40 protein-coding genes and 2 riboswitches are annotated in these 55,045 nt (G+C 74.6%); of the genes, 28 read left to right on the top strand and 12 right to left on the bottom strand.

Translation table 11 applies throughout. The features are described 5' to 3' along the window. Positions 1 to 153: 153 nt before the first annotated feature. Positions 154 to 2,886, bottom strand: a complete 2,733-nt coding sequence (locus POF43_RS28630; RefSeq protein WP_271317456.1) for a SpoIIE family protein phosphatase — start codon at positions 2,884 to 2,886, stop codon at positions 154 to 156. A 557-nt stretch (positions 2,887 to 3,443) separates the two neighbouring features. Here POF43_RS28630 and POF43_RS28625 point away from each other — a divergent pair. Further along, positions 3,444 to 4,436 carry an aldo/keto reductase family protein gene (locus POF43_RS28625; RefSeq protein ID WP_271317455.1) on the top strand — a complete coding sequence of 331 codons (993 nt, stop codon included), beginning with the start codon at positions 3,444 to 3,446 and terminating at the stop codon, positions 4,434 to 4,436. 441 nt (positions 4,437 to 4,877) lie between these two features. After that, the gene (locus POF43_RS28620; protein WP_271314350.1) at positions 4,878 to 5,420 is read left to right on the top strand and encodes a GNAT family N-acetyltransferase; all 543 of its coding nucleotides are present in this window, start codon (positions 4,878 to 4,880) and stop codon (positions 5,418 to 5,420) included. Positions 5,421 to 5,567: 147 nt separating this feature from the next. On the opposite strand, the gene POF43_RS28615 is transcribed toward POF43_RS28620, so the two are convergent. The 9 genes from POF43_RS28615 to POF43_RS28575 all read right to left on the bottom strand — a co-directional run bounded on the left by POF43_RS28615 (position 5,568) and on the right by POF43_RS28575 (position 14,903). After that, entirely contained in the window at positions 5,568 to 6,293 is a 726-nt protein-coding gene (locus POF43_RS28615; protein WP_271323233.1) for a TfuA-like protein, read from the bottom strand. Beyond that, entirely contained in the window at positions 6,290 to 7,567 is a 1,278-nt protein-coding gene (locus tag POF43_RS28610) for a YcaO-like family protein (protein WP_271323234.1), read from the bottom strand. Before POF43_RS28610 ends, POF43_RS28615 begins: the two co-directional genes overlap by 4 nt. Next, positions 7,564 to 9,678: an alpha/beta hydrolase family protein gene (locus POF43_RS28605; RefSeq protein WP_271323235.1), complete on the bottom strand. Its 2,115-nt coding sequence runs from the start codon at positions 9,676 to 9,678 to the stop codon at positions 7,564 to 7,566. The genes POF43_RS28610 and POF43_RS28605 overlap by 4 nt, the downstream gene beginning before the upstream one ends. Positions 9,679 to 9,682: 4 nt before the next feature. Then, the gene (locus POF43_RS28600; protein WP_271323236.1) at positions 9,683 to 10,558 is read right to left on the bottom strand and encodes a JmjC domain-containing protein; all 876 of its coding nucleotides are present in this window, start codon (positions 10,556 to 10,558) and stop codon (positions 9,683 to 9,685) included. Between the two features lie 4 nt (positions 10,559 to 10,562). Then, a complete protein-coding gene (locus tag POF43_RS28595) occupies positions 10,563 to 11,429 on the bottom strand; it encodes a JmjC domain-containing protein (RefSeq protein ID WP_271314345.1) in 867 nt (288 codons plus the stop codon). A 110-nt stretch (positions 11,430 to 11,539) separates the two neighbouring features. Then, positions 11,540 to 11,665 carry a hypothetical protein gene (locus tag POF43_RS28590; protein ID WP_271314344.1) on the bottom strand — a complete coding sequence of 42 codons (126 nt, stop codon included), beginning with the start codon at positions 11,663 to 11,665 and terminating at the stop codon, positions 11,540 to 11,542. 261 nt (positions 11,666 to 11,926) lie between these two features. Continuing rightward, positions 11,927 to 12,841 carry a transketolase family protein gene (locus POF43_RS28585; RefSeq protein WP_271323237.1) on the bottom strand — a complete coding sequence of 305 codons (915 nt, stop codon included), beginning with the start codon at positions 12,839 to 12,841 and terminating at the stop codon, positions 11,927 to 11,929. Positions 12,842 to 12,929: 88 nt separating this feature from the next. Then, complete coding sequence (locus tag POF43_RS28580; protein ID WP_271323238.1) at positions 12,930 to 13,616, bottom strand: thiamine pyrophosphate-binding protein; 687 nt, start codon at positions 13,614 to 13,616, stop codon at positions 12,930 to 12,932. Between the two features lie 48 nt (positions 13,617 to 13,664). Continuing rightward, a complete protein-coding gene (locus POF43_RS28575; RefSeq protein WP_271323239.1) occupies positions 13,665 to 14,903 on the bottom strand; it encodes an MFS transporter in 1,239 nt (412 codons plus the stop codon). Positions 14,904 to 15,577: 674 nt separating this feature from the next. On the opposite strand from POF43_RS28575, the gene POF43_RS28570 reads away from it, so the two are divergent. Continuing rightward, positions 15,578 to 18,235, top strand: coding sequence for an alpha-L-rhamnosidase-related protein (locus POF43_RS28570; protein ID WP_271323240.1), 2,658 nt, complete (start codon positions 15,578 to 15,580; stop codon positions 18,233 to 18,235). Positions 18,236 to 18,340: 105 nt separating this feature from the next. On the opposite strand, the gene POF43_RS28565 is transcribed toward POF43_RS28570, so the two are convergent. Then, on the bottom strand, positions 18,341 to 19,183 hold the full coding sequence (locus POF43_RS28565) for a phosphotransferase (protein ID WP_282704830.1): 843 nt from the start codon (positions 19,181 to 19,183) through the stop codon (positions 18,341 to 18,343). Between the two features lie 538 nt (positions 19,184 to 19,721). Here POF43_RS28565 and POF43_RS28560 point away from each other — a divergent pair. The 22 genes from POF43_RS28560 to POF43_RS28450 all read left to right on the top strand — a co-directional run bounded on the left by POF43_RS28560 (position 19,722) and on the right by POF43_RS28450 (position 50,653). After that, a complete protein-coding gene (locus tag POF43_RS28560; RefSeq protein WP_271322037.1) occupies positions 19,722 to 21,416 on the top strand; it encodes a glycoside hydrolase family 99 protein in 1,695 nt (564 codons plus the stop codon). A gap of 237 nt (positions 21,417 to 21,653) precedes the next feature. Continuing rightward, positions 21,654 to 25,532 carry a discoidin domain-containing protein gene (locus POF43_RS28555; RefSeq protein WP_271322036.1) on the top strand — a complete coding sequence of 1,293 codons (3,879 nt, stop codon included), beginning with the start codon at positions 21,654 to 21,656 and terminating at the stop codon, positions 25,530 to 25,532. Between the two features lie 174 nt (positions 25,533 to 25,706). Next, a riboswitch (cobalamin riboswitch) is annotated at positions 25,707 to 25,903 on the top strand. Between the two features lie 33 nt (positions 25,904 to 25,936). Continuing rightward, complete coding sequence (nicT, locus tag POF43_RS28550) at positions 25,937 to 27,082, top strand: Nickel transporter NicT (RefSeq protein ID WP_271314257.1); 1,146 nt, start codon at positions 25,937 to 25,939, stop codon at positions 27,080 to 27,082. Positions 27,083 to 27,124: 42 nt separating this feature from the next. Beyond that, positions 27,125 to 27,245, top strand: a riboswitch (cobalamin riboswitch). Positions 27,246 to 27,359: 114 nt separating this feature from the next. Then, positions 27,360 to 28,295 (top strand): cobalamin biosynthesis protein, encoded by a 936-nt coding sequence (locus POF43_RS28545; protein WP_271322035.1) that lies wholly within the window; start codon positions 27,360 to 27,362, stop codon positions 28,293 to 28,295. Next, the gene (locus POF43_RS28540) at positions 28,292 to 29,800 is read left to right on the top strand and encodes a cobyric acid synthase (RefSeq protein WP_271314259.1); all 1,509 of its coding nucleotides are present in this window, start codon (positions 28,292 to 28,294) and stop codon (positions 29,798 to 29,800) included. Before POF43_RS28545 ends, POF43_RS28540 begins: the two co-directional genes overlap by 4 nt. Beyond that, a complete protein-coding gene (gene cobN, locus POF43_RS28535) occupies positions 29,797 to 33,456 on the top strand; it encodes a cobaltochelatase subunit CobN (RefSeq protein WP_271322034.1) in 3,660 nt (1,219 codons plus the stop codon). Before POF43_RS28540 ends, cobN begins: the two co-directional genes overlap by 4 nt. Next, positions 33,453 to 35,513 (top strand): VWA domain-containing protein, encoded by a 2,061-nt coding sequence (locus POF43_RS28530; protein WP_282704829.1) that lies wholly within the window; start codon positions 33,453 to 33,455, stop codon positions 35,511 to 35,513. The genes cobN and POF43_RS28530 overlap by 4 nt, the downstream gene beginning before the upstream one ends. Further along, positions 35,513 to 36,127: a cob(I)yrinic acid a,c-diamide adenosyltransferase gene (cobO, locus tag POF43_RS28525; protein ID WP_271323328.1), complete on the top strand. Its 615-nt coding sequence runs from the start codon at positions 35,513 to 35,515 to the stop codon at positions 36,125 to 36,127. Before POF43_RS28530 ends, cobO begins: the two co-directional genes overlap by 1 nt. Further along, positions 36,121 to 37,473 (top strand): cobyrinic acid a,c-diamide synthase CobB, encoded by a 1,353-nt coding sequence (locus POF43_RS28520; RefSeq protein WP_271323327.1) that lies wholly within the window; start codon positions 36,121 to 36,123, stop codon positions 37,471 to 37,473. Before cobO ends, POF43_RS28520 begins: the two co-directional genes overlap by 7 nt. After that, the gene (gene cobI / locus POF43_RS28515; protein WP_271314438.1) at positions 37,466 to 38,221 is read left to right on the top strand and encodes a precorrin-2 C(20)-methyltransferase; all 756 of its coding nucleotides are present in this window, start codon (positions 37,466 to 37,468) and stop codon (positions 38,219 to 38,221) included. The genes POF43_RS28520 and cobI overlap by 8 nt, the downstream gene beginning before the upstream one ends. Next, on the top strand, positions 38,218 to 39,018 hold the full coding sequence (gene cobM, locus POF43_RS28510) for a precorrin-4 C(11)-methyltransferase (RefSeq protein WP_271323326.1): 801 nt from the start codon (positions 38,218 to 38,220) through the stop codon (positions 39,016 to 39,018). Before cobI ends, cobM begins: the two co-directional genes overlap by 4 nt. Then, the gene (locus POF43_RS28505) at positions 39,015 to 40,160 is read left to right on the top strand and encodes a cobalt-precorrin-5B (C(1))-methyltransferase (protein ID WP_271323325.1); all 1,146 of its coding nucleotides are present in this window, start codon (positions 39,015 to 39,017) and stop codon (positions 40,158 to 40,160) included. Before cobM ends, POF43_RS28505 begins: the two co-directional genes overlap by 4 nt. Further along, complete coding sequence (gene cbiE, locus POF43_RS28500) at positions 40,157 to 41,353, top strand: precorrin-6y C5,15-methyltransferase (decarboxylating) subunit CbiE (RefSeq protein WP_271314441.1); 1,197 nt, start codon at positions 40,157 to 40,159, stop codon at positions 41,351 to 41,353. The genes POF43_RS28505 and cbiE overlap by 4 nt, the downstream gene beginning before the upstream one ends. Further along, positions 41,350 to 43,080, top strand: coding sequence for a precorrin-3B C(17)-methyltransferase (gene cobJ, locus POF43_RS28495; protein WP_271323324.1), 1,731 nt, complete (start codon positions 41,350 to 41,352; stop codon positions 43,078 to 43,080). The genes cbiE and cobJ overlap by 4 nt, the downstream gene beginning before the upstream one ends. Beyond that, positions 43,077 to 43,304 (top strand): 4Fe-4S binding protein, encoded by a 228-nt coding sequence (locus POF43_RS28490; protein ID WP_271314443.1) that lies wholly within the window; start codon positions 43,077 to 43,079, stop codon positions 43,302 to 43,304. The genes cobJ and POF43_RS28490 overlap by 4 nt, the downstream gene beginning before the upstream one ends. Further along, positions 43,301 to 43,906: a precorrin-8X methylmutase gene (locus tag POF43_RS28485; RefSeq protein ID WP_271314444.1), complete on the top strand. Its 606-nt coding sequence runs from the start codon at positions 43,301 to 43,303 to the stop codon at positions 43,904 to 43,906. The genes POF43_RS28490 and POF43_RS28485 overlap by 4 nt, the downstream gene beginning before the upstream one ends. Beyond that, positions 43,903 to 44,898, top strand: a complete 996-nt coding sequence (locus POF43_RS28480; RefSeq protein WP_271323323.1) for a sirohydrochlorin chelatase — start codon at positions 43,903 to 43,905, stop codon at positions 44,896 to 44,898. Before POF43_RS28485 ends, POF43_RS28480 begins: the two co-directional genes overlap by 4 nt. Then, positions 44,895 to 46,655: an Rv2231c family histidinol phosphate aminotransferase CobC gene (gene cobC / locus POF43_RS35030; RefSeq protein WP_308217277.1), complete on the top strand. Its 1,761-nt coding sequence runs from the start codon at positions 44,895 to 44,897 to the stop codon at positions 46,653 to 46,655. Before POF43_RS28480 ends, cobC begins: the two co-directional genes overlap by 4 nt. After that, entirely contained in the window at positions 46,652 to 48,364 is a 1,713-nt protein-coding gene (bluB, locus tag POF43_RS28465) for a 5,6-dimethylbenzimidazole synthase (protein WP_271314446.1), read from the top strand. The genes cobC and bluB overlap by 4 nt, the downstream gene beginning before the upstream one ends. A gap of 371 nt (positions 48,365 to 48,735) precedes the next feature. Then, on the top strand, positions 48,736 to 49,320 hold the full coding sequence (locus tag POF43_RS28460; protein ID WP_271318217.1) for a bifunctional adenosylcobinamide kinase/adenosylcobinamide-phosphate guanylyltransferase: 585 nt from the start codon (positions 48,736 to 48,738) through the stop codon (positions 49,318 to 49,320). Beyond that, positions 49,281 to 50,105 carry an adenosylcobinamide-GDP ribazoletransferase gene (locus POF43_RS28455; RefSeq protein ID WP_282704828.1) on the top strand — a complete coding sequence of 275 codons (825 nt, stop codon included), beginning with the start codon at positions 49,281 to 49,283 and terminating at the stop codon, positions 50,103 to 50,105. The genes POF43_RS28460 and POF43_RS28455 overlap by 40 nt, the downstream gene beginning before the upstream one ends. Beyond that, complete coding sequence (locus POF43_RS28450; protein WP_271318219.1) at positions 50,102 to 50,653, top strand: histidine phosphatase family protein; 552 nt, start codon at positions 50,102 to 50,104, stop codon at positions 50,651 to 50,653. Before POF43_RS28455 ends, POF43_RS28450 begins: the two co-directional genes overlap by 4 nt. 238 nt (positions 50,654 to 50,891) lie before the next feature. Here POF43_RS28450 and POF43_RS28445 read toward each other — a convergent pair whose 3' ends face one another. Beyond that, complete coding sequence (locus POF43_RS28445; RefSeq protein ID WP_271325568.1) at positions 50,892 to 51,332, bottom strand: hypothetical protein; 441 nt, start codon at positions 51,330 to 51,332, stop codon at positions 50,892 to 50,894. A 152-nt stretch (positions 51,333 to 51,484) separates the two neighbouring features. Between POF43_RS28445 and POF43_RS28440 the strand changes: the two genes are divergently transcribed. From POF43_RS28440 to POF43_RS28430, 3 genes are all read left to right on the top strand, one after another. Beyond that, positions 51,485 to 52,744, top strand: coding sequence for a sensor histidine kinase (locus POF43_RS28440; RefSeq protein ID WP_271325788.1), 1,260 nt, complete (start codon positions 51,485 to 51,487; stop codon positions 52,742 to 52,744). Then, on the top strand, positions 52,729 to 53,376 hold the full coding sequence (locus POF43_RS28435; RefSeq protein ID WP_271325787.1) for a response regulator transcription factor: 648 nt from the start codon (positions 52,729 to 52,731) through the stop codon (positions 53,374 to 53,376). The genes POF43_RS28440 and POF43_RS28435 overlap by 16 nt, the downstream gene beginning before the upstream one ends. 293 nt (positions 53,377 to 53,669) lie before the next feature. After that, complete coding sequence (locus tag POF43_RS28430; protein ID WP_271318707.1) at positions 53,670 to 54,881, top strand: saccharopine dehydrogenase family protein; 1,212 nt, start codon at positions 53,670 to 53,672, stop codon at positions 54,879 to 54,881. Positions 54,882 to 55,045: the final 164 nt, after the last annotated feature.

Here is a 55,045-nt window from a genome sequence, read left to right as displayed (position 1 = left end):
CGGTGCGGTGCGGTCGGGGTCTGCGGTGGGGGCGCCCGGCGCCGCCCCCCCCCACCACGCGTCCGGCCCCGAACACCCGCGAAACGCCGGGAAGTCGGGGAGTCGGGGAGGCGGACAGTCCGGGAACCGGGGAGCGGACGGGCGGGGAAGCGGTCAGGACAGGGCCTGTTCGGTCCAGATGATCTTGCCGGTGGGGGTGTGGCGGGTGCCCCACCGGTCGGCCAGCTGGGCGACCAGGAACAGGCCGCGGCCGCCCTCGTCCATACCGGCCGCGTACCGCAGGTGCGGCGAGGTGTTGCCGGTGTCGGACACCTCGCAGATCAGGTTGCGGTCCAGCAGCAGCCGCACCTTGATGTCACCGCCGGCGTACCGGATGGCGTTGGTGATCAGCTCGCTGAGGATCAGCTCGGTGGTGAACGCCAGCTCCTGCAACCCCCAGGTGTCGAGCTGCCGGGTGACGGAGTGCCGTACGCCGGCCACGGCCTCCGGCTCCGGCGGTACGTCCCACAGGGCGATGTGGTCCGGTGACAGCGTCCGGGTACGGGCCACCAGCAGGGCGATGTCGTCGCGCTGCTGGACGGGCAGCAGGGCGTCCAGCACCGCCCGGCAGTGCTCCTCCGGTGTCCGGGTCGTCCCCCGCAGCACCGCCGCCAGCCGCTCCAGCCCCTCGTCGATGTCCCGGTCGCGGGACTCCACCAGACCGTCGGTGTACAGCACGAGCTGGCTGCCCGGCTCCAGCGTCAGCTCCGTCGTCTCGTACGGCAGCATCGCCACGCCCAGCGGCGGCCCGGCGGGGACGTCCGGGTACTGCACGGTGCCGTCCGGCCGCAGCAGCGCGGGCGGCGGATGGCCGGCCCGGGACATGACGCACACCCCGGTCGCCGGGTCGTAGATCGCGTACAGGCAGGTGGCCCCCGAGACGCCGTCCGGTCCCTCGTCCGCCGCCTCCTGGTCCACCCGGTTGACCAGCTCGTCCAGGTGCCCCAGCAACTCGTCCGGCGGCAGGTCCAGCGCGGAGAAGTTGTGCACGGCCGTCCGCAGCCGGCCCATGGTGGCCGCCGCGTGCAGCCCGTGCCCCACCACGTCGCCCACCACCAGCGCCACCCGGGCGCCCGACAGCGGGATCACGTCGAACCAGTCGCCGCCCACGCCCGCCTTGGCCGGCAGGTACCGGTACGCCACGTCCAGGCCGTCCTGCGCCGGGAACCCGCGGGGCAGCAGGCTGTGCTGGAGCGAGACCGCCATCGTGTGTTCCCGGGTGTAGCGGCGCGCGTTGTCGATGCACAGCGCCGCGTGCCCGCCCAGCTCCTCCGCCAGCGGCAGGTCGTCCTCGTTGAAGGCGTCCGGCAGGCCCGAACGCCAGAAGGTGGCGATGCCCAGCATCACGCCCCGGGCCCGCAGCGGCACCGTGATGAGCGAGTGGAACCCGGTCCGCAGGATCTCCCTGGCCCGCTCGACGTCGTTGGCCTGCTCGGCGTTCCGGGCGTCGAGCCGGGCCACCAGCTGCGGCCGGCCGGTCGCCAGACTGCGGCCCGGCGGGGTCCCCGCCCCGTAGAGCGTCGTCGCGCCCAGCGGGTAGAAGGCGGCCGTACCCGGGGAGCCGCCCACCGCCACCCGGGTGACGTTCATGTCGAGGGCGGTCGGCGGCTCCTCGCCGTCGGTGACCCCCTGCGCCAGGTCGACGGTGACGAAGTCCGCGAACCGCGGCGTGGCCGCCTCCGCCAGCTCCCGCGCCGTCCGCCGCACGTCCAGGGTCGTGCCGATCGCGGTCGTGGCGTCCCGCAGCAGGCTCAGCCGGGCGCGGGCCTGCTCCGCCCGGCCGGACAGCGACCGCAGCTCGGTGGCGTCCCGCAGCGTCGCCACGGTGCCCGGTGGCCCGCCGTCCCGGTCGGTGGCGCGCACGTTGACCACCAGCACGCGGTCGTCCACACTCAGCATCTCGTCGGTGGCCGGCGTGCGGGACGCCAGCAGGTCGCCCACCCGGGCGGGCAGCCCGACGGCGTCCACCGGGCGGCCCTCCACGTCGGCGGGCAGCCGCAGCAGGCGGCGGGCCTCGTCATTGACCAGCAGCAGCGAGCCGTCGCCCCCGACGATCAGCACGCCCTCACGGACGGCGTGCAGGACCGCGTTGTGGTGTTCGTACATCCGGGTCATCTCGACCGGGCCCAGCCCCCGGGTCTGCCGCCGCAGCCGTCTGCTGACCAGGGCGGTGCCGGCGGTGGACAGCGCCAGCGCGATGCACGCCGCGCTGACGAGGAACGGCAGCTGCCGGTCGGTGTCGCCGCTGATCTTGTTGATCGTCACCCCGGCGGAGACCAGCCCCACCACCCGCCCGCCGGGCCCGCGCACCGGCACCACGGCCTGCACCAGCCGTCCCAGCGTTCCGTTGACCGTCTGGGTGATCGGCCGGCCGGCCAGCGGTGGGCCGATCGTGCCGATGAACTTGTGGCCGATGCGCTTGGGGTTCGGGTGGGTGTACCGGATGCCGTGGGTGTTGGTGACGACGATGAAGTCCACCCCCGCCGCTTTGCGCGCCGCCTCGGCACGCGGCTGGAGCACCTTGGTCGGATCGGGGGAGGCCAGCGCCGCCGGGAGCCCCGGCGCGTTGGCGAAGGCCTGGGCGGCGGCCACCGAACGCGACCGGGCGGCGGTGAGACTGTCGTGGCCGGCCTGCGAGAAGATCTCCAGGACGGCCGCGGCCACCAGGAGCAGCACGATGACCGCCTGGAGCACGAAGACCTGCCCCGCGACGCTGCGGCCGCCCAGGAACCAGCGCCCGCGCCGGTCCCGCAGCCGGCCGCCACCGCGGGCCGGCCGGTTCCGCGCGGACCGTTCCGGATCGTCTGAGACCCTGTCGGCCGGTCGCCTGCCCCGGATGCGGTCCATGGCCCACTTTCTACACCGCTGCCGACCCCCCGGCCAGTGCGAGCGCCGTCAGGCGGGTCTGCCGTGACGCGTACGGGTGCCTGCGGCGGGCGGTTCTGTTGTGACGTGGGGTGAAGGCTCGGGGGCGGGGTTGTCGTGACGTGTGCGGGTGCTTTTGGGCGGCCGGTCCGCCGTGACGTGTACCGCCGCCTCGGCGTCCGTCCGTCGTGACGTATGCCGCCGTCCCGGGCCCGCGTCCGTCGTAACGTACACGTCGGCCCGGCCGGTCGGCCGGCCGACGTACACCGCCGCTTCGGGCCCGGTCCGTCGTGACGTGTACCGCCGCCCTGGACGTGGCGGGCGGTGGCGTGAGGACCGGTGGCGCTCCGGCCGGTGACGTGGGGCCGGCCCCGTCCGTCATGACGTACACCGCTGCCCGCGACTCGGCCCGCCGTGACGTGTACCGCCGTTCCCGTCACCCCGTCCCCGCAGGCCGGCGTCGGACACACCGCGTGGGCGGGCGGTCATCGATACACCGTCGTCACCCATCGGCGGGACGCCATCAATAGAATCTGGCCATGAGACACCGGACACTGGGCAGGAGCGGTCTGCGGGTCAGCGAGATCGCCTACGGCAGCTGGATCAGTACCACCGAGCGGTCGGCGGCCGAGGTAGCCCAGGAGGCGCTGCGGCAGGGGATCACGACGTTCGACACCGCTGACGTGTACGGCGGCTCGCTGGCCGAGGAGGTGCTCGGCCGGGTCCTGTCGGGGGTGCGCAGGGAATCGGTCGAGATCTGCACCAAGGTCTGCTCCCCGGTCGGCCCCGGGGCGAACGACCGGGGGCTGTCGCGCAAGCACATCATGGAGGCGGCGCACGGGTCGCTGAAGCGGCTGAAAACCGACTACATCGATGTCTACCAGGCGCACCGGTTCGACGCCCGGACCCCGCTGGAGGAGACGCTGCGGGCGTTCGACGACCTGGTCCGGCAGGGCAAGGTGCTCTACGTCGGCGTCTCGGAGTGGACCACCGAGCAGATCACGGCGGCGCTGGAGATCGCCGGCCGCCTCGGGCTCGACCGGATCATCTCCAACCAGCCGCAGTACAACATGGTCTGGCGGGTCATCGAGGCCGAGGTCGGGCCGCTGTGCGAGCGGGAGGGGGTCGGCCAGATGGTGTGGTCGCCGCTGGCCCAGGGGCTGTTGACCGGCAAGTACCGGGCCGGTGAGCCGCTGCCCACCGGATCGCGGGCCGACGGTCCGGCGCGCAGCCAGTTCGCGGCCGGCGCCCTGGCCGAGGACGTGTTGCGGCGGGTGAGTGAACTGACGCCGCTGGCCGACGAGTTGGGCATCACGATGCCGCAGCTGGCGCTCGCCTGGGTGCTGCGGAACCCGAACGTGTCCTGCGCGATCGTGGGCGCCAGCCGGCCGGAGCAGATCGCCGAGACCGCCGCGGCGTCCGGGATCGAGCTGGCCGACGAGGTGGTGAAGCGGATCGACGACATCCTCGGCCCGATCGTCGAACGCGACCCGGCGAAGACCCCCGCGCACCCCACCGACTACGGGCGCTGACCCCGGAGGGGTGGTGAACGGCTCCGGCCCCGGTGCGGGCCCGGCCCCGGTTCGGGTGCGCTGTCGGTGCCGGTGCGGCGCCGGGAGCGGTCGCCGCGCCGGGTGCGGCAGCGGTGCCCGCGCCGACCGCGCCCGCCCCGGCTCCGTCCGTACCGCCCCGGCTCCGTCCGCCCCGTTCCCGCCCCCGTCCGCACCGCCTCGCCCCCGTCCGCGCAGGGCACCCTCGCCCCCGCACACGCACGGCACCCTCGCCCCCGCCCGCGCAGGACCCCCGCGCAGCCCACACCCCCGTACCGCTGAACCCCCGTACCGCTGAATCCCCGTACCCTACGCGTGAGTTGACGCAAGTGGGCCGAGTCGGCGGAAGACAGCAGGAACCCGCAGAAATCCGCAGGAACCGGCGGTGCCGGAGTCGGGTGCCGTGAGCAAGGAGTATGTCCCGTGACGCCGTCGCGCACGTCCGTACGACTGGTCGAGGTGGCTGACGCCGCCGCGCTGGCGGGCCACTTCGCCCGCGACGCGAAGGAGTTCGCCCGGTGGCAGCCGGCCCGGCCCGAGGGGTTCGACACCCCCTCCCACCAGGCCGGCCGCATCGAACAGCTGCTGGCCACGCACAGCGCCGGCTCGGCCTGGCCCGGTGTCATCGTGGCCGACGGGGAGGTCGTCGGGCAGGTCGCGGTCAGCAGCATCTCCCGCGGGCCGTTGCGCAAGGGCTTCCTCAGCTACTGGGTGGCGACCCCGTTCCAGGGGCAGGGCCACGCCACCCGCGCGGTCGGCCTGACCCTGCGGGTGATGACCGGCGAACTCGGCCTGCGCCGCGCCGAGGCGCACACCCAGACCGACAACCTCCCCTCGCACCGGGTGCTGAAGAACAACGGCTTCTCCTCCTGGGGCATCGCCCACGCGCACATCTTCATGGACGGTGCCTGGCGCGACGAGATCTTCTGGGAACGCAACCTGGCCGACGGCGAACCCGGCCGCTGACCCGCGAACCCGGCGCCGGCCCGCACCGTTACGGCCTGCGGCCCGCTCCCGTTGCGGCGACCCGACCCGACCCGACCCGACCCGATCCGAGCCGGGGCCGGGGCCGGGGCCGGGTGCGAGCACGGGCGCGGGCGCGGGTGCCGTCCGTCAGGTGTCCAGGCCCAGTGCCGAACGCACCGCCTCGATGCCGTCGAGCCGTTTGCGGTCCCACGAGTCCCGGCGTTCCGGGGCCAGTTCGGGCTCCAGCACCTCGACCGCGGCGGTGGGCAGCTCCCGTCGCCACTGGCGCAGCAGGAGCGAGGGGCGCCGGTCGCGGAAGTGCACGGCGTGGGCGGTCCGCAGGGCGGTGGCGCCGACATCGGCCGTCAGCAGCCCCTGGCGCTGCTTCTCGGCCAGCAGCCAGCGGACGTTGACCAGCGGAACGGTCACCGGCAGGTAGTCCTGCGGATCGTAGAGCAGGGCCACGTCGCCGTCGGACTCGATCGCGCCCGACAGGTACTGCTCGAAGACCCAGCCGCTGCCGGTCATGCCGAGGGTGCGGCACTCCACGGCGCGCAGGGCGCCCATCGAGGAGGCGCCGGCCAGCGACTGCCCGGCGGCCAGCACCGCGCGCACCTCGGTGATGCTGACCGACAGGCGCTGGCCGAACTCGCCGTCCAGCATGACGATGTGGTGGTGCGGCGCGGACTCCGCCAGGTCGAGCAGATCGTGCCGGCGTACCGGTGCCTCCAGCCGCAGTTCGCGGCCGGCCGTCGCGGCCAGGGCGCTCAGCGCGGTCAGGTCCTCCGGGCGCAGGGACGGGCCGGTGAACAGCACGATCCCGGTGGTGGCCGCCTCGTCCGCCGTGCCGGCCAGGGTGCTGGAGTCGGTCATGACAGCGGCCTCGCCATTCCGGCCCGGACCATCTCGCGGTGCAGGCGCGTACCCAGTCTCGCCGGGTCGTGGTGGTAGACCTCCAGTCCCGGAACGACGACCTTCGTCACCGAGAACGGCAGGTCGTCCGGGGCGAGTTCGGCGGCGAAGATCAGCGGAAGCCCGGCCCGTTCCACCCCGGCGAGGACCTCGCGCAGGTCGCCCTCCGTCGTTCCGGTGCCCTCGTCCGGCAGGTCGCCGAAGTCGCACTCCTCCCGATCCGCGCTCCAGGTCGCGAGCATCTCGCGCATCGCGTCGTACGACGCGTGCCGCCGGTACGCCTGGCTGTCGAGGTCCTCGCGGGAACCGGAGATGACGGCCAGCCGGGACTGGGCCGCCTCGGTCAGCGCCCGGGTGACCGCCACGACCGGGTCGGGGTGGCAGCCGGCGCCGCCGTTGATGAGCATCCCGTCCTCGGCGTGCGTGTCGTCGGTGGTGGCGAACACCGTCGGTACGCCGACCACGTTGGCGTAGCCGAAGACCTGCACGCTGACGCCCATCCGCTGGAAGCGCCCGACCAGCTCGGCGGCCACCGGCGGCAGCGATTCCAGCCGGATGCGCCGGCCCTGCCGCAGCGTCTCGCCGAACGCCGTGCAGTCCTGCTCGATCGCCTCCAGCAGGCCGTGCAGCAACGCCTCCTGGGGGCTGTTGCCGACCGCGAGGCCGATGGTGTTCGAGCGGAACATGCCGCATTCGCGGGCGTAGGGGGTGAAGACCGCGAGCGCGGGGATCAGCACCTCGGTGTCGCTGAACAGCTCGCGCACCGGCCACCACGAGATCGGCGCGTCCTGGGTCCAGGTGTGGCCGCGGCGCAGGACCAGACGCCGGGGGTCGAGCACCGGCACGTCCCGCGCGCGCAGTTCGGCGTACGACGCCAGCAGGGGCAGGTCCGCGGCGGGCGGTTCGCACCAGGTGCGTTCGATGGCCTCCATCAGCGCGGAGACCCGGGACGCCTGCGCGGTGATCCCCTTGCCGCTGGTGACCGTGTTGAGCCCGGGGGCCGCGCCGGGGCGGATGGTGTGGAAGACCGGGATGCCCAGCACGTCCAGGTCGGTGACCTCCGCGATCCGCGTGATGCCGCAGCGGTCCAGGCAGGCCCGTGCCAGCGCCTCGGTCTGCTCCAGGGTGCGGGTGCGCAGCGACGTGCCGCTGGCGGTGGCCGGTGTCCGCGACGGCGGGGGGAACCAGTGTTCGCGCGGGGCGCTGGAGGGCGGACGCAGCGAAGTGATCGTCATGGTGTGCACGGTTCCTTACTCGTGGAGCGGGGGCCCAGAACGGTGTGGCAGGCGTCCAGGACCCACCGGTACCAGGCGGTCACGTTGGCCGGTTTGCCGATGGTGTGCCGCTCGTCCGGCAGGAGCATGAGCCGCACGTCGACCCCCCGGGTCTCCAGCGACCGGTGAATCGCCCGCGACTCGCCCATCGGCACGTGGGTGTCCTCGCAGCCGTGGGACAGCAGCACGCGCACCCCGGGGTCGATCGCCGCCAGCCGCAGGCTCTCGCGGGCGTAGCCGGGGGCGGTGTCCACCGGGCCGTACTCGCGCAGCCAGTGCCAGTGCAGGTCGCACACCCGGGCCACCGCGGCGAAGTCGGCCCAGCCGGCGTGGCTGGCGATCAGCCGCACCTCGGGCAGCAGCGTGCCCAGCGCCAGGGCGAGGTAGCCGCCGAAGCTGCCGCCCATCGCCGCGACCCGGCCGGCGTCCAGGTCCGGCCGGGCCAGTGCCGACCGGACCTGGGCCGCCGCCACCGCGGCGACCTGCGAGGTCCAGTGCCCCCAGCCGCGTTCGACCGCCGGCTGCCCGTAGCCGACCGACAAGGGCGGGTCGGGCATGAGGACGGCGTAGCCCTCGGCGACGAACGGCCACGGGTTCCAGCGCCACGACCAGTCGGTCCAGCTGCTGAGCGGGCCGCCGTGGCACCACACCAGCACCGGCAGCGGCCGGTCGGCGCCGGTCCGCGGCAGGCACAGCCAGCTGCTCCACACCGATCCGTCCGGCGCCCGGTAGGTGAGGCGTTCCATCCGTCCGGTCGGTGCGGCGGCCGCCGCCGGTGCCAGCAGCCGGCGGGCACCGGCCGGGCCGGTGGGGCGGCCGGCCGACGCCAGCGGGACCGACACGACCTCGGGCGGCAGGTCGATGCCCGACCGGACGACGACCGCCTCGCCGGGCACGCCGGTCACCGCCAGGACCGAACCGGCCACCTCGATCGGCTCGGCGCGGCCGTCACCGGGCCGCACCCGCCACAGACGCCGCCGGCCGTCGCGCTCACCGACGCACAGCAGGGTGTCGGGCGCGGCCCACGACCGCGGGCGCAGCCAGTCGCGGTGGCCGGGCGCGGCCCGCTCCAGCCGGGAGCCGTCGGCGGCGAGCAGGACGACCTCCTGCCGCGGTCCGCGCCCCGGGGCCGCGATCCGTTCCGCCGTGCACGCGAACCAGGCCCCGTCCGGCGCCGCGACGGCCTCGGTGAGGTCGTCGTCCGGTGCCCAGACCGCCGTCGCGTCCGCCGGATCCCGTACCGGGAACAGCAGTTGGCCGTGCCGGCGGTGGCCGCCGGGCAGGAAGCGGACCACGCCCGCCGCGCACCGCAGACCGTCGGGGGTCAGCGCCAGTTCGCCGGTCAGCCGCATGTCCTGGTCCAGCGGCGGCGTCAACAGCCGTGTCCCGTCCGCCCCTTCGCTCTCCGCCGGCGGTCCCGACCACAGCAGGCGGACCGTCTCGCCGGCCTCGTGGTACATCGAACGCGGCCACAGGTCGCCGCCGACCAGCGTGGCGGTCGGCGCGTCCGGTGCCGCCGCCTCCCGCGCCCGCAGGTCCTCCGCGAGCGAGCGTGCCCCGGACCGCAGCCAGGCGGCGGCGACCGCCGTGGAGGACGCCGCCGCGTAGGACAGCAGGCCGCGCGGGGCGCTCAGCACGAGTTCGGGCGCACGGCGCGGTCCCGGCCGGTGCCGCCACAGGGCGCGCCCGGTGTGGCCGCGCGGCCGGCCGGTGCCCGGGCGCATGTCGGACAGGAACAGGTGGCCGCCGTCACCGGTGACGGTCACCGACGAGGCACCGGCGTAGGCGTACTCCAACACCGGCTGCGCCGGGGCGCGGTCGGGCGCGGTCACCGTCGCGGTGCCGTGCGGGGCCGTGCGCCTACCGGCGTCGCCGGGCGGCCGGTCGGCGGTGGCCGGCGCCGGTCCGTAGCCCAGGACGTAGGGCACCGGGTCGGCGCGGCCGGGGCGGCGCAGGTCGGCCTCGACGAGCAGGCCGTCGCCCAGCCGGTGCGCCGTGCGCACCCGCGGCTGGGCGAGCAGGACCTCCAGCGCCGCCGCGCCCGGCCCGCCGTCCTCGGTCACCGTGGCCATGCGGCTAGGCCTGGCCGGTGCGCCGGCGGATCTTCACCGCTTCCGCCACCAGTTCGGCGTCGTCCTGCGCGGCCAGGTGCGCGGCGAGTTCGGTGCGCAGCCAGCCGACCTTCTCGTCGATGGTCATGAAGTGGTGGGTGCCCGCGACCTCCTCGGTCCGGGGGCCCTGGAGGAAGCGGGCGAGGGCCAGCTCGGCGAGGTCGCGCGGGGTGGGCTGCTGGACGGTGACCGCCAGGTGCAGGCAGCCGCCGTCGCCGGCCGTCGTGGTGTACGGCCGGCCGCCGGGGACGTAGAGGACGTCGCCCGGCCGCAGCGTGAACGACTCGCCGGCCGCACCGACGACGGCCGTCGCCCGCCCGTCGAGCTGGAGCAGGAACGTCTCGCCCTCGCCGGCCCCGCCCCCGGCCCGCGCGCCCGCGGCGCCCGGCGGGCTGAGCAGCGCCTCGCAGCCGGCCTCGGCCCGCAGTTCGTCGCGCAGCGCGGCGACCAGGTCCTTGATGCCCGGGTGCCAGTGGTCGGGCCGGGCCAGCCGGACCGTGTGGCCGGTGTCGAACCGCTCCCGGACGGCGGCCGCCCGCGCGTACGCCGCCATCCGCCGCTTGAGGACGACCCGGGTCACCGTGACGTCCGCCAGCGGTACGGCCACCCCGTTCAGCAGCACGCCGAAGTAGGGGGCCACCAGCAGCCCGCAGTCGAACCGCGTCCAGATGTCCGCCGGGGTCAGCAGCCGGGGTGCGGCCTCGCAGCGGTACGAACGCGCCAGCCGGCCCCGGACCCCGGCCGTGAAGGGTTCGAGGTCGCCGACCAGGTCGGCCAGCCGCGCCGGCGTCCCGGTGCGGCCGGCCCGGTCCTGGTCGCCGGAGATGTCAACGCCGGTCATCGCCTCACACCGTCCTGTCGCGCATCGTGGCCACCGCGGTCTCGACCAGGAGCCCGGTGTCGACCCGGTCGAGGAAGCCCAGCAGCGCCTTGTTGACGGCCGCCGCCTCGTCCTGGAGCGCCGAGCCCAGGCCCTGGTCCAGCCACTCGCCCTCGGCGTCGGAGAACAGCGTCATCAGCGACTCGACCAGGTCCAGCGGGGTCGGCTCGGTGATGGTGAACGTCAGGTGCAGCGACGTTCCGCCGCGGGCGGTCGCCACGTGCGGCACGCCGTGCGGCAGGTAGAGGACGTCACCGGGCTCCATGACGAAGGAGTCGCTGTGGCTGTCGACGTCCACGTTCAGCCCGGAGCGGGCGTCGATCTGTTCGGCGGAGTTGTAGATCCGCCATTCCTTCGCGCCGGCGATCTGCACGGCCAGCACGTGCGAGCCGTCCCGGTGCGGGAGCATGCCCGTGCTGTCGCGCGGCGTGTAGAAGATGTACGCCTTGAGCTCGGCCGGCAGCCGCTCCTCGATCTCCCGCATCACCGAGCGGATCGGAAGGTGCCAGTCCTCGAGCTGGCTCATCTTCATCGTGGCGCCGGACGCGAGGTGCTTGCGTATCCGCGCCGGGTCCGCGAAGCCCTTGACCGCCTGCCCGGACACGTTCCGCGCCTTCGTGAACGCGGATATCTCCGGCTGCTGGCCCTCTTTCAGCAGGGTGAAATAGGGCCATCTGAGCAGACCCGTGTCGAGCATGCTCTGAATAGCGGCCTCGTCGATCAGGCCCTCCGTCGGGGACGCCTGCTTGAACAAGCCGTGCTTCTTGTTCCAGTAGGTGCCCAGCAGGTCCACCTCATCGATGAGGCGAGCAAGGGGATGCTCAGTACCCACAGACGATCCTTAGGGAGTGTCGTTCCGGACGGTGCGGTCCTGTCCGGCCATCGGAATTCATTCTGGGGGCGGCGGAAACCGCCCCCAGAACAAACTCATGAAATAGGCGATCAGGCCTCGTTGATCTCCGAGACGACCATCGGACGCGAGTGGTCCGACAGTTCCTCGATCTCGGCGTCGGCGGCGGCGATGATCGCCTCGTCGTTGGTGGCCTGGAGCTTGTCGTTGATGGCCATGCACTTCTCCCTCTGCTGGAATTGACCGGCGAGAACCGGAGCGGACGCCGCCACGCTAACCGCGGTTCTTACGGGGGGTCAAGGCATTCGGTGGACCTTCACATGGGGTGCCGTAATGCGGATCGGCCCAGCCCGGAAAGCGCCGCCGGGAGGTGAATTCCGGGGCGCACGCATTACCTGATGGGGTTTCAGATCATTGACGGTGTGCGGTCTGGCGGCAGGCGGCGTACGGCGGAATACCGGCGCCGGTGGAAAAGGGGATCAGGCGGTACCGAGGAATTCGATGATGCTCAGCCGCAGGCCGGCGCTGCCCAGGCCGTGCGCGATGGCGTGCTGGCGCGGGGTGCCGTAGTGCCGCACCTCCTCGTGGCCGACGCCGAGTCCCAGCACCCGGTGCGGCCGGTCGCTGAGCGCGGCGGCGACCTGCGGGACCGAGGTGCCGGCCAGGTACGGCTCGACGAGCACCACGCGGGCCTCGTCCTGGTCGGCCAGCACCGCCCGCAGGGTCGCCGCGTCGAACGGCCGGACCGTGCCGGCGTAGAGCACCGTGACGTCGAGCCCCCCGGTCGCCGCCAGCACCGTGTCGGCCAGCGGCCCGACCGCGACGACCGTGCCGGCCGACCCCCGCCGCAGCACCCGGAACCCGTGGCCGCCACCGCCCGCCAGGCCGTGGGCCCGTTCGTTGGCCTGGTTCGACAGCCGGATGTACACCAGCCCGTCGCCGGCCGCCGCCTCGCGCAGCTGCGCCTCGGCCTCGTCGGCGTGGCCGGGCACGTGGACGGTCCAGCCCGGCAGCGTCGACAGCAGCGCCACGTCGCCCGGCGACTGGTGGGACCGGCCGCCGCCGGCGATGTCGTAGGAGGCGCCGGCGCTGACCAGGATCGCGCCGACGTCCTGGTGGTTGAGGTCCAGCTTGATCTGCTCGAAGGGCCGCTCGATCAGGAAGGGCGCGAAGCTGTGGGCGATCGGCCGCATCCCGGCCAGCGCCATCCCCCCGGCGACCCCGATGAGCAACTGCTCGCGGATGCCCAGGTTGAGCACCCGGTCCGGATACTCCTGCCGCGCGCCGGCGAAGAGCTTGGCGCTGAGGTCGGCCGTCAGCAGCGCCAGGCGGTCATGGGTGGCGAGCAGTTCCGTCGTCACTTCGACGAAGCGCTCACGCATGATCCCGGCCATGGGGGTTCTCCTTCGGTACGCGACGTGGTGATCGGCGGGGCCGCGACAGCGCCGTCCCGGCCCGGGGGCGGCGCTGCGCCGCGCGGCGTCAGTGACTGGTGCTGCGTTCCTCCACCTCGGCCACCACCAGGGCGGGCCGGCCCGGGGTGTGGGCGGCGAAGGCCTTCTCCAGCCCGTCGTGGTCCCCGGCGTCGACCCGCGCGGTCGACCAGCCCTCGACGGCGAAGCGCTGCTCAAGACCGCCGGGCCAGCCGTGGCTCGCCGAGTCGTTGTCGATGACGACCACGTTGAGCCGGTCCAGGCCGGCCCGCGCCGCGTAGGCGATCGCCTCGTGGTTGGAGCCCTCGTCGAGCTCGCCGTCGCCCAGCAGCACCCAGATCCGCGACCGGGTCAGCCCCCGCGCGCGCAGCCCCAGCGCGGTGCCGACCGCCAGCGGCAGGCCGTGCCCGAGCGATCCGCTGGAGATCTCCACGCCCGGTACCAGGACCCGGTCCGGGTGGTGCCCCAGCGGTGAGGGGTAGGCGCCGAACCGCTCGAACTCGGCCGGGTCGATGAACCCCTTGGCGGCCAGCACCGCGTAGTAGGCCATCGGCCCGTGCCCCTTGGACAGGTAGAACCGGTCGCGGTCCTCGGCCATCGAGGGGTCCACCCGCAGCACCCGGTCGTAGAGCACCCACAGCACGTCCAGGGTCGACGTCGCCGCGGTCGTGTGCTTCTCGTCGCCGGTCATCGCGGCCATCAGGCCGTGCAGATCCTCGAACCTGGGCTCAGTCATCGAAGGAAGGCTCCAACCTCACGAAGAATCCGGACAGCCGGCCGTACGTCATACGAGTTCGCCCGTCAGCGTGACCGCCGCACGGCGTTCCGCCGCCGCGGCGACCGGCACGATCAGCAGACCGGCGGCGACCACCACCGCGGCGACCCCGACCCAGCCCCACACCCCGAAGGAGATGGTGACGGCCGACACCACGCCCGGCCCGAGGACGCCCTGGGCGACGATGTGCAGGTTGAACGTCCCGAGGTACTCGCCCTGCGCGTCCTCCGGTGCCAGCCCGTGGGCCAGGCCCCAGCCCGAGGCGGACTGCTGGAGTTCGGACAGGGTGAACAGCAGCATCGCCACGCCGAGCACGGCCGCGGCCACGACCGCGTCGCCGTAGGCGGCGACGGCCGCCGCCCCGCAGGCCGCCGCCAGCCAGAACCCCGAGCGCTGCGCCAGCCGGGCCGCGCCGGCGACGGTGGCCGCGCCGCGGCTGGCGGCGACCTGGAAGACGATGACGAAGACGGTGTTGGCCACCAGCAGCAGCGGGATGAGCGCGTGCGGGGTCCGCGTCCGGGTCACCGCCCACAGCGGCAGCGCGACCAGGATGATCGAGGCGTGCAGCGCCAGCGGCGCGGACAGCGCCGTGATGGTCACGAACCGCAGGTCGCGCAGCGCGCCGAAGCGCCGGGGCCGCCCGGCGGTCACCGCGCCGGTGCCGCGCGGCAGGCGCAGGATCAGCAACCCGGCGCCGAGCAGCAGGACGCCGGCGCCCCAGGGCAGCGCCCGCACCCAGGTGCCGCCGCCGAGCAGGGCCAGCGCGGTCAGGCCGCTGCCGAGGCTGAAGCCGATGTTGAACATCGACCGCAGGTTGGCCCGCACCTGGACGCGGTCGTCGGGCTCGATCAGCGTGCCGACGAACGCGCCGAAGGTCGGTCCGACGCCGTACTCGATGAAGCCGACGGCGACGATCAGCGCGTAGAACGGCGCCACCGCGTGCACGGCCGGGTACAGGGCGAACCCGGCCGCCTGGAGCACGAACAGCAGCACGAGCACCCGCTTGGCGCCCAGCCGGTCCGACAGCACGCCGAACAGGAACGAGGCGACGAAGCCGGACAGCGCCGCCGCGGAGGTGCCGATGCCCACCTGGGTCGCGGTCAGCCCGGTGACGGTGGTGAAGTAGATGACGCTTCCGCTGAGGAAGACGCCCCTGCCCACCGCGTAGGCGAGGTTGACGAAAGCCAGGTGCCGCGCGTGGCCCTTGCGCGGCACCACCGCGGCGGCCATGTGCTGCAGGGTCCCCATGCCGTTTTCGTTCCTTACGCTGTCCGTGCCCGACGTGCGGCCCGCCGGGCGGGCCCGGGGGAGCGGAGCCGTCGGGGAAATGTCATGATCAAGTCAAGAGCGCCCGGGATTCCTCCCCCTCACCCCGTGGTGGACCGGCGCCCGTTCCCCGCCCGCCGACGCCTTCGGCGACGCGCTGCACCACCGGCCGACATGGCCGATGTTCGCCCGATCATGGCCTGAAATCCACGGTGCTGTCGAGACCCCCCGGCCCCGCGATCTCCGGTGGTCGGGCCGCTTTCCACCCCTTCGCGCCGCTGCCCGATCCGTTCGCGCCGCTGCCCGTACGGCGTGCGCTGCCGCCCGGAAACGGTCAACGGCCGCCCGTGCGGCGCCGGTTGGGGCGGCATCGTTCCGGCATCCGTCCAGGACTCTTGACGGTGACATGCACACGCCTTAGCGTTTTCGACGGTCAGAGAATGAAACGTTTTAATCCGCACGCGTGCTCGCCCCGGTCGTCGGCCGCGCCCGCGCACGTGCTGCTGCGCGCCAACCTGCTCTCAGCTCGGCCACGTTCGGCACGCCGACCCGCGAAGGTCCCGGCGGCGGCGCCAGTCGGCGGTCCGGCGTCCTCCTTCCGGGACCGGTGGCGGTCCGGTGGAACCGTAATCCCCTGGTGAAGGAGGACAAGTGTGATGAGACGCGTGATCCGCACCATGCTCGCCGTCTGCCTCGCTCTCGGTGCCGGCGGCGCCGCGACGATCCCGTCCATGGTCACCGCGGCCGCGGCGCCGGCGGCGACCCCGGCCGCCTCGTGCTCGGCGGCCAGTGTGGCCCCCACGTCCAGGACGCTGGCGCCGGCGTCCGTCTACACCACCACCGGCACGGTCAGCGACCCGACCGGCGTGCTGTCGAAGGCGACGACCCGCCTGACGGGGTCCGGTTCGGCCGTCACCCTCGACTTCGGCAAGGAGGTCGGCGGCATCGTCACCCTCGGCTTCGCCGGGGCCAGCGGCGCCGGGCAGAGCCTGGGGCTGGCGTTCAGTGAATCGTCTCAGTTCGTCGGTGACAGCAGCGACTCCTCCAACGGCGGCGGCGGAGCGGACGGCGCCCTGACCACCACGGTCAACGGCGCCGGCTCCTACACCATGCCGACCGACAAGCTGCGCGGCGGCTTCCGCTACCTGACGCTCTTCATGAACTCCAGCGGCTGGATCGACCTCAACAGCGTCTCGCTGAACTTCACCGCCGCGCCGGGCGTCGCCGACCCCGCCGCCTACCCCGACTACTTCTGCTCCAACGACAGCCTGCTCAACCAGGTCTGGGCGGCCGGCGCCTACACCGTGCAGCTGGACACCATCGCCCCGGACCAGGGCCGGGTCTGGCCGGCGCCGGCCTCGGGCTGGGAGAACAACGGCGACGTCGGCACCGGCAGCGAGGTCCTGGTCGACGGCGCCAAGCGCGACCGTTCGGTCTGGCCCGGCGACATGGGCATCTCGGTGCCGACCGCCTACGTCAGCACCGACGACCTCACCGCCACCCGCAACTCGCTGACCACGATGTACGACAACCAGAAGTCCACCGGTGAACTGCCTTACGGCGGACCGGAGTTCAACTTCTACGGCTCCGACACGTACCACATGTGGACGCTGATCGGCACCTACAACTACTACCTGTACTCCGGCGACAAGAGCTGGCTGGACGGCATCTGGTCGAAGTACCAGCTCGGGATCGACTTCATCACCGCCAAGATCGACGGCGGCGGACTGCTCGACGTCACCGGCGACGCCGACTGGGCCCGCGGCGACCAGGGCGGGGAGAACATCGAGGCCAACGCGCTTCTGTACGAGTCGCTGACCAACGGCGCGCTCCTGGCCCAGGCGGAGGGCAACAGCACGCTGGCGAGCAGCTGGACCAGCCGCGCCGCCGCGCTGAAGACGCAGATCAACTCCTCGCTGTGGGACGCCTCGGCGGGCGCGTACAAGGACAACCCGTCCAGCACCCTGCACCCGCAGGACGGCAACTCGCTGGCCGTCTGGTACGGCGTCGCCTCCGCCGCGCAGGCGCAGAGCATCGTCACCGACCTGCGCGGCAACTGGAACGCCGTCGGCGCGCAGACCCCGGAGTTCAGCGACAACGTCTCGCCGTTCGCCGGCTCGATGGAGGTCTACGCGCACTTCGCCGCCGGCGACGACACCAACGCGCTCAACCTGATCAGGACCGAGTGGGGCTACATGCTCAACTCGCCGCTGGGGACCAGATCGACGTTCTGGGAGGGCTACTCCAACACCGGGACGCTCACCGCGTACCCCAGCGCCTACACCAGCCTGGCCCACGGCTGGTCCACCGGTCCGACCGGCGCGCTGACCACCGACGTGCTCGGCATCTCGCCGACCGGCCCCTCGGGCAGCACCTACCAGGTCGTCCCGCACCCCGGCGACCTCACCCACGTCGAGGGCACGCTGACCGTCGCGGCCGGCAAGACCCTGCACGTCTCCTACGACCACAGCACCGCGGGCGACTTCAGCATGCAGGTCGACTCCTCCGGCAACACCGGCTCCACCGGCGTCATCGCGGTCCCCACCTACGGGCAGAACCACGTGGTGACCATCAACGGCGCCACCGCCTGGAACGGCAGCTCCTTCACCGGCGCCACCGGCATCACCAGCGCCGACAAGGACGGGAACTACATCTACTTCCGCGGGGTCAAGCCCGGTGCGTACACCGTCGGTTACCCGGCGACCGGCACCGTGCCGCCCATCACCTACCAGGCGCTGCCCGGCACCTGGTCCCCGTGCGCGGTGGAGAACGGCAGCTGCGCGGTCAGCGGCGCCTCCGTCCTGGCGTTCGGCGCTGGCGGCCGGTTCAACTACCTGTCCGCCTCCGGCGCCACCCCCTGCGACGTCAGCGCCTTCGGCGACCCCGACAACGGGGTGGCCAAATCCTGTTACGCCCAGACGGCGGCACCGGCGGCCGGTAGTTGGACACCCTGCGCGGCCGAGAACGCGACGTGCTCCTACAGCGGCGTGATGACGGTCGCCTACGGCGGCAACGGAAGCTACGCCTACGCCACCCTCGGCGGCGGCGGAACGCCGTGCACCAACGCGGTGTTCGGCGACCCGGCGCCCAACTCCGCCAAGCAGTGCTACCTGGTCGGCGCCCCGCCGACGTTCAGCACCTGGACCGCCTGCTCCACGGAGAACGGCACCTGCTCGTTCACCGGCGCCCACGAGGTCGCCTACGGCGCCGACGGCCACTACTCCTACGCCAGCGTCTCCGGCGGCACGGCGTGTTCCGACGCCGTCTTCGGCGACCCCGACTCCGGCACGGTCAAGGCGTGCTACGTCCAGTAGTCCCACCTCCCGGCGGCCCGGCAGCCCACCCGGGCCGCCGGGCCGTTCCCCGCACAAACGCACGCCGGCCGCCGTGGCCCGGCCGCTACCGACCGGGCCCGGCCGCTACCGACCGGGCCCGGCCGATCCGCGCACCACGGCCTCGGCCGCCCGCGCGAACCGCCGCCGCTCGACCGCCGGAACGTACCCCGAGGGACCGGTGAGTTCGCTGTGCGCGACGAGCCGGAAGATCAGCGCGCGGATCAGCACCTGCCGCCAGTCGCGGCGATCGCCCCCGCCGGTCAGCAGGCCGGGCGGCAGGCCGAACCACAGCAGGCCGTCCACCACCACGACGGCCTCCGCCAGGATCGCGGGCCGCCAGTAGGGCGAGAAGTCGATGACGGCGGGCGCCCGGCCCGCGGCGAAGAGCACGTTGCCGGTGAGATCGCCGTGCACCAGCTGGGCCGGCTGTTCCACCGGACGCCTCAGCGCCCGCAGGGCCGCGAACGGTTCGGCCAGCCCGGCGACCACCTCGACCTCCTGCTCGCCCCACGCCACCCGGTCGGCCACCGCCCAAGGATGGCTGCGCCGGGCCAGGAAGCCGGGCCGCGGCACTCCGCGAAGGGCGGCGTGAAAGGCCCGGCCGGCGCCGATCACCTCACGCCAGCGCCCCCGCGGTCCCGGCTCACCGGCCACGAACCCGCCGGCCGTCCAGCCGTCGACGACACCGCGCCCGTCCGCGGCGCGCAGCGGCACCGGCACGCGAAAGCCGCGCCCGGCCCCGAGCCCTTCGAGCACACCGGCCGCCCACTCGGCCTCCTCCTCGGCGCCGTCGGCGGGCTTGAAGACGTACCCGCCGACCCGGACACTGCGTCCCTGTCCGCCGGCCAGCGGGACGGGGGTACCCCGCACCCCGAAGGCGTCGAGCACCGAAGGCGGCGGGACGGTGGCACCCGGCGGTTCACTCACGCCGGGCATCCTGCCAGCGCGGTCCACCCCGTGTCCGGGCTTTTCCGCGCCGCCGCGCTCACCACGGGCCGCGCCCACCGCGTCGCCCTGCCGCATCCTCGCGCCCATCGCGTCGCCCCGCCGCGCCCTCGCGCGCAGCCACGCCCACCGCGGCGACCGCCGCACCCAGCGCACCGCCGCCGGGCTCACCATGCCCGCCGCCCCCAGCACGCCCCTGCGCCCAGCCGCGCCCGCCGCGTCGCCCGCCGCACCGCCGCGCCCCCGTACGACGGCGACCGCAAGACGTACGCAAGCCGTTTGCGTAAAGATCGTCATTCGGCGACCCAGAAGCTGCGCGAACCCGGCTAGATCCCGGTCTTTGCAGACCAGATGTCAAATATTTTCGTATCGTGTCCAACATATTGCTCCCGGATGTCGGCGTAGCTACGCTCTGCGGCGGTGGGCCACCGTCCGTTCTGTCCGAGGCCGCGCCCCTAGCCCCGGCCCCGGCCGGGGTGACGCCGACGCGCGCCCCAAGAGGTCCTTGAGAGGGATTCGCATGGGAGCTTCTCGCCGGACGTTCATCGCCTCCGTACTGGCCGGATCGGTGGTCGGCGCGTTGCCGGGCATCGCCTCGGCGTCGGCCGCGCCGCGCACCGCCACCCCGGCGGCCGGCACCGCGGGGGACGTGGTGGGAAAGATCACCGTCGGCTACCAGGGCTGGTTCGCCTGCGCCGGTGACGGGGCGCCGATCGACGGCTGGTGGCACTGGAGCCAGGACTGGTCCCGTACACCGTCGCCGGCCAACAACGCCATCAAGGCGTGGCCCGACATGCGGGAGTTCACCGGCGCCTACCGGACCGGATACGGGAATCTGGGCGACGGTCAGCCCGCGACGCTGTTCTCCTCCTACGACCAGCAGACCGTCGACACCCACTTCCTGTGGATGCGGCAGAACGGCTGCGACACCGCGGCGTTGCAGCGGTTCAACCCCAACAGCAGCGAGGGCCCCACCCGCGACGCGATGGCCGCCAAGGTCAGGAGTTCGGCCGAGGCCAACGACGTGAAGTTCTACGTCATGTACGACGTCACCGGCTGGACCGCGATGCAGACGGAGATCAAGGCCGACTGGACCGCGAAGATGTCCGCCCACACCGCGTCCACCGCCTACGCCCGGCAGAGCGGCCAACCGGTGGTGTGCATCTGGGGGTTCGGCTTCAACGACGACAACCACCCCTGGGACGCGGCCACCTGCCTGGACGTCGTCACCTGGTTCAAGAGCCAGGGCTGCTACGTCATCGGCGGCGTGCCGCGCGAGTGGCGCACCGGCACCGGCGGTTCACGCGCCGGGTACAGCGGCGTCTACCACGCGTTCGACATGCTGTCGCCGTGGATGGTCGGCGCCATCGGCACCGCGGCCGACTCCGACTCGGTCTACCAGAACGTCAACATCCCCGACCAGGCGGACTGCGACGCCAACGGCATCGACTACCAGCCCTGCGTGCTGCCCGGTGACGTCTCGGCCAACCAGCGCGCGCACGGCGACTTCATGTGGCGGCAGTTCTACAACATGGTCCGGGTCGGCGCCCAGGGCATCTACATCTCCATGTTCGACGAGTACGGCGAGGGCAACCAGATCGCCAAGACCGCGGAGAACGCCTCCCAGGTCCCCACCGGGTCCGGGCTGCTCGCCCTGGACGCGGACGGGACCGCCTGCTCGTCGGACTACTACCTGCGGCTGACCGCCGACGGCGGCCGGATGCTCAAGGGCCAGCTGGCCCTGACCGCGACCCGTCCGACCCCGCCGGTGACCGGTACCGGGACCCCTCCCGGTACCGACCTCGCGCTGAACCGGCCCACCTCCGACAGCGGCCACACGCAGGGCTACGTCAGCGGCAACGCGGTCGACGGCGACCCCAACACCTACTGGGAGAGCGCCGACAACGCCTTCCCGCAGTGGCTCCAGGTCGACCTGGGCACCACCACCGCCACCGCGCGGATCGTGCTCACGCTGCCGCCGTCGGCCGCCTGGGGCGCGCGGACCCAGACCTTCTCCGTCCAGGGCGGTACCGACGGATCGACCTTCACCACGCTGGCCGCCGCGGCCGGCCACACCTTCGACCCGGCCACCGGCAACACCGTCACCGTCACGTTCCCCGCGGCGGCCGACGTCCGCTACCTCAGGGTGGTCGTCACCGCCAACACCGGCTGGCCCGCCGGGCAGTTCTCCGGCCTCCAGGTCTACTCCGCCTGACCCGCCGCCGCCCGACGTCCCGTCATGGCCACCTCCCCCGGGCACGGCCGCGGGCCGCCGCCAGTGTCCGCCGACCCGGCGCCGGACACCCGCGGTCCGGCCGTCCGCGCCACCCGCCGGGCCCGCACCGGCCCGCCGCACCTCCCCGTCACGCCGGAACGCCGCCACCGCACCCGAGCGGGCCGCGGCGCACCCCGGCAACCCACCCACCGCGCCGTGTTGGCGAACGAGGATGACATGAGACGAAGAAGCACGGTCCCCCGGCTCAGAACGGTGGTCCTGGCCCTGCTGGGACTGCTCATATCGGCACTGCCGGTGCTGCAACCGCTGGCGGCGTCGGCCGCCGGCACCAACCTGGCGGCCGGCCGGACGATGACCTCCAGCGGCGTCAGCCAGAACTACGTGGCCTCCAACGCCAACGACGGCGACCAGAACACCTACTGGGAGAGCGCCAACAACGCCTTCCCGCAGTGGCTCGGGGTCGACCTGGGCGCCTCGGTCGGCGTCAACCAGGTGGTCCTGAAACTCCCGGTGTCCAACTGGGCCACCCGCACGCAGACGTTGTCGGTGCAGGGCAGCACCGACGGCAGCAACTACTCCGACATCGTCACCTCGACCGGTTACACCTTCGACCCGTCGACCAACAACACGGTGACCATCAACTTCACCTCGGTCACCACCCGTTACCTGCGGCTGCTGATCACCGCCAACACCGGCTGGCCGGCCGGCCAGATATCGGAGTTCGAGGTGTACGGCCCCTCGGCCGGCGACACCACGCCGCCGACCGCGCCCAGCGGCCTGGCCTACACCCAGCCGCAGTCCGGGCAGATCAACCTGACCTGGAAGGCCTCCACCGACAACGTCGCCGTCACCGGCTACGACGTCTACGCCAACAACACGCTGCTCACCAGCGTCCCGGCGAGCGCCCTGACGTACACCGACACCCAGCCGGCCGGTGCCACCGTCACCTATTACGTGCGCGCGCACGACGCGGCCGGCAACCAGTCGGCCAACAGCAACAGCGTCACCCGCACCGGCCAGAGCGGTGACACCCAGGCGCCGACCGCGCCCGGCAGCCTGGCCTACAGCTCCCCGCAGTCCGGCCAGATCAAGCTGACCTGGACCGCCTCCACCGACAACGTGGGCGTCACCGGCTACGACGTCTTCCGCAACGGCGCGAAGATCACCTCGGTCAGCGGCTCCACCTTGACGTACACCGACGCGCAGGCCGACACCGCGACCGTCTCGTACTACGTCCAGGCGCACGACGCGGCCGGCAACCAGTCCGCCGACAGCAACACCGTCACCCGCACCGGCAGCGGCGGCAGCGGCTCCAACCTGGCGGCCGGCAAGCCGATCACCGGGTCGGCCAACACCTACATCTACGCGCCGGCGAACGCCGACGACAACGACCTGACCACCTACTTCGAGGGCGCCTCCTACCCCAGCACCCTCACCGTCAGCCTCGGCGCCAACGCCGACGTCAGCGCGGTGGTCGTCAAGCTCAACCCCGACGCCTCCTGGGCCACCCGCACCCAGACCATCGCCGTGCTGGGCCGTGAGCAGAGCGCGACCGGCTTCACCACCGTGGCCGCCGCGCAGCAGTACACCTTCAACCCCAGCAGCGGCAACAGCGTCAGCATCCCGGTCAGCGCCCGCATCTCCGACGTCGAGCTGAGCATCACCAGCAACAGCGGCGCCCCCGGCGGGCAGGTCGCCGAGTTCCAGGTCATCGGAACCCCGGCGCCCAACCCCGACCTGACGATCACCGGCTCGTCGTGGACCCCGTCGGCGCCGGTGGAGACCGACCCGGTCACCGTCTCGGCGACCGTGAAGAACATCGGCACCGCCGCCGCCCCGGCCAGCAGCGTCAACTTCTACCGCGGCACCACCAAGGTCGGCACCGCCGCGGTCGGCGCCCTCGCGGTGGGCGCCTCCAGCGCGGTGACCGCCGCCATCGGCACCCAGACGGCCGGCACCTACCAGCTGACGGCCAAGGTCGACGAGGCCAACACCGTCATCGAGCTCAACGACGGCAACAACAGCTACACCAACCCGTCCAACCTGGTCGTCGCACCCGTGCAGAGCTCCGACCTGATCGCCTCCCCGGTGGCCTGGACGCCGAGCAACCCGGCGGCCGGCAACACGGTGAACTTCTCCGTCACCCTGAAGAACCAGGGCACCGTCGCCACCGCCGGCGGCGGGCACGCCATCACCCTGGCCCTGAAGGACAGCACCGGCGCCACCGTCAAGACGCTCACCGGCACCTACACCGGCACCCTGGCGCCCGGCGCGTCCGGCTCCCCGGTGGCGATGGGCAGCTGGACGGCGGTCAACGGCAAGTACACCGCGCACACCACGATCGCGGTCGACGCCAACGAACTGAGCGTCAAGCAGGCCAACAACGTCAGCGACACCCCGCTGTTCGTCGGCCGCGGCGCCAACATGCCCTACGACGTCTACCAGGCGGAGGACGGCCAACTCGGCGGCGCCGCGCAGGTGGTCGGCCCGAACCGGACCATCGGCGACCTGGCCGGCGAGGCGTCCGGCCGGGAGGCCGTCACGCTCGACTCCACCGGCTCCTCCGTGCAGTGGACGACCCGGGCCAGCACCAACACCCTGGTGACCCGCTTCTCCATCCCCGACTCCTCCGACGGCGCCGGCGCCAACGCCACCCTCGACGTCTACGTCAACGGCACGTTCCTCCAGGCCATCAGCCTGACCTCCAAGTACTCCTGGCTCTACGGCGACGAGACCAGCCCGAGCAACACCCCGAGCGCCGGTTCGCCGCGCCACATCTACGACGAGGCGAACGCGGTCCTCAACGAGACGGTGCCGGCCGGCAGCGTCATCAAGCTGCAGAAGGACGCCGCCAACACCTCGCAGTACGCGATCGACTACATCAACACCGAGCAGGTCGCGCCGGTCGCCGACCCCGACCCCGCCACCTACGTCACCCCGGCCGGCTTCGGCCAGCAGGACGTGCAGAACGCGCTGGACCAGGTGCGGATGGACACCACCGGCAAGCTGGTGGGCGTCTACCTGCCGGCCGGGCAGTACCAGACCAGCAGCAAGTTCCAGGTCTCCGGCAAGGCGGTCAAGGTCGTCGGCGCCGGACCGTGGTTCACCCAGTTCAACGCGCCCAGCACCGAGTCGGACACCGACGTCGGCTTCAGCATCCAGTCGAGCGCCAACGGGTCGTCGTTCACCGGCTTCGGCTGGTTCGGCAACTACACCTCGCGCATCGACGGGCCGGGCAAGGTCTTCGACCTGACCGACGTGTCGAACATCACCGTCGACAACGTCTGGATCGAGCACCAGGTCTGCGCGATCTGGGGCACCCACGTCACCGGCCTGACCGCGACGAACATGCGCATCCGCGACACGTTCGCCGACGGCATCAACCTGACCAACGGCAGCCAGAACAACCTGGTCAGCAACGACGAGGCGCGCAGCACCGGTGACGACAGCTTCGCGCTGTTCGCCGCCCAGGACCACAACAACTCCGACCTGACCGGCAACACCTTCCAGAACCTGACCGCGCTCACCCCGTGGCGGGCGGCCGGTGTCGCGGTCTACGGCGGCGACGGCAACACCGTGCAGAACATCTACGTCGCCGACACCCTGACCTACTCCGGACTCACCATCAGCTCGCTGAACTTCGGCTACCCCTTCCAGGGGTTCGGGGCGAGTCCGCAGACGGTGATCCAGAACGTCTCGCTGGTGCGCGACGGCGGCCACTTCTGGGGCGGCCAGGTCTTCGGCGCGGTCTGGTGCTTCTCGGCCACCCAGCCGTTCCAGGGCATCCGGGTCAACGACCTCGACATCACCGATCCGACCTACTCCGGGATCATGTTCCAGACCGACTACTCGGGAAGCACCGCGCTCAACCCGGTGACGGACACCGTCTTCACCGACACCTCCATCACCGGCGCCCAGCAGAGCGGTGACGCCTACAACGCCAAGTCCGGCTACGGCATCTGGGCCAACCCGCTGCCGGAGGCCGGCCAGGGTCCGGCCGTCGGTTCGGCGACCTTCAAGGGCCTGACGGAGAGCAACAACCACGTCGACATCGAGAACACCACGTCGACCTTCACCGTCAACGTGACCCAGTAGCAGCACGCGCGCGCCGCGGTGCCGCCGGAGACCTCGCGTCCCCGGCGGCACCGTGCGTTCCGCCGCCGCGAGCCCCGGCCGGCGCCGGCCGGGGGTACGCCCGCGAACCGCCCCCGGACCGGGCGGACCCGGTGCGCGACGGCGGTGCAGCCTTGTGGGTGAGGGGGTCGGCGTCTAGCGTGGGGGCGCCGTGGTGTTCGGGAAGACCGGTTCAAATCCGGAGCGGCCCTCGCCACTGTGATCGGGAAGTCCCCGCACCGCCCCCCACCCGTACGGGTGGGGAGGCCACTGGGCGCGTCGCGCCTGGGAAGGCCAGGTGCGGGGGCGTTTCACCCGTAAGCCAGGAGACCGGCCACGGCACCGCACGAGACCCATCCACGAGGTGCTGGAGAGGCTGCCCCGCCATGACCCTGCCCGAAAACTCCGGCCGGACGCCGATGGCGTCCGAGCCGCCCGCGTCGATCCCCGCCACCCCGGTCCTACGCTGGGAACGCGCCGACTGGTTGCGCACCGGCGGCCTGCTGGCGGTGATCGCCGCCCTGCACATCGTCGCCTTCGGCATCCTGGCCGCCGTGGTCGTCCCGCACCACTACCGGGTCGGCACCCAGGCGTTCGGCCTCGGGCTCGGCGTGACCGCCTACACCCTGGGCATGCGGCACGCCTTCGACGCCGACCACATCGCCGCCATCGACAACACCACCCGCAAGCTGATGGCCGACGGCAAGCGGCCCATCTCGGTGGGTTTCTGGTTCGCCCTCGGCCACTCCACCGTCATCGTGCTGCTGGCGGTCGGCATCGCGGCCGGCGTGCGGCTGGCCGGCAACCTCACCAACGACAACTCCAGCACCCGGCAGAGCCTGGGCCTGGTCAGCACGCTGGCCTCGGGCGGCTTCCTTTACCTGATCGCCGTGCTCAACCTGGTCTCGCTGGTGGGCATCTGGCGGGTCTTCCGGGACATGCGCGCCGGACTGTTCGACGAGAGCCGGCTGCAACAGCACCTGGACCGGCGCGGCCTGATGAGCCGGATCCTGGGACGCCTGATCCGGTCGGTCTCGCGCCCCGGCCAGATGTACCCGGTGGGCCTGCTGTTCGGCATCGGCTTCGACACCGCCACCGAGGTCACCCTCATGGTCATGGCCGGCTCCGGGGCCGCCGCCGGACTGCCCTGGTACGCCATCGTGTGCCTGCCGTTGCTCTTCGCGGCGGGCATGAGCCTGTTCGACACCCTCGACGGCACGTTCATGAACTTCGCCTACCACTGGGCGTTCTCCAACCCGGTCCGCAAGGTGTACTACAACCTGACCATCACCGGATTGTCGATCGCCGTCGCCTTCCTCATCGGCACCGTCGAACTGGTCGGCATACTCCACGACCAACTCGGCCTCAGCGACCCGGTGACCGGCTGGATCGCCGGCGTCGACCTCAACAACATCGGCTTCCTCGTCGTCGGCCTGTTCGTCGCGGTGTGGGCGTGCGCGCTGGCCTACTGGCGGATCGCCGGTGTCGAACGCCGCTGGGACCGCGCGTCGCGGCAGGTGGGGCGGCATTGAACTGCTGAGCACCCTGTGACACTCTGTTCCACGACGGCAGTGAAGGAAGTCCGGTGAGAATCCGGCGCGGTCCCGCCACTGTCACCGGGGAGCAAACCTCAGCACCACGGCCCGCCAGGGCTGGAAGGTGGGGCGAGCTGCGATCCGGGGAGCCAGGATACTTCGGCCGTCGGTCCCATCCAGGGCGTGGATACCCGACGGAGGCTGACGATGATCGCACTCGCCTGTCCACCCGCACGCGACGGTAGTTCGCGCACTCGACGGCTGAGCGGCTGAGGTGCGCCGGTCCGCCACCGCGCTGGGACTGGTCCTGGGTGTCGCCCTGGACGGCCTGCTCGGCGATCCCCGCCATGCCCACCCGGTCGCCGCCTACGGCCGGTACGCCGCCGCGCTCGACCGGCGACTGCACCGCGACGACCACGCCCGCGGCGCCCTGTACGCCGCCGCCGCGCTGCTGCCGCTGGTCGCCGCCGCCGGCCGGCTGGAGGAGATGACCTCCGGCCGGCCGGTACGGCACGTCGCGCTGGTCGCCGCCGCCACCTGGACGGTGCTCGGCGGCCACAGCCTGCGGCGGGTCGCCGCCGACATCGGCGCCACCGTCGAGGCCGGCGACCTGGCCGCCGCCCGGCGACTGCTGCCCAGCCTGTGCGGACGCGACCCGCACGACCTGGACGCCGCCGGCATCGCCCGGGCCACCGTGGAGTCCGTCGCGGAGAACACCTGCGACGCCGTGGTGGCACCGCTGTTCTGGGGCGCGGTCGCCGGCCTGCCCGGCCTGCTCGGCTACCGCGCCGTCAACACCCTGGACGCCATGGTCGGCCACCGCTCCGCGCGCTACGCCCGGTTCGGCACCGCCGCCGCCTGGCTCGACGACGCGGCCAACCTGCTGCCCGCCCGGCTCACCGGCGCCCTGACCCTGCTGGCCGCACCGCTGCTCGGCGGCGACGCCCGCGCCGGACTGGCCGCCTGGCGCACCGGCGCCCACCGCCACCCCAGCCCCAACTCCGGGGTCTGCGAGTCCGCCGCCGCCGGGGTCCTCGGCGTCCGGCTGGGCGGCCGGACCGTCTACGCCGGCCGGGTGGAGGAACGCCCCTGGCTGGGCGCCGGCGCGGACCCCGGTGGCGAAACGGTACGGCAGGCCGTGCGGCTCAGCCGCGCCGTCCAGTTCGGCGCGCTCGCCGCGCTGGCCCTGGTCGCGGGAGCGTGGCGGTGAAGGGGTCGCTGCTGGTCGCCGGAGCCTCCTCCGACGCGGGCAAGAGCATGCTGACGGCCGGCATCTGCCGGTGGCTGCACCGGCGCGGCGTCGACGTGGTGCCGTTCAAGGCGCAGAACATGTCGAACAACTCGGCGGTCACCCACGACGGCGCCGAGATCGGCCGCGCCCAGCAGTTGCAGGCCCACGCCTGCGGCGCCCGGGCCAGCGCCGACATGAACCCGGTGCTGCTCAAGCCGGGCGGCGACCGGCACACCCACGTGGTGCTGCACGGCAAACCGCTCGGCGAGGTCAGCGCCCTGGACTACCGGGAGCTGAAGACCACGCTGCGCCAGGCCGTCCTCGACAGCTACGACCGGCTGCGCGCCGCGCACGACGTGGTGATCTGCGAGGGCGCCGGCAGCCCGGCAGAGATCAACCTGCGCGAGACCGACGTGGCGAACATGTGGCTCGCCGACCAGCGCGACCTGGCGACCCTGGTGGTCGGCGACATCGACCGCGGCGGGGTGTTCGCCGCGCTGTTCGGCACCCTGGCCCTGCTCGACGAGCGCGACCAGTCGCTGGTCGCCGCCTTCGTCGTCAACAAGTTCCGCGGCGACGAGCGGCTGGTCGCCCCCGGCCTGCGGATGCTGCACGACCTGACGGGACGTCAGGTGCTCGGCGCGCTGCCGTGGCTGCCCGGCCTCGTCATCGACGGCGAGGACTCGCTGTCCCTGGTGCGCACCCTCAGCGGCGGCCCGCCGGTCGGCGAGGAACCCCTGCACGTCGCCGCCGTACGGCTGCCGCGCACCTCCAACGCCACCGACCTGGACGCCCTCGGCTGCGAGCCCGGCGTCGTCGTGCAATGGACCACCTCACCGGCCGAGGTCGCCGCCGCCGACCTGGCCGTACTGCCCGGCAGCCGCGCCACCGTCAGCGACCTGGAGTGGCTGCGCGCCACCGGCCTGGCCGACGCGGTCACCGAACGCGCCCGCCGCGGCCGCCCGGTGCTCGGCGTCTGCGGCGGCTACCAGATGCTGGCCGAGACCATCACCGACGACGTCGAGTCGCGCACCGGTACCGTGCCGGGCCTGGCCCTGCTGCCGACCCGGGTGCGGTTCGACGCCGCCAAGACCCTGGGCCGCCCCACCGGCCACGCCGGCGGCATCACGGTCGACACCGCCTACGCCATCCACCACGGCGTCGCCGAACCCACCGGCGCCTGCGAGGAGTTCCTCGGCGGCTGGCGGCGCGGCAGCGTGTGGGGCACCCCCTGGCACGGCTGCCTCGACACCGACGCGTTCCGCCGCGCCTTCCTGCGCGAGGTCGCGGACGCCGCCGGACGCCGCTTCACCCCGGCGCCCGGCACCGACGTCGCCGCGCTGCGCGACCGGCAGCTGGACCTGCTGGCCGACGCCGTCGCCGACCACCTCGACACCGGCGCGCTCGACCGGCTGATCACCGCGGGGCCGCCTGCCGGGCTGCCGACCGTGCGCACCCTGCTGACGCGAGAGGCCACCGCATGATCCTGCTGCTGTCCACCTCCGACACCGACCTGCTCGCCGCCCGCGCGGCCACCGGGCCGGTGCCGTTCCGGTGCGCCAACCCCGCGCGGCTCGACCCCGCCGAACTGCCGGCCCTGCTGGACGGCGCCGAGGTCGCCGTCGTACGGCTGCTCGGCGGCGAGGCGACCTGGCCCGAAGGGCTGCGCGCGGTCCGCGCCTCCGGGGTGCCCACCGTCGTCCTGGGCGGGGAGTCCGCGCCGGACGCCGAACTCATGGCGCTGTCCACCGTGCCGGCCGGTGTCGCCGGCACCGCGCTGGGCTACCTGGCCGAGGGCGGCCCCGGCAACCTCGCCCAGCTGGCCGCCTTCCTGTCCGACACCGTCACCCGCACCGGACACGGCTTCGAGGCGGCCGTGCCGATGCCGACCACCGGGGTGCGCGGCGGCGGAACCCCGCCGGCGCCGAACGGCCGCCCGCGGGTGGGCATCGTGTACTACCGGGCGCACGAACTGTCCGGCAACACCGCCTTCGTCGACGACCTCGCCGCCGCCGTGGAGAACGCCGGCGGCCAGCCCGTGCCGGTCTTCTGCGGATCGCTGCGCGGGCTCGACACCCTCCAGGCGCCGCTGCTGCGACTGCTCGCCGGCTGCGACGCGCTCGTCGTCACGGTGCTGGCGGCCGGCGGAACGGTCCCCGCCGACGCCTCGGCCGGCGGCGCGGAGGAGGCGTGGAGCATCGGCGCGCTCGCCGACCTCGACGTCCCCATCCTCCAGGGCATCTGCCTGACCACCGGCCGCGACGAGTGGGCCGCGGCCGACAGCATCTCGCCGATGGACGCCGCCATGCAGGTCGCCATCCCCGAGTTCGACGGCCGGATCATCGCCGTACCGTTCTCCTTCAAGCAGTTGGGCGACGACGGCCTGCCGGTCTACGTCACCGACCCCGAACGCACCGCCCGGCTGGCGGCCACCGCGTACGCGCACGCCCGGCTGCGGCACGTCGAACCGCAGGACGTGCGGCTGGGCATCGTGCTGTCGTCGTACCCCACCAAGCACGCCCGGGTCGGCAACGCCGTCGGCCTGGACACCCCCGCCTCCGCCGTACGGCTGCTCGCCGCGCTGGCCGCGGCCGGCGTCGACATCGGCGGCCCCGCCCCCGACGACGGCACCGCGCTCATCCACCGGCTGATCGCGGCCGGCGGGCACGACACCGAATGGCTCACCGACGCCCAACTCGCCTCCGCACCGGCCCGGTTGTCGCTGGCGGACTACCGGCGCGAGTTCGACGCGCTGCCCGCCGACCTGCGCGAGCGGATGCGCGAACACTGGGGCGAGCCGCCGGGCACCTTGTACGTCGACGGCGACGACATCGTGCTGGCCGGCCTGCTGCTGGGCAACGTGGCCCTGATGATCCAGCCGCCGCGCGGGTTCGGGGAGAACCCGATCGCCATCTACCACGACCCCGACCTGCCGCCCAGCCACCACTACCTGGCCGCCTACCGCTGGCTGGCCGGGCACTTCGGCGCCGACGCGGTCGTCCACCTGGGCAAGCACGGCACGCTGGAGTGGCTGCCGGGCAAGGGCCTGGGCAACTCCGCGTCCTGCGCGCCCGACGCGGTACTCGGCGACCTGCCGCTGGTCTACCCCTTCATCGTCAACGACCCGGGCGAGGGCACCCAGGCCAAGCGCCGCGCGCACGCCGTCGTCGTCGACCACCTCATCCCGCCGATGGCCCGCGCCGACACCTACGGCGAGCTGGCGAAACTGGAGCAACTGCTCGACGAGTACGCCACGGTGGCCGTACTGGACCCCGACAAGCTGCCGACCGTGCGCGCCCAGATCTGGGAGCTGGTGGAGGCCGCCCAGCTCCACCACGACCTGCACGCCGACGGCATGCCCGACGAGGACTCCTTCGACGACTTCGTGCTGCACCTGGACGGCTACCTGTGCGAGATCAAGGACGTGCAGATCCGCGACGGCCTGCACATCCTCGGTGACGCCCCGGCCGGCGAGGCACGCGTCAACCTGGTGCTGTCCATCCTGCGCGCCCAGCAGATCTTCGGCGGCGCGGTCGCCGTCCCGGGCCTGCGCACCGCGCTGGCCGCGCTGTTCGGCGCCGACGAGACGGCCCTGCTGGCGGCACCGGGCGAGCCGGCGCCGCCCTGCCCGGGGCTGACGTCGCTGGCCGAGGGGCCGTCCACCACCGCCTCCGACGTCGTCGACCTGCTCGAACAGCTCGCCCGCCGGCTGGTGACCGCCATGGACGAGCGCGACTGGGCGGACGGCGCGGCCGACGAGGTCAGCGCCGAGATCCTGGCCCGCCCGGCCCCCGACGTCACCGCGGTGCTGCGGTTCGCCGCCGCCGAGGTGGTGCCCCGGCTGGCCGCCACCACCGACGAACTCACCCGTACCGTGGGCGCGTTGCGCGGCCGGTTCGTCCCGCCGGGCCCCTCCGGCTCGCCGACCCGCGGCGTGGTCTCCGTCCTGCCGACCGGCCGCAACTTCTACTCCGTCGACCCCAAGGCCATCCCGTCGCGCAACGCCTGGTCGGTCGGCGTCGCGCTCGCCGACTCGCTGATCGCCCGCCACCTGGCCGACACCGGCGAGTACCCCGCGTCGGTGGGCCTGACCGTGTGGGGCACCTCCGCGATGCGCACCCAGGGCGACGACATCGCCGAGGTGCTGGCCCTGCTCGGCTGCCGCCCGGTGTGGGACGACCGCTCCCGCCGGGTCACCGGCTTCGAGATCGTCCCGCTCGACGAACTGGGCCGGCCCCGCATCGACGTGACCGTCCGCATCTCCGGCTTCTTCCGCGACGCCTTCAGCCACGTCATCGACCTGATCGACGACGCCGTCACCGCGGTCGCCGCGCTGCAGGAGCCGGCGGACCGCAACCACCTGCGGCGGCACGTCGAGGCCGACCTCGCCGAGCACGGCGACCGCCGCCGCGCCACCCTGCGGGTCTTCGGCTCCAAGCCGGGCGCCTACGGAGCCGGCCTGCTGCCGCTGATCGACGCCCGCAACTGGCACACCGACGCCGACCTCGCCGAGGTCTTCGCCGTCTGGGGCGGCTACGCCTACGGTCGCGGGGTGGCCGGCACCGCGGCCCGCGCCGACATGGAACGCAGCTTCGCGCGCATCGCGGTGGCCGCGAAGAACGCCGACACCCGCGAGCACGACATCGTCGACTCCGACGACTACTTCCAGTACCACGGCGGCATGGTGGCCATGGTCCGGCACCTGACCGGGCGTTCGCCGGCCGCCTACGTCGGCGACTCCGCCGTCCCGTCCGCGGTGCGCACCCGCACCCTCGCCGAGGAGACCCAGCGCGTCTTCCGCTCCCGGGTGGTCAACCCCAAGTGGATCAACGCGATGCGGCGCCACGGGTACAAGGGCGCCTTCGAACTCGCCGCCACCGTCGACTACCTGTTCGGCTACGACGCCACCGCCGGCGTCGTGCAGGACTGGATGTACGAAAAGCTCGCCTCCGCCTACGTCTTCGACGAACCGGTGCGCGACTTCCTGCGCGAGGCCAACCCCTGGGCGCTGCGCGGCATCACCGAACGCCTGCTGGAGGCGGCCGACCGCGGTCTGTGGGCGGAGCCGGAACCCGACACCCTCGACCGTCTGCGGGCGGCCTACCTGGAGGGTGAGGACGACTTGGAGGGCCGGGCATGACGTTCCCGTTCACCGCCGTGCTCGGCGCGGATCCCATGCGGACCGCGCTGATCCTCAACGCCGTGTCGCCGCAGATAGGCGGCGTGCTGGTGCGGGGGGAGAAGGGCACCGCGAAGTCCACCGCCGTGCGCGGTCTGGCCGAGCTGCTGCCGACCCTGCGGTCCGCGGCCGGCTGCCGGTTCGGCTGCGACCCCCAAGCCCCCGAGCCGGCCTGCCCCGACGGGCCGCACCCGGCCGGCGACGGGCTCGAACACCGGCCGCGGCTGGTGGAGCTGCCGGTCGGCGCGTCCGAGGACCGGGTCATCGGCTCGCTGGACCTGGAACGCGCGCTGGGCGAGGGCGTGACCGCCTTCCAGCCCGGCCTGCTGGCCGCCGCGCACCGCGGCGTGCTCTACGTCGACGAGGTCAACCTCCTCGCCGACCATCTGGTCGACGTGCTGCTCGACGCCGCCGCGATGGGCCGCAACCACGTGGAGCGCGACGGGGTCTCCGTCTCGCACCCGGCGCGGTTCCTGCTCATCGGCTCGATGAACCCCGAGGAGGGCGAACTGCGCCCTCAACTCCTGGACCGCTTCGGCCTCGCCGTCGACGTGGCGGCCAGCCGCGACCCGAAGATCCGGGTGGAGGTGGTGCGCCGCCGGCTGGCCGCCGACGCCGACCCGGACGCCTTCGCCCGCCGCTGGGCACCGCAGCAGCACGACCTCGCCGCCCGGATCGCCGCCGCCCGCGACCGCCTGCCGCACGTGCGGCTCGGCGACGGCGCCCTGGTGCGCATCGCCGAGGTGTGCGCCGCCTTCGACGTCGACGGCATGCGCGCCGACATCGTCATGGCGCGCACCGCGCTGGCCCACGCCGCCTGGAACGACCGCGACGAGGTCACCACCGACGACGTACGGGCCGCCGCCCTGCTCGCCCTGCCGCACCGGCGCCGCCGCAACCCGTTCGACGAACCGGGCCTGGACGAGAAGCAGCTCGACGACGTCCTCGACCGCCCCGACGACGACCCCGAGCCCGACCCCGGCCCGGCCGGCGGCCCGCCCCCCGCCGGCCCCGACGACGGCCCGGGCGACGGCCAGGGCGACGACGGCGCCGGCGGCGACACCGGCCGGCCCGAGACCACCACCCCCGACGCCGGCCCGTCCGACGCCGGCACCCGCGACGGCGCGACGCCCGACAGCGCCCCCGCCGACCCCGAACCGGCCGGGGCCGAAGCCTCCGACGCCCGGCCGTCCGGCACCGGCGGCCCGACACCGCCGACCGCGTCCGACGGCCCGGCGGCGCAGCGGTCCGCACCCGTCGGGGCGGCCGGCCGGGTCCGCCGGCTGACCGGCTCCGGCCGCGCCGCCGCCACCCCCGGCCGCCGCGCGCAGGCGCGCACCGGCGCCGGACGCACCACCGGCGTGCTGCCGGCCGGCGCGCCCGCCGGACCGCCGCACCTGCCCGCCACCCTGGCCGCCGCCGCCCCGCACCAGGCCGCCCGGGGACGCGGCAGCGGCCCGGTCAGGTTCCGCGTCCAGGACGTGCGGCGCGCCGAACGGCGCGGCCGCGAGGGCAACCTGGTGCTGTTCGTCGTCGACGCCAGCGGCTCGATGGGCGCCCGCTCCCGGATGAGCGAGGTCAAGGGCGCGGTCCTGGGCCTGCTGCTCGACGCCTACCAGCGCCGCGACAAGGTCGGCCTGATCACCTTCCGCGACGCCGGCGCCGAGGTGGTGCTGCCGCCGACGAGTTCGGTCGACTTCGCCGCCCGCCGGCTGGCCGCCATCCCCACCGGCGGCCGCACCCCGCTGGCCGCCGGCCTGGTCACCGCCGGGCGCGTCATCGACGGCGAACGGCTGCGCGACCCGCTGCGCCGGCCCCTGGTGCTGCTGATGACCGACGGCCGCGCCGACAACTCCACCGCGGTGCGGGCCGGCGCCGCACTGCGCGGCCACGACCTGGTCGTCGTCGACTGCGAACGCGGCCCGGTCCGGCTCGGCCTGGCCCGCCGCCTGGCCGCCGACCTGGGCGCCGACTACCTGCCGCTGGGCGAGTTCACCACCGAAGGGGAGGCGGCCTGATGCCGCAGGGCAAGCCCGCCACGGTGCCCGACGACGGGCTCACCACCCGCCAGCGCCGCAACCGGCCGCTGACCGTCGTGCACACCGGCACGATGAAGGGCAAGTCGACCGCCGCCTTCGGCCTGGCGCTGCGCTGCTGGACGGCCGGCGTGCCCATCGGCGTCTTCCAGTTCGTCAAGTCCGCGAAGTGGCGCGTCGGTGAGGAGACCGCGTTCGCCGCGCTGGACCGGACGCACCGCGAGACCGGCCAGGGCGCCCCCGTCACCTGGCACAAGATGGGCGAGGGCTGGTCGTGGATCCAGCGCCCCGGCACCCAGGCCGACCACGCCGCCGACGCGCTGGAGGGCTGGCGGCAGGTCCAGCGCGACCTGGCCGCCGAACGCCACGGCCTGTACGTCCTCGACGAGTTCACCTACCCGATGGCCTGGGGCTGGGTCGACACCGCCGAGGTGGTCGCCACCCTGCGCGACCGCCCCGGCTTCCAGCACGTGGTCATCACCGGCCGCAACGCCCCCGCGGAACTGGTCGGCGCCGCCGACCTGGTCACCGAGATGACGAAGGTCAAGCACCCGATGGACACCGGCCAGAAGGGCCAGCGGGGGATCGAATGGTGAGTCCCGCCCGCCTGGTGGTCGCCGCCGCGACCAGCGGCGCCGGCAAGACGATGCTGGCCACCGGCCTGATGGCCGCGCTGCGCCGCACCGGGCTGCGCGTCAGCGGCCACAAGGTCGGCCCGGACTACATCGACCCCGGCTACCACGCGCTGGCCACCGGCCGCCCCGGCCGCAACCTCGACCCGTGGCTGGTCGGCGAGGACCGGGTGGCGCCGCTGCTGCTGCACGGCGCCACCGTCCCCGAGCCGGCCGACGTCGCCGTGGTCGAAGGCGTCATGGGACTGCACGACGGCATGGTCGGGCGCGGCGACTTCGCCTCCACCGCCCACGTCGCCCGGCTGATCGCCGCACCCGTCCTGCTGGTGCTCGACACCGCCGCCCAGGGCCGCACCGCCGCCGCCGTCGTGCACGGCCTGCGCGGCTTCGACCCCGCCGTACGGGTCGGCGGCGTGGTGCTCAACCGGGTCGGCAGCCCCCGGCACGAGAGCCTGCTGCGCGACGCGATGGAAGAGGTCGGCGTGCCCGTCCTCGGCGTCCTGCCGCGCACCGAGGGCATCGTGACCCCCTCGCGGCACCTGGGCCTCGTCCCGGCCGCCGAACGGCACGCCGAGGCCGAGGCGGTCGTGGCGGCGCTGGCCGACCTGGTGGCCGATGGCGTCGACCTGGCCGCCGTCCTCGACCTGGCCCGCACCGCGCCGGACCTGCCGGTGGCCGCCTGGGACCCGGACCGCGAGGTCGAGGCGGTCGGCGGCGGGGTGCGGATCGCCGTCGCGGGCGGCGCCGCGTTCAGCTTCGGCTACGCGGAGACCACCGAACTGCTCACCGCCGCCGGGGCCGACGTGGTCACCCTCGACCCGCTGCGCGACACCGCGCTGCCCGACGGCACGGCCGGCCTGGTCCTCGGCGGCGGCTTCCCCGAGGAGCACGCCGAGCAGCTGTCGGCCAACGCCGCGCTGCGCGCCGAGATCGCCGCCTTCGACGGACCGGTCACCGCCGAGTGCGGCGGCCTGCTGTACCTGTGCCGCAGCCTGGACGGCCTGCCCATGGCCGGGGTGCTCGACGCGCACGCCGCCATGGGGCCGCGGCTGACCCTGGGGTACCGCGAGGCCGTCGCCGTCGCCGAGTCACCGGCCGCCAAACCGGGGGAGCGGGTGACCGGGCACGAGTTCCACCGCACCGTCACCGACCCGCCGCACGGCGGCACCGAGGCCTGGCGCTACACCGGCACCGCCGGCGGCAGCCGGCACGGCTGGGCCACCCCCCGGCTGCACGCCGCCTACCTGCACACCCACTGGGCCGGCCGCCCCGGCGCCGCCCGCCGCTTCGTGGAGGCCTGCCGTGGCTGACGAGACCGCCGTGCTGACCGGCGTCGGCGTGGGACCGGGGGACCCGCAGCTGCTCACGCTGCGCGGCCTGGCCGTCCTGCGCGACGCCGACCTCGTCGTGGTCCCGGTGCGCGACGACGCCGACGAGGAGGGCCACGCCGAACGCATCGTGCGCGCCCACCTGCCCGACGCCCCGCTGCTGCGGGCGCCGTTCGCCCTCACCGAACGCCACGGGGTGACCGGCCGCCGCAGCAACGCCTGGGACCGGGCCGCCGCCCTGGTCACCGACGCCTTCGCCGGTGGCGCCCGGCGGATCGCGTTCGCCACCATCGGCGACCCCAACGTCTACTCCACCTTCGGCTACCTCGCCGAAACCGTCCGCGGCACCCGCCCCGACGTGACCGTCACCACGGTGCCGGGCATCACCGCCATGCAGGAACTGGCCGCCGCCAGCGGCACCGTGCTGTGCGAGGGCCGCGAACCGCTGATCCTGCTGCCGGCCAACGCCGACACCGCGCTGCTGGAGACGGTGCTGGGTGACGGACCGCTGGCCGGCGCGTCGGTCGTCGCCTACAAGGGCGGCCGGCGCTGGCCCGCGCTGCGCGCCGCGCTCGCCGCCCGCGGCCGGCTGACCGCCGCCGTGGTCGGCAGCCGGCTCGGCCGGCCCGACCAGGCCCTCGCCGCCGCCGACGCCGTCGAGGGCGAACTGCCCTACCTGACCACCGTGCTCGCCCCCGCGGCGCGCACCGGCCGAGGGAGCAAACTGTGACGCCCGCAACCGTCGTCTTCGTGGGAGCGGGCCCCGGTGCCGCCGACCTGATCACCCTGCGCGGCGCCCGCGCCATCGCCCGCGCCGACATCGTGGTGTGGGCCGCCAGCCTCGTGCACCCCGACGTGCTGGAGCACGCCCGCCCCGACGCCGAGATCGTCGACTCCGCGCAACTGCCCATGGAGGGCGTCCTGCCGCTGTACGAGCGGGCCGCCCGCGACGGGCTGACCGTCGCGCGGGTGCACTCCGGCGACCCGGCGCTGTGGGGTGCGATCGGCGAGCAGATCACCCAGTGCCGCAAACTCGGCCTGGCCGTCGAGGTGGTGCCGGGCGTCTCGGCGTTCACCGCGCTGGCCGCCACCGAGCAACTGGAGCTGACCGTCCCCGAGGTCAACCAGTCGGTCGTCCTGACCCGGCTGGAGGGCGGCAAGACGCCGATGCCGGAACGCGAGTCGATCCGCGCGTTCGCCGCGCACGGCTCCACCATGGCGGTCTTCCTGTCGGCCGCCCGCTCCCGGGTCCTGCAGGACGAGCTGCTGGCCGGCGGCTACCCGCCGAACACGCCGGTCGTCGTCGGCTACCGGGTCAGCTGGCCGGACGAACTCGTCGTGCGCTGCACCGTGGAGACGCTGACCGAGACGACCCGCCGCCACAAACTGTGGAAGCACACCTTGTTCCTGGTCGGCGCCGGGCTCGGCGAGCACGACACCCGCTCGCACCTGTACCACCCCGGCCACTTCCACGGCCACCGCCGGGCCGACCCGGCCGCCCGCCGCCAGCTGAAGGGGGAGCGGTGAGCGCCGAGGAACCACCCCTGCGCGAACCGGACCTGCCGCGCACCGCGAAGGTCCGGCCCCAGGCGCTGCGCACCGGCTGGACCACCGGCACCTGCGCCGCCGCCGCGGCCAAGGCGGCGGCCACCGCGCTGCTGACCGGCGCGGTGCAGACCGACGTCGAGATCGCCCTGCCCTCCGGGCGCCGCGTCGGCTTCCCCGTGGAGCGCTGCGACGTCGAACCCGGCCGCCGCGCCGAGGCCGTCGTCGTCAAGGACGCCGGCGACGACCCGGACGTCACCCACGGCGCCCACCTGACCGCCACCCTGCGCTGGCGCGACAGCGCCGGGCTGGAACTGGAGGGCGGCACCGGCGTCGGCACCGTCACCAAGCCCGGCCTGGGCCTGGCCCTCGGCGGCCCGGCCATCAACGACACCCCGCGCCGGATGATCGAGTACTCCGTCGGCGAGGTCATCGACCTGCTGGAACGCGGCGTCACCGCCGTCATCAGCGTCCCGCAGGGCGAGAAGATGGCCCGCAAGACCACCAACGCCCGGCTCGGCATCCTGGGGGGCATCAGCATCCTGGGCACCACCGGCGTCGTGCGGCCGTTCTCCACCGCCTCCTGGCGGGCCAGCGTCATGCAGGCCGTCAGCGTGCTGGCCGCCCAGGGCGGGACCACCCTGGTGCTGTGCACCGGCGCCCGCACCGAGCACGCCGCCCGCGCCCTGCGGCCCGACCTGCCCGAGGTCGCCTTCGTCGAGGTCGGCGACTTCACCGGCGCCGCGCTGCGCGTCGCGGTCGACAAGGGCCTGACCGGCGTGGTCTTCGTCGGCATGGCCGGCAAGCTCACCAAACTCGCCGCCGGCGTCCTGATGACCCACTACACCCGCTCGCGCATCGACACCGACCTGCTGGCCGGCCTCAGCCGCGAAGCCGGGCTGCTGGCCGCCGCCGTCGAGGAGGTCGCCGGCGCCAACAGCGCACGGCACGCCTACGAGATCTGGCAGCGCGAGGGCCTGCTCGCCACCGCCGGTGAACTGCTGTGCGGCCGCGTCGCCGACGTCCTGGCCCGCTTCACCGACCACCGGCTGCGCGTGGACGTCTCCCTCGTCGACTTCACCGGCCACGACCTCATCGCCTCCAGCCGGCGGTGGGCGGCGTGAACCCGACCGTGGTGGGCGTCAGCGGCGACGCCCGGCTCGGCGACGCCGCCCGCGCGGCCGTCGACACCGCCGGCCTGCTCGTCGGCTCCCCGGCCAACCTCGCGCTCGCCGCGGCCCCCGACGACGTTGAACGCGTCGAACTCGGCCCGCTGGCACCGGCGTTGGCCCGGCTGGCCGACGCACCGCAGGCGGTGGTCGTCGCCAGCGGGGACCCGGGACTGTTCGGCATCGTGCGTGCCCTGCGCGCCGCCGGGCACGACCCGCACGTCATCCCGGCCGTCTCCTCGGTGGCCGCCGCCTTCGCCCGGCTGGCCCTGCCGTGGGACGACGCGGTCGTCGTCTCCGCCCACGGCCGCGACCCGGGCCCCGCCGTCAACGCCTGCCGCGCGTTCGGCACCGTCGCGGTGCTGACCGGGCCCGGCGCCGGACCGGTCGAACTCGCCCGCCAACTCGTCGGCTGGCCGCGGCAGATGGTGGTCGCCGAACGCCTCGGCCTGCCCGGCGAACGCGTCACCCGCCTGCCGTCACGGGAACTGGCCACCCGCGACCCGGCCGACTTCGCCGCGCTGACCACCGTCGTCTGCCTCGACGGCCGGCCGGCCGGCGCCGCCCGCCGCGACAACCAGCCGGCCGCACCGCCGGCGGACGGCTGGGCGCTGCCCGAGACCGCCTACGCGCACCGCGACTCGATGATCACCAAGGCCGAGGTACGCGCCTGGGCCTTGGCCCGGCTGCGGCCCCGGCTCGGCCGCCTGGTGCTCGACCTCGGCGCCGGCAGCGGCTCGGTCGGCGTGGAGTGCAACCGGCTCGGCGCCGCCGTGGTGTGCGTCGAACGCGACGCCGACGCCTGCGCCACCATCACCGCCAACGCCGAACGGCACGGCGCCCGCGTCCGCGTCGAACACGCCGACGCCGCCGAAGCCGTGGCCCAACTGCCCGACGCCGACGCCGCGTTCGTCGGCGGCGGCGGTCCCGGCGTGGTGGCGGCCGTCGCCGACCGCGCGGTGCCCACCGTCGTGGCCGCCTTCGCCGCCCTCGACCACGCCGTCACCGCGCGGCGCCTGCTGACCGAACGCGGCTACCACGTCGAAGGCGTCCAGCTGTCGGCCGCCCGCCTCGCCGACCTGCCCGGCGGATCCACCCGCCTCGCGGCGACCAATCCGGTACTCGTCCTGACGGGAGAACAGCGATGACCACACCCACCCGCATCGGCGTCATCGCGGTGACCGCCGCCGGCCGCCGCACCGCCGAACAACTCCGGCTGGCCTGGCCGGAACGCGTCGAGGCGATCCAGGCCGACAGCGGCGCCCAGGCCCTGCGCGACGCGTTCGGCCGCTGCGACGCGGTGGTCGCCGTCATGGCGGCCGGCGCCGTCGTCCGGGTCCTCGCCCCGCTGATCGCGGCCGGCGACAAGGCCACCGACCCGGCGGTGCTGGTGATCGACGAGACCCACCGGTTCGTCGTACCGCTGCTGGGCGGACACGCGGCCGGCGCCAACCGGCTGGCCGGCGAGATAGCCGCCCTGACCGGCGCCCAGCCGGTCCTGACCACCGCCACCGACGCCGCCGGCCTGCCCGGGCTCGACGAACTCGGCTGGCCGGCGCACGGCGACATCGCGGGCCTGACCCGCCGGATGCTCGACGGCGAGCCGGTCACCCTCGCCACCGACGCCACCTGGCCGCTGCCCAGTCTCGGCCCCGCCGTCACCACCGTCACGGCCGGCGCCGAGGAGGCCGGCACCGCCGACGTCCGCCCGGACCTCGCCATCAGCGACCGTACCGACGCCGACGCGACCGTGGTGCTGCGCCCGCCGTCCCTGGTCGCCGGCATGGGGGCCAGCCGCGGCGTCCCCGCCGACGAGGCCGAGACCCTGCTGCGCGACACCCTGCGCGACGCGGGCCTGGCGATCGAATCCCTCGCCGCCCTCGCCACCGCCGACGTCAAGGCCGACGAACCCGGCCTCGTCGAACTCGCCCGCCGCCTCGGCCTGCCCCTGGTCACCCACCCCGCCGACCGGCTGGCCGGCGTCACCGTGCCCAACCCCAGCGAGGTCGTCCGCCAGGCCGTCGGCACCCCCAGCGTCGCCGAGGCCGCCGCCGTCCTGGGCACCGGGCGGACCCCCGGCACCCTGCTGGTGCCCAAACGCGCCGCCGCGATGTCCACCGTGGCCATCGCCCGGCACGCCCCGCGCGGCCGGCTCGCCGTCGTCGGGCTCGGCCCCGGCTCCCCGCAGACCCTCACCCCCGCCGCCCGCGACGAACTGCGCCGCGCCTCCGTCGTCGTCGGCCTCGACCAGTACGTCGACCAGATCCGCCACCTGCTGCGTCCCGGCACCCGCATCCTGTCCTCCGGCCTCGGCCAGGAGGAGGAACGCGCCCACACCGCCGTCGCCCGCGCCCGCGACGGCCACGCCGTGGCACTCATCGGCTCCGGGGACGCCGGGGTCTACGCGATGGCCTCACCCGCCCTGGAGGCCGCCGACGCCGGCATCGACGTCGTCGGGGTGCCCGGCGTCACCGCCGCGCTCGCCGCCGCGTCCGTGCTCGGCGCCCCGCTCGGCCACGACCACTGCTACCTGAGCCTGTCCGACCTGCACACCCCCTGGCCCGCCATCGAACGACGGCTGCGCGCCGTCGCCGAGGCCGACCTGGTGCTCGTCGTGTACAACCCGCGCAGCGCCAAACGCGACTGGCAGCTCGACCGCGCCCTGGAACTGCTCGCCGAGCACCGCCCGCCGCACACCCCGATCGGCGTGGTGCGCAACGCCACCCGCCCCGACCAGCAGTCCTGGCTGACCACCCTGGCCGACGCCGACACCTCCCGCGTCGACATGTACTGCCTGGTCGTCGTCGGCTCCAGCACCAGCCGGATCGTCGGCGGCCGGATGGTCACCCCGCGCGGCTACCGGTGGATGCCGTGACCACCGCGACCCGGGCCGACATCGGCGCCTGCCAGGGCTGCGGCGCCTGCCTGCTGACCTGCCCCGAACGGGCCATCCGCCCCGGCCCGCAATCCGGCCGGCGGCTGATCGTCCTCGACCGCTGCACCGGCTGCGGCGAATGCGTGGAGATCTGCCCCGTCGACGCCATCCGCCTGATCACCGCCGGACCACCGCCGCGCCACCGCGAGGAGATGCCGTCATGAGCCCCCGCGCCGTCCACCCCATCGAAGCCGAGTCGTACCGGATCCTGCACTCGCGCGCCGACCTGTCCGCGCTGCCGCCGCTGACCCGGGCGGTCACCGAACGCGTCGTGCACGCCAGCGCCGACCTCGACTACGTCACCGACCTGCGCTGCGACGAGGCCGCGCTGCGGGCCGCGCACGCCGCGCTGCGGGCCGGCTGCCCGGTCGTCACCGACGTGGAGATGGTCGCCGCCGGCGTCACCCGGCGCGACCTCACCGGCCCGGTCCTGTGCCGCGTCACCGACCCGCGGGCCGCCCCGCTCGCTCGCGAACAGGGCATCACCCGGTCGGCCGCCGCCGTCCGGCTCGCCCACGCCGAGACCGGCCCCGGCGCCGTGTGGGTCATCGGCTGCGCCCCGACCGCCCTGGTCGAACTGCTGCGGATCGACGCGCGCCCGGCCCTGGTCGTCGGACTGCCCGTCGGCTTCGTCGGCGCCGCGGAGTCCAAGGCCGCCCTGCGCGAGTCCGGTCTGCCCGCGGTCAGCAACGTCAGCGAGAAAGGCGGGTCGGCCGTGGCCGCCGCCGCGCTCAACGCCCTGTTGTACACGGAGGAGTCACGATGACAGACCCCCAGGCCCTGCTGGTCGTCGGCCACGGCACCCGCAGCACGGCCGGAGTGGCCGAGTTCACCGCGTTCATCGACCGCCTCAAGCGCCGGACGCCCACCGCGTTCCCGGCCGTCGAGGGCGGGTTCATCGAACTGTCCGACCCGCCGGTCACCGACGCCGCCGGCGCGCTGGCCACCACCGGACACCTCGACATGGTGGCCGTGCCCCTGGTGCTGGTCGCGGCCGGCCACGGCAAGGGCGACATCCCGGCGGCCCTGCTGCGCGAGACCGTGCGCCACCCCGGCATGACCTACCGCTACGGCCGCCCGCTCGGCCCGCACCCGGTGCTGCTCGACCTGGTGGCCGCGCGCGTCGACGCCACCGACGACGGAACGCCCCGCGACGACGTGCACGTCCTGCTCGTCGGCCGCGGCTCCACCGACCCGGACGCCAACGCCGAGATCACCAAGGTCGCGCGCCTGCTGTGGGAGGGCCGCGGCTGGGCCGGGGTCGAGACCGCGTTCATCAGCCTCGCCGACCCCGCCGTACCGGCCGGCCTGGAACGGCTGCGCCGGCTCGGCGCCCGCCGCATCGTCGTCGCCCCCTACTTCCTGTTCTCCGGCATCCTGCCCGACCGCGTCGTGGAACAGACCCGGGCGTACGCCGCCGACCACCCCGAACTGGCCGTCACCGTCGCCGACGTCATCGGCGACTGCGAGGAACTGGCCGACCTCGTCGAGGAGCGCTACGCCGAAGCCATCGCCGGCGACATCCGGATGAACTGCGACACCTGCGTCTACCGGGTGGCGCTGCCCGGCTTCGGCCACCGCGTCGGCCAGCCGCAGCGCCCGCACTCCCACCCCGCCGACGGCGCCCACGACCACGGCGACCACCACCACGACCACGGGGACCACGGCGACCACCACGGTCACGACGACCACCACCACGACCACGCACCGGCCGCCCCGCAGGCCACCACCCCCGACAGCTCCCTGGGGCGTCGATGACGTCGGCCGTCGACCTGCTGCACCACGGCGACGCCGAGACCGGGCCCGGCCTGCTCGACCTCGCCGTCAACGTCCGCCCCGGGCCGCCGCCGCAGTGGCTCACCGCGGCCGTGCTGTCCGCCTGCGCCCGCCTCGACAGCTACCCCGACCCGCGCGCCGCCACCGCGGCCGTCGCCGCCCGGCACGGCCGCGCCGACGGCGAGGTGCTGGTCACCGCCGGGGCGGCGGAGGCGTTCACCCTCGTCGCCCACGGCCTGCCGCGCGGTCACGCCGCCGTCGTCCACCCGCAGTTCACCGAACCGGAGGCCGCCCTGCGCGCCGCCGGCTGGCCGATCACCCGGATCCCCCTCGAACCGGGTCAGCCGCTGAACGCCGACCTCGTACCGGACGCCTGCACCCTGGTCGTCGTCGGCAACCCCACCAACCCCACCGGCACGCTGCACCCCCGCGAGGTGCTCACCGCCCTGCGCCGGCCCGGCCGCGTCCTGCTCGTCGACGAGGCGTTCATGGACGCCGTGCCCGGCGAACCCGAGAGCCTGGCCGGCGCCGCCGACCTCACCGGCGTCCTCGTGGTCCGTTCCCTCACCAAGACCTGGGGACTGGCCGGACTGCGCATCGGCTACCTCCTCGGCGACCCCGGGGCCGTCGCCGCCTGCGCCCGGGTCCAGCCGCGCTGGTCGGTCTCCGCGCCGGCCCTGTCCGCCGCCGTCGCCTGCTGCGCCCCGGACGCCGTCGCCCAGGCCGCCGACCACGCCCGCGAACTGACCGCGGCCCGCGAGAAACTGCGCGCCCAGCTGACCGACCGCGGCTTCGAGCTGGTCACCGACTCCGTCGGCCCGTTCCTGCTCACCCGCCACCCCGCCCGGCCCGGCCTGCACGCCGAACTGCGCGGCCGGGGCGTCGCCGTGCGCCGCGCCGACACCTTCCCCGGCCTCGGCCCCGGCTGGATCCGGATCAGCGTCCGCGACGACGACACCACCGCCCTGCTGCTCGACGCCCTCGACGACACCCGGCACGTCCGGCCGGCCGGCACCGTCACCCTGGTCGGCGGCGGCCCCGGCCAGAACGGGCGCATCACCGTCGACGGCCTCATCGCCCTCCAGCGCGCCGACGTCGTGGTCACCGACCACCTCGCCCCGCGCGGCCTGCTGGACCACCTCCCGCCGCACGTCACCGTGATCGACGCCGCCAAGCACCCGCGCGGGCCGGCCACACCGCAGGAGACCATCAACCGGCTGCTCGTCGAACACGCCGGCGCCGGCCGGCGCGTCGTACGGCTCAAGGGCGGCGACCCCTTCGTCTTCGGCCGCGGCTACGAGGAGATCGAGGCCTGCGCCGCCGCCGGCATCGCCGTCGACGTCTGCCCCGGCGTCAGCAGCGCCATCGCCGGCCCGGCCGTCGCCGGAATCCCCGTCACCCACCGCGGCTCCACCCAGGGCTTCACCGTCGTCTCCGGCCACCTGCCCCCCGACCACCCCGGCAGCACCGTCGACTGGAGCGCCCTCGCCCGCGGCGGCACCACCCTCGTCGTCCTCATGGGCGTCGCCACCCTCGGCGCCATCACCGCGAAACTGCGCGCGTCCGGCCTGCCCGGCGACACCCCCGCCGCCGTCGTCGCCGACGCCGGCCACCACGACCAGCGCCAGCTGCGCGGCACCCTCGACAGCATCGCCGCCGACGCCGAGGCCGCCGCCATCCAGCCGCCGGCCATCACCGTCATCGGGGCCGTTGCCGCCCTGCGCCCGGAGCCCCGATGACCTGGCCCCGCCCGGTGCCCACCATCGGCGACCCCACCTCCGCCGCGGCCCGCGCCGCCGCCTCCGACGGCTGGGCGTTCCCCGACGCCACCGTCGCCGCGCTGCACGAGGTCATCGGCGCCCGGCGCGACGTACGCCGCTACCGCCCCGACCCGATCGACCCCGGGCAACTGCGCCAGGTGCTGGCCGCCGGCCACCGGGCACCGTCCGTCGGCCACTCCCAGCCCTGGCGGTTCGTCACCGTCACCGAGCAGGCCACCCGCGACCGCGCCGCCCTGCTCGCCGACCGCGAACGGCTGCGCCAGGCCGACCTGCTCCCGCCGGACCGCCGCGCCCGCATGCTCGACCTCCAGCTCGACGGCATCCGCGAGGCACCGGTGGGCATCGTCGTGGCCTGCGACCGCCGGGCCCCGGCCACCGGCGTCCTGGGCCGGGCCACCTTCCCCGACACCGACCTGTGGAGCTGCGCCTGCGCCGTGCAGAACATCTGGCTGGCCGCCCGCGCCGTCGGCCTCGGCGTCGGCTGGGTGACCCTGTTCCGCCCCGAGGACCTCGCCGACCTGCTCGGCCTGCCCGACGGCGTCGAGACCCTCGGCTGGCTCTGCCTGGGCCGGCCCGACGAACGGCCCCCCGCCCCCGGCCTGGAACGGCAGGGCTGGTCCCAGCGGCTGCCCCTGGACGACGTCGTCGTCGCCGAACGCTGGCCCGCCACCGCCGCGCCGCCACCGCCGGTCTCCCACCTGGCCGGCCCCGACCAGCACGCCGTCGTCGCCGCCCGCGACACCGGTGACGACCTGCTCGCCGTACCCGGATCGCTGGGCCGGCTCGACGCCGCCGTCAACCGGGTGCTCGCGCTCAGCGCCGAACCGCCGCGGACCGGCACCCTGGTGGTGTCCGTCGGCCGGCACCCCGTCACCCGCCACCAGGTGTCCGCCTACCCCGACTCCGTCACCGACGACGTCCTGGCCGCCACCCGGGCCGGCGACTCGCTCGGCGCCGCCGCCGCCCGCCGCGCGGGCCTGCGCCTGGTCACCCACGACGCCCGGCCCACCGGCCCGCAGGGCGACCTGGTGGACGGCGACGCGCTGAGCCCCGTCGACGCCCAGGACCTGATCGCCCGCGGCATCCCGATCGGCCGGGCCGCCGCCGCCCACGGCCTGGTCTGCCTGGGTGAGGTCGGCATCGGCAACACCACGGTCGCCGCCGCCCTGTGCTGCGCGCTGCTCGACCTGCCGGCCGCCGACGCCGTCGGCCTGGGCGCCGCCGCCGACACCGGCATGATGCGGCACAAGGCGGACGTCGTCGACCGCGCCCTGCGCCGGGCCCGCGCCGCCCACGGCCCCGACCTGGCCGACCCGGTCACCGCGCTCGCCGCCCTCGGCGGCCCCGACATCGCCCTGCTGACCGGGGTCGTCCTCGGCGCCGCCGCCGGCCGGGTCCCCGTCGTCCTCGACGGCCTGGCCACCTCCGTCGCCGCGCTGCTGGCCGTACGCCTGGAACCGGCCGCGCAAAGCGCCCTCGTCGCCGGCCAGCGCAGCCGCGAACGCGCGCACGGCGTCGTCCTCACCGAACTGGGCCTGGAACCACTGCTCGAACTGCGCCTGCGGGCCGGCGAGGGCGTCGGCGCCTGCCTGGCCGCCCAACTCCTGCTCAGCGCCCTGGAGATCCGCCGCACGACGGGCCGCGTCCGCGAGGAGGACACGGGGTGACCTGCGGGGTCGAGGCGGTGCGGGGTGGTCGCGTCCGCGTGGGGTCGCGTGGGGCGGGGGTGCGGCGGGGGCCGGCGCGTGCGTTGCCCATGTCGGCGTGGGGTGCGCCGGACGGGTGCCGTTGCCTGCGGCCCGTGCCCGTCTGGGTTCGGCGAGGACTCCGGCCGCACCCCTCCCCTCCCCTCCCCGTCCCTGTCCCCTCCCCGTCCTTGTCCTCTCGCCCCCGTCAACGATGCCCGATGACCGCCGTCGCGTACGGCCCGTGTCCGCCAGGAGTTCGCCGATGACCCCCGTCGCCCATGGCCCGCGTTCGTCGGGAGTGCGCCGATGACCCCCGTCGCCCATGGCCCGCGTTCGTCGGGAGTGCGCCGATGACCCCCGTCGTGCACCGGCCGCGTCCCCGCCCGGTGCCGGGGCGGCCGCGGCGGGCCCGGCGGGTGCTCGTGCTGGGGGGCGCCCGCTCGGGCAAGTCCTCGTTCGCCGAGAGCCTGCTCACCGGCGGCGCGGCCGACTACCTCGCCTGCGGACCGGTGCCCGACGGCAGCGACCCCGAGTGGGGCGAGCGCGTCGCACGCCACCGGGCGCGGCGCCCGGACAGCTGGCACACCGTCGAAACCGTCGACCTGCCCGGACAGTTCGGCCGCCCCGGCCCGCCCGTCCTGCTGGACTGCCTCACGACCTGGCTGGCCCGGACGATGGACGACTGCGGCGTCTGGTCCGGCGCCCCGGACGCCGACCGGCGGCTGGCGGACCGGGTGGACGCCCTGGTCGCCGCCTGGACCGCCACCCCGCGCCGGGTGGTCGCGGTGAGCAACGAGGTCGGGTCCGGCGTCGTCCCGGCGACCCCCTCGGGCCGCCGGTTCCGCGACGAGCAGGGCATCCTCAACAACCGCGTCGCGGCGGCCAGCGACCGCGTGTGGCTGATCACCGCCGGCATCCCCCAGCGGCTGCGGTGACCGGCCGCGCCGGCCCGCTGGCGGCCCTGTCCCTGTTCACCGTGCTGCCGGTGCCCCGGCGCGACACCGCCCCCGGGCCCCGCGTCGTGCTGTGGATGCCGCCGGTGGGCGCGGTGCTCGGCGTGCTCGGCGCGCTGCCCGCGCTGCTGGTGTGGCACGGGCCGGGCCACGGCTCCCCGCTGCTGGCCGCCGCGCTGCTGGAGGCGGCCGTCGCGCTGCTCACCCGGGGACTGCACCTCGACGGCCTCGCCGACCTGGCCGACGGGCTGGGCAGCCGCCGCCCGCCCGAGCAGGCCCGCGCGATCATGCGACGGTCCGACATCGGCCCGTTCGGCGTCCTGGCGCTGCTGCTGGTCCTGCTGGTGCGGGTCACCGCGCTGGCCGCCGTGCTGTCCTCGGCCGGCCCGGCGGCCGGGCTCGCCGCGGTGCTCACCGCCCTGGTCACCGGCCGGATCGCGGTGGTGGCCGCGGCGGGTGAACCCGCTTCCCCCGGCTCGTCGTTCGGCGCCCTGGTCGCCGGCGGCACCGGACGGGCGGCCCGCCTGGCGTGGCTCTGCGCCGGGCCGCTGCTCGGCGCGGCGGGCCGGCTGCTGACCGGCGGCGGCCCGGCCGGCGCCGGGTGGACGGCCGCCGCCGTCTGCGGAGCGCTGGCGGTCGCCGCCGTGCTGCGCCGGCACGCGGTCCGGCGGCTCGGCGGCGTCTCCGGCGACATCTTCGGCGCACTGGTGGAGACCGCGACCACCGTCGTCCTGGTGGTCCTGGCCGGGGAGCACGCGTGGCGGTGACCACGTTGCACCTCGTCCGGCACGGCCAGTCCGAGTGGAACCTGGCCGGCCGCCTCCAGGGCCAGGCCCCGGGCATCCCGCTGACCGGCCTCGGGCACGAACAGGCGGCGGCCGCCGCGCTCAGCCTCGACGGCGTCCCCGCGGTCGCGCTCTACAGCAGCGACCTGCTGCGGGCCCGGCAGACCGCGAGCCCCGTCGCCGAACGCCTCGGGCTGCCGGTCCGCGTCGACGCCCGGCTGCGCGAGCAGGGGCACGGACAGCTCGAAGGCTTCCCGACCCGGCAGCTCCTGGAGGCCGCCCCCTACGACTTCGCCGACCCCGACGCCCACGCCCCCGGCGGCGAGAGCACCCGCGATGTCCACCGCCGCATGGCCGCCGTCCTCACCGACTGCCTGGAACGCCACCGGGGCCGGCATGTCGTCCTCGTCGGCCACGGCGACGCCATCCGCGCCGGCCTGGCCTGGCTCAACGGCCACCCCGCCGACCGGATTCCCTGGCTCACCGTCCCCAACGGCTCGGTCCACGTCTTCCGCACGGGCCCGGAGTGACGGCGGTCCGCGACGCCGCCGCCCCGGAACGCCGCAGCCCGGTGCCGGCTCGCCCGTAACGCCTTCCGGTGACATCTCCGGCCCGCAACGCCGCCGCCCGATGCCGCCGCCGGCCCGTAACGCCGCCGGAGACGCCGCCTCCCTCGCCGACGGTCAGCCGCGGTCCGAGTCCGAGCCGAGGCGTTCGGGAAGCACGCGGGAGCCGAGGCGTTCGGGAAGCACGCGGGGGCCGAGGGGGTCAGCGTGACGTGGGGAAGGCGGCGCGCGGTGCGGAGCGGCGGGTGATGAACGCGACGCGGACGACGGGCAGCACGCAGACGGCCTGCGTCACGGTGTACCACGGCGGGCAGACACCCGGGATCAGGTCGACGCCGATGATCGCGATCGGCATGATGACGGCGAGGGCGCTGACCCGTTCGAAGGCCCGGCGCGATCCCCGGGAAGCGGAAACGGTCATCCGGTGGATCGGCACGGCGACTACGGGCAGCAGGACCGCCCGGACCCACATGAATGTGTTCACCGGATGACCGCTGCCCGCCACTGCGACGACCGCCAGCAGGGCGAGGGCACCGAGTGCGCCGTAGACCTTGACGCTGTTCTTCGCCGCGCCGAAGGCCGCTCGGGTGCCGGGGGCGTTGAGGAGGGCCGGGCCGGCCGTGGTGTGCTCGGGGGTTTCCATGCCCACCGACGCTACGAAGCGCCCGGTCGGCACGGTATCGGTCTGGACGCACGGGTGGGTGGGGGCAGACCCACTCCCCGACCGGCCAGGGGGGTGGCGGGCCGCGCGCGGTGCACAGTGGGAGCACCGAACGGAGAGCGGGGGAAGAAGACGTGAGACAGCTGGGAACGTGGGCGGCGCGCGCCGGGGTGGGGTTCGTCCGGGCGTGCGTCGTGGTCGTCGTCAGCATGCTGGTGCCGGCGGTGTGGGCCGCCGCCGTGGCGCTGGGGATCCGGTGGGGGGCGGGCAACCCGTGGTCGTGGGTGGCGCCGGTCGTGCTGGTGTGCGGGGGCACGCTCGCCCTGTCCCGCCCGGTCTGCCGGACGGTCCGCTTCCTCGTCGCGAGGTGGACGGCCGTCGTCGTCCCCGCCGGCTACCGGCGGGCCGGGCCGGTGACGCGGATGTCCACCGGGTACTGGTGGAACGGCTTCGGCTACGAACGCACCCGCCGCGACGCGCTGATGGATCAGAAGTGGCGGGTCCGGTGGGGCGACCCCGCCACCCGGCGCGACCTGAGGTTCACGGCGATCGTGCCGTTCACCGCGGGCCTGGTCGCCGCCTTCCCGCCGGCCGGGGCGGCCGTGGCGGTCCTCGGGCTCGGCCGGCCGGAGCCCGCCGCGCGCGTCGTCGGGGTGCTGGGCCTGGCCGTGGCCGTCGCCGGCTCGCCGTATGCCTGGCGGTGTGTCGAACCGGTGGCCGTCCGCTTCCTCCGCCCGTCGCCCGCCATGGCGCTGGCCGACCGGGTGGACGAACTGACCGTCCAGCGCGCGGACGCGACGGTCGCCCAGGCCGCCGAGATCCGCCGGATCGAGCGGGACCTGCACGACGGGGCGCAGGCCCGCCTGGTCGGGCTCGGGCTCTCGCTGGCGACGGCGGAGAGGCTGATGGCAACCGACCCCGACCGGGCCAGGACGCTCATGCGGGAGGCACGGGCCGGCGCCACCGCGTCGCTGACCGAGCTGCGCGAACTGGTCCGGGGCATCAGTCCGCCGGTGCTGAACGACCGCGGGCTCGTCGACGCCGTCCGCGCGCTCGCCCTGGACAGCCCGCTCGAAGCGGCCGTCAGCGCCGGCCCTCGGCTGCGCCTGGACCCGCCGATCGAGTCCGCCCTGTACTTCGCCGTCGCCGAACTGCTGGCCAACGCGGTCAAGCACGCCCGTGCGACCCGGGTGCGGATCTCCATCACCCGGGACGACACCGGCGTCGTCGTCGATGTCGAGGACGACGGCCGCGGCGGGGCCGCCGTGCGGGCCGGCAGCGGGCTCGCGGGGCTGCGCCGCCGCCTCGCGGTCTTCGACGGCACCTTGGAGATCACCAGCCCGGCGGGCGGCCCGACCCGGGTGAGGATGATGGTGGCATGCGAATCGTCGTAGCCGAGGACCTCTACCTCCTGCGGGACGGAATGGTCCGCCTCATCGAGGCGTGCGGGCACCAGGTGGTGGCGACGGCGGCCACCGGACCCGAGACGCTCGACGCGCTGCTGACGTGGCGGCCGGACGTCGCCGTCGTCGACGTCCGTATGCCGCCGACCCAGACCGACGAGGGCCTGCGCGCCGCGCTGGCCGCCCGGAGCGAACTGCCCGGACTGCCGGTCCTCGTCCTCTCCCAGTACGTCGAGCAGCTGTACGCCCGCGAACTGCTGGCCGACGGGGCCGGCGGCATCGGCTATTTCCTCAAGGAGAGCGTCTTCGACGCCGATCAGTTCATCGACGCCCTGGAACGTGTCGCCGGTGGCGGGACCGCCATGGACCCCGTCGTCATCGCCAGGTTGCTGGCCGGCGGGCCGCCGAACCGGCGGCTGGACCGGCTCACCGAACGCGAATACTCCGTGCTCGGCCTCATGGCGGAAGGACTGTCCAACCAGGCCGTCGGACAGCGGCTCTTCCTCAGCGAAAGCGCCATCAGCAAATACACGACCTCCCTGTTCGGCAAGCTCGGCATCACCGATGACGGCAACAGCAACCGCCGCGTCCTCGCCGTCCTCACCTACCTCAACAACCTCTGACGCCGCTCGTCCCCGGTCCGTACGGGCCCGTCAACAGGCCGCGGGCGCCCGGCGTGCGCCACCGCCGCGGGTGCTGGGGACACCGGTGCGGCGGTGGGCGCCGACGAGCCCGTCCGCCACCACGCCGCCCGCGACGGCCCCCGCCCACCACGACACCGACCCGCGACCCCGCCCCGCCCCGGAACCGCCCCCACCGGCGGAATCGTGTCGTGCGCCGACGCGGGCGTTCCGTTGACGCGGGGTGGGCGGTTCCGTAGCGTGATCACCGTTGATTACCCGGCGGTAGGGAAGCCATGGGAAGCGCACGTTCGTACGACATCGTGCTGTTCGGGGCGACCGGGTTCACCGGGGGCCTCACCGCGGAGTACCTCGCGCGCAACGTCCCGCAGGGTTGCCGCTGGGCGCTGGCCGGGCGGGACGCGGCGAAGCTCGCGGCCGTCCGCGACCGGCTGGCGGCCGGCGTGCCGGCGTGTGCCGAGCTGCCGCTGCTGGTGGCGGACGCGGCCGACCCCGAGGCCCTGCGCGTGGTGGCGGCCGGCGCCCGTGTGGTGATCTCCACCGTCGGCCCCTACCTGACGCACGGCGAACCCCTGGTGGCCGCCTGCGCCGAGGCCGGCACGGACTACGTGGACCTCACCGGTGAGCCGGAGTTCGTCGACCTGATGTACGTCCGCCATCACCGCCGGGCGGTGGACAGCGGTGCCCGGATCGTGCACTCCTGCGGGTTCGACTCGGTGCCGCACGACCTCGGGGTGCTGTTCACCGTGGGTCAACTGCCGGGCGACGGGCCGGTGTCGGTGAACGGATACGTGCGGGCCGGCGGCACCCTGTCCGGCGGGACGCTCGCCTCCGCGCTGCTGGCCTTCTCCCGGCCGGCCGCCATGTACCGCGCGGCGCGGGACCGCCGGGCCGTCGAACCCCGCCCGCCGGGCCGCCGGGTGCGCGCGGTGACGGCCGCACCGGGCTGGTCGCCGCGCGCCCGCGCCTGGACGCTGCCGCTGCCCTCGATCGACGGCCAGGTGGTGGCCCGTTCCGCGGCGGCGCTGCCCGCGTACGGACCGGACTTCCGCTACGCCCACCAGGCCGCGGTCAAGTGGCTGCCGGTCGCCGCGGCCGGTGCCGCCGGGATGACCCTGCTCGCGCTCGCGGCTCAACTCCCGCCGCTGCGGCGGGCGTTCGGCGTACTGCGGGCGCCGGGCCAGGGACCGGACGCCGACCGGCGGGCCCGGAGCTGGTTCGCGGTCAGGTTCGTGGGCGAGGGCGGCGGGCGCCGGGTCGTCACCGAGGTGTCCGGCGGTGACCCCGGCTACGGCGAGACCGCCAAGATGCTGGCCGAGTCCGCGCTCTGCCTGGCCTTCGACGACGGCCTGCCCGAGGTCGCCGGCCAGCTGACCACCGCCGCCGCGCTCGGCCCCGCGCTCATCACCCGCCTGGTGGCCGCCGGCATCCGCTTCGAGGTCCTCGGCGAGGCCCCCCGCCACGCGCCCGGCCCGCAACCGCGCTGACGACGCCCCGGCCACTGCGGCGGGAATCGGCCCGCCCCGCCTCCGCTCCGGCCGACCCCCGCCCCGCCTCCGGCCGGGGGCACCGCCCGACCCCCGCGCCGGACGAGCCACCCGACCCCCGCCCCGCCTCCGCTCCGGCCGACCCCCGCGCCCGTGTGCCGCGG

The organism is Streptantibioticus silvisoli, assembly GCF_027947535.2.
GTDB lineage: Bacteria > Actinomycetota > Actinomycetes > Streptomycetales > Streptomycetaceae > Streptantibioticus_C > Streptantibioticus_C silvisoli.
The sequence above is the reverse complement of the archived record's forward strand: the minus strand, read 5'-3'. Positions and strand labels throughout refer to the sequence as shown.

Coding starts and splice junctions, on each gene's coding strand:
- POF43_RS28630 (WP_271317456.1), bottom strand. CDS start 2,886: ATGGACCGCATCCGGGGCAGGCGACCGGCCGACAGGGTCTCAGACGAT.
- POF43_RS28625 (WP_271317455.1), top strand. CDS start 3,444: ATGAGACACCGGACACTGGGCAGGAGCGGTCTGCGGGTCAGCGAGATC.
- POF43_RS28615 (WP_271323233.1), bottom strand. CDS start 6,293: ATGACCGACTCCAGCACCCTGGCCGGCACGGCGGACGAGGCGGCCACC.
- POF43_RS28610 (WP_271323234.1), bottom strand. CDS start 7,567: ATGACGATCACTTCGCTGCGTCCGCCCTCCAGCGCCCCGCGCGAACAC.
- POF43_RS28605 (WP_271323235.1), bottom strand. CDS start 9,678: ATGGCCACGGTGACCGAGGACGGCGGGCCGGGCGCGGCGGCGCTGGAG.
- POF43_RS28600 (WP_271323236.1), bottom strand. CDS start 10,558: ATGACCGGCGTTGACATCTCCGGCGACCAGGACCGGGCCGGCCGCACC.
- POF43_RS28590 (WP_271314344.1), bottom strand. CDS start 11,665: ATGGCCATCAACGACAAGCTCCAGGCCACCAACGACGAGGCGATCATC.
- POF43_RS28585 (WP_271323237.1), bottom strand. CDS start 12,841: ATGGCCGGGATCATGCGTGAGCGCTTCGTCGAAGTGACGACGGAACTG.
- POF43_RS28580 (WP_271323238.1), bottom strand. CDS start 13,616: ATGACTGAGCCCAGGTTCGAGGATCTGCACGGCCTGATGGCCGCGATG.
- POF43_RS28575 (WP_271323239.1), bottom strand. CDS start 14,903: ATGGGGACCCTGCAGCACATGGCCGCCGCGGTGGTGCCGCGCAAGGGC.
- POF43_RS28570 (WP_271323240.1), top strand. CDS start 15,578: ATGAGACGCGTGATCCGCACCATGCTCGCCGTCTGCCTCGCTCTCGGT.
- POF43_RS28560 (WP_271322037.1), top strand. CDS start 19,722: ATGGGAGCTTCTCGCCGGACGTTCATCGCCTCCGTACTGGCCGGATCG.
- POF43_RS28555 (WP_271322036.1), top strand. CDS start 21,654: ATGAGACGAAGAAGCACGGTCCCCCGGCTCAGAACGGTGGTCCTGGCC.
- nicT (WP_271314257.1), top strand. CDS start 25,937: ATGACCCTGCCCGAAAACTCCGGCCGGACGCCGATGGCGTCCGAGCCG.
- cobN (WP_271322034.1), top strand. CDS start 29,797: ATGATCCTGCTGCTGTCCACCTCCGACACCGACCTGCTCGCCGCCCGC.
- POF43_RS28530 (WP_282704829.1), top strand. CDS start 33,453: ATGACGTTCCCGTTCACCGCCGTGCTCGGCGCGGATCCCATGCGGACC.
- cobO (WP_271323328.1), top strand. CDS start 35,513: ATGCCGCAGGGCAAGCCCGCCACGGTGCCCGACGACGGGCTCACCACC.
- POF43_RS28520 (WP_271323327.1), top strand. CDS start 36,121: ATGGTGAGTCCCGCCCGCCTGGTGGTCGCCGCCGCGACCAGCGGCGCC.
- cobJ (WP_271323324.1), top strand. CDS start 41,350: ATGACCACACCCACCCGCATCGGCGTCATCGCGGTGACCGCCGCCGGC.
- POF43_RS28485 (WP_271314444.1), top strand. CDS start 43,301: ATGAGCCCCCGCGCCGTCCACCCCATCGAAGCCGAGTCGTACCGGATC.
- POF43_RS28480 (WP_271323323.1), top strand. CDS start 43,903: ATGACAGACCCCCAGGCCCTGCTGGTCGTCGGCCACGGCACCCGCAGC.
- cobC (WP_308217277.1), top strand. CDS start 44,895: ATGACGTCGGCCGTCGACCTGCTGCACCACGGCGACGCCGAGACCGGG.
- bluB (WP_271314446.1), top strand. CDS start 46,652: ATGACCTGGCCCCGCCCGGTGCCCACCATCGGCGACCCCACCTCCGCC.
- POF43_RS28460 (WP_271318217.1), top strand. CDS start 48,736: ATGACCCCCGTCGTGCACCGGCCGCGTCCCCGCCCGGTGCCGGGGCGG.
- POF43_RS28445 (WP_271325568.1), bottom strand. CDS start 51,332: ATGGAAACCCCCGAGCACACCACGGCCGGCCCGGCCCTCCTCAACGCC.
- POF43_RS28435 (WP_271325787.1), top strand. CDS start 52,729: ATGCGAATCGTCGTAGCCGAGGACCTCTACCTCCTGCGGGACGGAATG.
- POF43_RS28430 (WP_271318707.1), top strand. CDS start 53,670: ATGGGAAGCGCACGTTCGTACGACATCGTGCTGTTCGGGGCGACCGGG.